Genomic DNA, 57,416 nt, shown 5'->3' with positions numbered 1-57,416 from the left:
AGAAGCCGAGGACGTCGAAGAGCAGCAGCGCCGCCCGCTGGTTGCCGGGCAGGTGCTGCAGCGCGGCGACGAAGGCCAGCTCGACCGCCTCGCGCTGCTCGTAGCGGACGTCCGGGGCGGCCGGACCGGCGGCGAGGTCGGCATCCGGATAAGGACCGAGCCAGGCGACGTGGTGGGCCGGGGGGTTGTCCGGCACGGCGCGTTCACTCGCCGGGCCCAGGTCGACGGGGAGGGCGCGGCGGCGGCGACCGGCGACGACGTCCAGGCAGGTACGGGTCGCCACCGTGTACAGCCACGAGCGCAGCGAGGCGCGACCCTCGAAGCCCGGCAGGCCCCGCCAGGCCCGCAGCAGGGCGTCCTGGAGGGCGTCGTCCGCGTCGTGGGCGGAGCCGAGCATCCGGTAGCAGTGGGCGTGCAGTTCCCGGCGCAGCGGTGCGACGAGCGCGGTGAAGGCGGCCTGGTCGACCCCGCCCGCCGCGACTTTCCGGGAAGTCACCCTCACGAGCGACGATTCTGCCGTACGACGGGAGTCTGCATGGTGAACCGTTCGCCACGACCCGGGAGGACCCGATGAGCAGCATCTCCGCCGAGCACGTCACCGCCGCGACCCTGGAGGTCCCGGACGGGCGGCTGTACTACGAGGTACGCGGGCAGGGACCGCTCGTGGCCCTGGTCGCCGCCCCGATGGACGCCGGAGCCTTCGCACCGCTGGCCGACCTGCTGGCCGCGGAGCACACCGTGCTGACCACCGACCCGCGCGGCATCAACCGCAGCCTCCTGCACGACCCCCACCAGGACTCGACGCCGCAGCTGCGCGCCGAGGACATGTCCCGGCTCCTCGCCCACCTCGACGCCGGCCCGGCCGCGGTGCTCGGGTCCAGCGGCGGCGCGGTGACCGTCCTCGCCCTCGCCCAGGCCCACCCCGATCAGGTGCACACGGTCATCGCGCACGAGCCGCCGCTGCTCGGGCTGCTGGACGACCGCGCGGAGCTCCGGGCCCGGGAGGAGGACATGATCGCCACCTACCGCTCCGGGGACCGGCTCGGCGCCGGGCGCAAGTTCCTCGCCAACGCCAACATCGAGCTGCCCGAGGAGATGATCCAGGGCATGTTCGGCGGCGAGCCCGATCCGCGGGCGGCCGCCGACGAGCACTTCCAGTACGTCCACATGATCCGGGGCACGACCCGGTTCCAGCCCGACGTCGCCGCCCTGCGCGACGGCGCCACCCGCGTCGTCGTCGGCCTCGGCGAGCAGTCGACCGGTCAGATCTGCGACCGCACCTCGCGGGCGCTGGCCGCGGCGCTGGGCGGCGCCCCCACGATGTTCCCCGGCGGGCACATCGGCTTCGTCGAGGACCCGCCGGCCTTCGCCGCCCGGCTGCGCGAGGTCCTCGCCGAGGGCTGAGCCGCAGCACCGGCGGCGGGCGCGGGACGCCGTCCGGCGTACCCGCGCCCGTGATCGGTGGCGCTGCCGTCCGGCGTCGGCGGTGGAGGAGGGCCGCCGACGCCGGGTCAGGCGGTCAGTTGACGCTCACGGCCGACCAGGCGGCGGCGACCGTGTTGTACTCGGCGCTGCCGGCGCCGTACAGGTCCGCGGCGGCCGACAGGGTCGCGGTGCGGGCACCGGCGTAGTTGGTCCGCGAGGTCATGTAGGTGGTCAGCGCGCGGTACCAGATCGCGCCGGCCTTGGTGTTGCCGATGCCGGCGACGGTGCTGCCGTTGCAGGTCGGGCTGTTGCCGAAGGACGACGAACCGCTGCCGACGGCGAGCAGGTAGAAGAAGTGGTTCGCCACCCCGGAGGAGTAGTGGACGTCCAGGCTCTTCACCATGGTGCTGTAGCAGTCGGCCGAGGCGCCGTCCTTGGACGGCTTGTCCATGTACCGCAGCGGCACGCCGCTGGAGCGGAGCTTCTCGCCGATCAGGTAGTCGCCCGCGTCCTTGCTGTTGCCCGCGTAGAACTCGACCAGGGTGCCGAAGATGTCGCTGGTGGCCTCGTTGAGGCCGCCCGACTCACCGCTGTAGCGCAGGCCCGCGGTGTTGCTGGTGACGCCGTGGGTCATCTCGTGCCCGGCGACGTCCAGCGAGGTCAGCGGGTACCAGCCGGAGCCGCCGTCGCCGTAGGTCATGCAGAAGCAGGAGTCGCTCCAGAACGCGTTGGCGTAGTTGGTGCTGTAGTGCACCCGGCTGTACGCGCCGACGCCGTCGTTGCGGATGCCGTTGCGGCCGAACGTGGACTTGTAGTAGTCCCAGGTCTCCTGCGCGCCGTACGCGGCGTCGGCGGCGGCGGTCTGCCGGTTGGCCAGGGTGCCGTCACCGAAGACGTTGCCGGCGTTGGTGACCAGGGTGCCGGTGCCGGAGGTGCCGCCGTTCAGGTCGTAGGTCTTGTGGCCGCCCCGGGTGGCGTCGGCGAGCTGGTACGTGCCGCCGGAGAGGGTGCTGCCCACCACCACGGAGCCGGAGTGGAAGGTGTTGCCGGTGCCGTCGCGCTGCACACCCTCCCACGAGTCGCGGACCTTGCCGGTGACGGCGTCGACCAGCACGTGCAGCTCGCTGGGGGTCCCGTCGGCGTACGCGCCGCCCACGACCACCTCGTACGCCAGGGCGGTGCCGGCGGCGTCGGCGTCGTGGACCAGCTGGCTGCCGTCGACCCGGCGGGTGGCGGCGGTCGAGGCGCCCAGCGCCGTCCGGCCCGCGGCCGCCGCGCTGATCTTCGCCTTCACGCCCCGGACGGGGGCCGCGGCGAGGCTCTGGCTGGCGCCGCGCCAGGCGTTGCCCTTGCCGAGGTGAACCACCAGGTCGCCGCCCAGCACGGGCAGGCCGTCGGCGTAGCGGTTGAGCCGGACGTGCTCGGTGCCGTCGGCGTCGGTGCTCGTGTTCTTCAGCGTGAAGCTCTGTCCGTCGGTGACGAACGCGCTGCCTGAGTGGGCCTTGAGCTGGGCCACCGCGCGGGTGAACGCGTCACCGGAGACGCCGGGCGCGGCGGCGGCCGCGGTCGGCACGGTGGCGGCGGTGGCCAGGAGAGCGGCCGTGGCCAGCCCGCCCAGGAGAGTGGTACGACGCATGAAGTTCCTACCTTCACTAGGACTGCCAGTCGGGGGGGTGCCGACTGACCGGCGACCCGCCGGTGGTGGACGACGGATCGGTCGCGACCCCGCGGGTGGCAGGGCGCGACGGCGCACAGGGATCGACGTTGGGAAGATCCTCAATGCGTTGTTGCATATTTTTGCGGCACGCCGCCCTTCTCTGTCACGACCTGCGGCCAAGATTTTTTCCACAACTTTTCGTGTTCCGTTCACCACTGTGGGCATCCGGCTGTTCGCCCCGGACCGGCCGCAGGTCCATTAATCTGGGACGATGGGATCCGCGGGGGTGGGCGACGCCGGGGCTACCGGGTCGGGCCGCCCGCTGCTCGCCGCCGGACTGCTGACCGGCGCCGGACTGGTGGACGTGCTCTCCGCCTGGGCACACACGGCGCGCGACGCGTTCGCCGTGGAAACCGCGCAGGGCGTGTACCTCGTCGACATCACCGGCTGGGCGTGGCTGCACGTCGCGATCGGGGCCGCGGTGACGCTCGCCGGGCTGCTGGTGCTCACCGGGCGACGCGGGACGGTTCCGCTCGCGATCTGCTGCGCCGTACCGGCGGTCGCCGTCGACCTGGCGCTCCTGCCGTACGCGCCGATCCGGGCCGTCCTGGTGGTCGCGCTCGACCTGGCGGCCGTCCGACTGCTCCTTCGCTACCGGCGCGCCGTCCGCGGCCGCACGCCGGCCCCGCCCGGGCCGGATCGGCTCAGCGCGCCTCGCAGACCCGGCCGGTCCTCGCCGGGTCCCCCTCCCGGCTCGCCGACCACACCGGGTTGAGCGACAGCGCCAACGGCGGCGCCTGCCAGGCGGCGCCCAGCCGCTGGAGCAGGCCGTACTCCCGGCGGGGCTGGTCGACCCGCTCGCCGGCCAGGAACGCGATCACCCGGTCCTCCACCATCCGCTGGCCGATCAGGCCGCCATGCAACGCGGGCTGCTGGTAGACCGGGATGCGGCTGTACTCGCCCGGCGGCGCCTCGGCGGCGCTGACCGTGGGCAGGAAGGCGATCATCCGGACGCCCGGCACCGGGCAGAGCGTGCGGTTGCGGTAGAACGGCGCGTCGCTCAGCACCGAGCGCACGAACGGCTCGTCGGGGTCGTCCTTCACCGGATTGGGCAGGTTCGCCAGCCAGAACAGGGCGCGCAGCTCCCAGCCCGCCGCGACCCCCCAGCCCTCGTGCCCCGGGGGCGGGTAGTAGGTCCGCCCGGCCTGGACCAGCGGGCTGAACATCACCGCCGCGGTCACCGGGCCAGGGGGCAACTTCTCCAGGTAGGTCCGGACCACCATCGAGCCCTCGCTCTGCCCGACCAGGGCCACCGGCCGGCCGGTACGCCGGTGCAGCGCCTCCACCTGGGCGGCGAGCAGGACGCTGCTGGAATCGAGCGACCGGTGGGTCGCCGCCGGCGGGTACGGCAGGGGCCGACCACCCGCGCCCAGCCCCTGGTAGGAGAACTGCTCGACCCGCGGGTCGGCGGGTGGTTCCCCGTCCCAGCTCGAGTCGTGCCCGTCGAGGACGATCACCGCGTGGTTGACCCGGCCGGGCAGCCGCTCGGTGAGGACCGGCGGCCGCCACATCCCCGGCCCGGGGGCGGCGATCCCGATCAGCGACGGGGCCCAGACCGCCCCCGCCATGGTGAGGGCGATGGCGATCGGGGCGACCGGCGCCCGTCGCCAGCGGAGCCGGGCCGGCAGCGCCGCGGCGGCCACGGTCCGTTGCCAGAGCAGCCCGTTCGCCACGCCGGCCAGGCCGGCCACCCCGACCGTCCACCAGCCGGGGGTGGTGGAGATCAGCGTGCCGGCCAGGGTCAGCAGCACGAAGTTCAGCGCCGACCAGCCGAACACCTCGATCGTCGGCAGCCCCCGCCACCAGTCGGCCACCGTCCCGGCCCGTACGAGGAAGGGGGCAATCACCAGCATCGGGCCCAGCGAGGCGAACAGGTACCAGGACAGCGCCACCGCGGAGAAGGCGACGGAGAGCGCGGCCCACGGCGAGATGATCAGCATGGCCAGTCCCGCGACCTCCAGGTTGCGCCGCACCAGCCAACCCCGGGAGGGGCGCGGTGTCCCGTCGGGCCAGGCCAGCGCGGTCAGCCCGGCGGAGAGCAGTCCCCGGGCCAGCGTGACGCCGAGCAGCCCGAGCACGAACGTGAGCCACGAGTCGTGGTAGACCAGCAGCCAGCGCAGGTCGTGGTACGAGTCGTACGGCCAGACGGCGGTGACCTGGGGAGCTAGGCCCTTGGCGGCGTGGAAACCGATCCCGACCAGCACCGCGGACTCCAGCACCGGTGGCAGCACGGCGAGGGCCAGCAACGCGGCCCATCGGCTACCTGACGAACTCACGGTCGCTCCTCGCGCCCGGGATCTGGGCTACCTGCATGCTCTCGCGGATGGCCGTGGCCGGCGCGGAAATGGGGGCGATCCGGTGACGGACAGCGCACGTACCCTTCCGCTGTGCCAGGGACCGGACGCAGTGGCGTGGCGTCCGCCGCGTCGCGTGGCAACCTGTCGCATCCCTCGGGCAGGATGCAGGGCGTGCGCCCTGCCCGAGACGACCAGCTGACCGGAGTCCGCCGATGACCGACGACCTGCTCGACGGCCCCGGCGAGGGGGTCGGCCGGGTGCTCGGCACCGCCGACGCCACCCCGCTGACGTTCTGGACGGCGGTCGCCCCCGGCAGCTACCTCCAGCTCGACGACGTGGTGGTCACCCGCCGCGAGCTGCCCGGCCGGGAGCCGGTGACCATCGCCGGCGTGGTCACCCAGGTCCGCGCCCGGCACGAGGGCGCGCAGTTCGACTCCGACGTCTTCGCCATCGCCGACGGGACGCTGCCGGCCCAGGTGCAGGAGGCCGCGGAGATCACCACCACCCGGGTCGACCCCGAGTTCTACGTGCCGCCCACCCCGGGCGCGGTGGTGCACCGGGCCGAGGGCGACGCCCGGGCCCGGGCGCTGCACTTCGACCGGATGGAACGGCGCATCCCGATGGGCATGGGCCGCGACGGCGTGCCGGTCTACCTCAACGCCGACTTCCTCGACGGCACCCGGGGCGCGCACGTCTCCATCTCCGGCATCTCCGGGGTGGCCACCAAGACCAGCTTCGCGACCTTCCTGCTCTACTCGGTCTTCCGCTCCGGGGTGCTCGGCGGCGACGCGGTCAACGCCAAGGCGCTGATCTTCAACGTCAAGGGCGAAGACCTGCTCTTCCTCGACCACCCCAACACCCGGCTCGACGACGCCACCCGGGCCGGGTACGCGAAGCTCGGGCTGGACGCGGGCGCCTTCCCCGACGTGCGGGTGTACGCCCCGCCCCGGGTCGGCGACTCCTCCGGCACGCCGGACGTGAGCAGCCGGCTCACCGGGGTGGACAGCTTCTACTGGACGCTCGCCGAGTTCTGCGCCGACCGGCTGCTGCCGTACGTCTTCGCCGACGCCGACGACGAGCGCCAGCAGTACACGATGGTGGTCCACTCGGTCGCCGCCCACCTGGCCCGGTACGCCCAGCCCGCCGACGGCGGGGTCAGCCTGGACGGGGTCCGGCTGGGCTCGTACGCGGACCTGGTCGACCACATCGTCGAGCAGCTCAACGACGACGAAACCCGGTCCGAGTGGGCGGGCAGCGCGGTCGGGCTCGGCACCGTCAACGCGTTCGCCCGTCGGCTGATCGGCAGCAAGAAGGATCTGGGCCGGCTGATCCGGGGCGACCTGGCCATGCGCCGCCCGCACTCGATCAACACCGCCGAGAGCGCCCAGGTCACCGTCGTCGACCTGCACAACCTGCCCGACCGGGCGCAGCGCTTCGTGGTCGGCGTGACGCTCAAGAGCGAGTTCGAGCGCAAGGAGAAGGCCGGCACCGCCAAGCCGCTGCTCTTCGTCGTCCTCGACGAGCTGAACAAGTACGCCCCCCGCGAGGGCTCCTCCCCGATCAAGGAGGTGCTGCTGGACATCGCCGAGCGGGGCCGCTCGCTCGGCGTGATCCTGGTCGGCGCGCAGCAGACGGCGAGCGAGGTGGAGCGGCGGATCGTCACCAACTCGGCGATCCGGGTGGTCGGCCGGCTCGACCCGGCCGAGGCCTCCCGCCCCGAGTACGGCTTCCTCCCGCCCGCCCAGCGGCAGCGGGCCCTGCTGGCCAAGCCGGGCACCATGTTCGTCAACCAGCCGGACATCCCGGTCCCGCTCTGCCTGGAGTTCCCCTTCCCGGCCTGGGCGACCCGGGTCTCGGAGGCCGGCCGGGCCCCGTCGGAGACGCTGCGCTCGATCACCCAGTCCGCCGACCCGTTCGCCGTGGTCGGCTCCGGCGCCACCACCGACGACGACATCCCGTTCTGAGGTGATCCAGCCATGAAGATCCTGCACACCTCCGACTGGCACGTCGGCAAGGTGCTCAAGGGGCAGTCCCGGGCCGAGGAGCACAAGCAGGTGCTGGCCCAGGTGATCGAGATCGCCCGGGCCGAGCGCCCCGACCTGGTCATCGTCGCCGGCGACCTGTACGACACCGCGGCGCCCACCCCGGAGGCGACCCGGCTGGTGACCCGGGCGCTGACCGCGCTGCGGCGCACCGGCGCGGACGTGGTGGCGATCGGCGGCAACCACGACAACGGGCAGGCCCTGGACGCGCTCCGCCCCTGGGCCGAGGCGGCCGGCATCACCCTGCGCGGCGGCGTCCGCGACAATCCGGCCGAGCACATCATCGACGGCGTCACCGCCGACGGCGAGCACTGGCAGCTCGCCGCGCTGCCCTTCCTGTCCCAGCGGTACGCGGTCCGCGCGGTGGAGATGTACGAGCTGACCGCCGCCGAGGCCAACCAGACGTACGCCGACCACCTCGGCCGGGTCCTCGCCCGGCTCACCGAGGGCTTCACCGAGCCGGACCGGGTGCACCTGGTCACCGCCCACCTGACCGTGGTCGGGGCGAGCACCGGCGGCGGCGAGCGGGACGCGCACACCGTCCTCGGGTACGCCGTGCCGGCCACCGTCTTCCCGGGCACCGCGCACTACGTGGCGCTGGGCCACCTGCACCGCTCCCAGCGGGTCATCGGCCCCTGCCCGGTGCGCTACAGCGGCAGCCCGCTGGCGGTCGACTTCGGCGAGCAGGAGAACGTCGGCTCGGTGACGATCGTCGAGGTGACCGCCCGGACCGCCGCCCAGATCCGGGAGGTGCCCGTCCCCGGGGCCGTCCCGCTGCGCACCGTCCGGGGCACCCTGGCCCAGCTCGCCGAGGTCGAGGCGCCGGAGGGCTGGCTGCGGGTCTACGTCCGCGAGCAGCCCCGCGCCGGGCTGCGCGAGGAGGTGCAGGAGCTGCTCCCCCGCGCGCTGGAGATCCGGATCGACCCGGAGCTGGTCCCGGCGCCCGGCAGCGGCACCCGCACCGCCCAGCGGGCCGGCCGGTCGCCGCGCGAGCTCTTCGCCGACTACCTGGGCAGCCGCGGGCACGCCGACGAGGGCGTCCAGGAGCTCTTCGACGAGCTCCTCGAGGAGGTCGACCGCTGATGCGCCCGATCCGGCTGGACATGGCGGGCTTCACGGTCTTTCGCGAGGAGACCACCGTCGACTTCACCGACGCCGACTTCTTCGTCCTGGTCGGGCCGACCGGCTCCGGCAAGTCCACGGTGCTCGACGCGATCTGCTTCGCCCTCTACGGCACCGTCCCCCGGTGGGGCGGCGCCCGGGGCCTGGCCAACGCGCTCGCCCCGTCGGCCACCGAGGCCCGGGTCCGGCTGGTCTTCGAATCCGCCGGCGACCGGTACGTCGCCACCCGGGTGGTCCGCCGGGACGGCCGGGGCGCGGTCAAGACCGCCAACGCCGGGTTGCAGCTCATGCCCGCCGGCTTCGACGTGACCAAGCTCGACACCGGGCTCAGCCCGGACGACCTCGGCGAGGTGGTCGCCGGCACCCCCGCCGAGATGGAGGAGGCGGTGCTGGAGGCGGTCGGGCTGCCGTACGAGCAGTTCACCTCCTGCGTGGTGCTGCCGCAGGGACAGTTCGCCGACTTCCTGCACGCCAAGCCCGCCACCCGGCAGCAGATCCTGGTCAACCTGCTCGGCCTCGGCGTCTACGAGGCGGTGCAGAAGCGGGCCACCGAACGTGCCGGGCAGGCCGAGGCGAAGCTGGAGGCGGTGGACCGGATGCTCGCCGGGCTCGCCGCCGTCGACGACGAGACGGTGGCCGGGGCGCAGGCGCAGGTCGACCGGGCGCGGGAGCTGGCCGGGGCGGTGGCGGTGGCCGTACCGGAGCTCGAGCGGGCCCGGGCCACGGCGCGGGAGGTGGCGGCGGCGCTGGCCGCGCGCGACGCGGAGCTGGCCGTGCTGGCCGGGGTGCGGGCGCCGGACGGGATCGCCGAGCTGGCGCGCGCGGTGACCACGGCGCGGGCCGCGGCCGACGAGGCGGGCGCCGCCGTGGCCCTCGCCGAGGAGCGGGAGGAGAAGCTCCGCGGCGAGCTGACCGCGGCCGGCGACGAGAGCGCGCTGCGCCTGCTACTGAAGGCGCACGGCGACCGGGACCGGCTGACCGCCGAGGCGGAGACGGTCCGGGCCGCGGTGACCGGGGCGCAGGCCGAACACGACGCGGCCGCGCGGGCCCTCGCGGAGGCGCGGGCCGCGGCCGAGCGGGCGGACACGGAGCTGGAGGCGGCGTTCCGGGCGCACGAGGAGGCGAAGGCCACCGACCAGGCCGTGGCGCTGCGGGCCCACCTGGTCGACGGCGCGCCCTGCCCGGTCTGCGAGCAGGTGGTGCCCCGGGTGCCGGCGGTGCCGGCCGGGTCGGCGGTGGCCCGGGCCACCGCCGCGGGGAAGGCGGCCCGGGCCGACAGCGAGGCCGCGAAGCGGGCGGTGCAGGATCGCGACGCCGCCGCCCGCGACCTGGACCGGGTGCTGCTGCGCGCCCGCGCCCAGCACGACCAGCTGCGGGCCCGGCTGGCCGAGCTGGACGACCAGCTCGCCGACGCCGCCGCGCCGGCCGCGCTGCGGGCTGCCCTGGACGAGCACGCCCGGCTGCGCCGGGCGCTGGAGGAGGCGGCGACCGCGGTCCGCGCCGGACGGGACGCCGCCCGGCGGGCCCGGGGCGCGGTGGACGGCGCCGAGGAGCGGCTGCGCCGGGCGTGGCGCGACTTCGACACGGCCCGGGACCGGCTCGCCCGGTTCGGCCCGCCGGCCGCCGACCGCGACGACGTGGCCGCCGCCTGGGCCACCCTGGCCGGGTGGGCCGGCGGGGAGGCCGATCGGCGGCGGGCCGACCGCACCGGGCTGGTCGACTCGGTCGCCGCGGCCCAGGCGGCGGCGACCGAGGTCGAGGAGCGGATCGCCGCCCTCTTCACCGCCGCCGGCCTGGCCGTCGCCGAAGACCCGGGCCGGGCCGCCGCGGTGGCGGTGGAGCGCGCCGAGGCCGAGCTGCGCCGGCTGGTCGAGCGGCGCGAGCAGGCCGCCGAGCTGCGCGAGCAGCGGGCCGGCCACGAGCGGGAGTCCCGGGTCGCCCGGGCCCTGGCCGGGCACCTGCGGGCCAACAACTTCGAGCGCTGGCTGCTGGCCGAGGCGTTGGACCTGCTGGTCGACGGCGCGTCGCGGATCCTGCGCGAGCTCTCCGGCGGCCAGTACGACCTGGTGCACGACAAGGGCGAGTTCTTCGTGGTCGACCACCACGACGCCGGGCTGCGCCGGGGCGTGCGCACCCTCTCCGGCGGGGAGACGTTCCAGGCCTCGCTGGCGCTGGCCCTGGCGCTCTCCGAGCAGCTGGCCGGGATGTCCACCACCGCGGCGAGCCTGGAGTCGATCGTCCTCGACGAGGGCTTCGGCACGCTCGACGCGGCCACCTTGGACACCGTCGCGGCGACCCTGGAGAGCCTGGCCGCCCGCGGCGACCGGATGGTCGGCGTGGTCACCCACGTGCCGGCCCTCGCGGAGCGGATCCCGGTCCGCTACGAGGTCCGCAAGGACGCCCGCACCGCCCGCGTCGAACGGACCGGCCTGTGAGCGCGAGGAGTGCAGCGCAGCGGAGCCCCGCAGTCGCGAACGAAAGGGCGGCCCGGTGAGCGCGAGGAGTGCAGCGCAGCGGAGCCCCGCAGTCGCGAACGAAAGGGCGGCCCGGTGAGCGCGAGGAGTGCAGCGCAGCGGAGCCCCGCAGTCGCGAACGAAAGGGCGGCCCGGTGAGTGAGGCCCGGTTCTTCGTCGACGCGTGGGACCCGGCGTACGGCGCCTCGTTCGAGGCCTCGGCCGGCGGCCCGGCGGCGCCGAGCAGCGCCCAGGTCGACCCGGACGTGGAGCTGCCGGCGACCGACTGGCGGGCGATCGGGGCCCGGCGGGACGTACCCGCCCCGGCGGTGGTGCTGCTCGTCGACGGGGTGCGCCGGATCGACGCCAGCGTCTGGACGGCCGAGGACGACGGCGGGTCGTTCCCCGGCATCGCCGCCTCGTACGCTGCCGGGGTGGTCCGCTGCGACCTGGAACGCGGCGCGGCGGAGCTGGCCGGCGCCCGGGTCGGCCGGGGTCTCTTCACCGCCAGCCCGTCCGCGCAGGACGTGGTGGCCGGCCGGATCCACTACCCGGTGCACCGGGTCGGCGGCACCGGTGAGCTGAGCAAGCTCCCGGCGGCGGTGCAGGGCCCGCTGACCGCGCTGGAGGTGGCGGTCTCCGACGCCGCCCGCGTGGACGGCGACCTGCTGGTGGTGGACGGTCCGCTGCGCAGCCGCCGGCAGCTGCCGCGCACCCTGGGGTACATCAAGACCCAGCACAGCCAGTACCTGGACGCCCGGCTGACCGCGGTGGTGACCGGGCTCGCCCCGGGCCAGCGCTCCCCGGTGTTCCGGCTCGGCACCGCCTGGGGCGGCTACTCGTGGTACCTGCGGCTGCCGGTGGCCGCCGGCGCACCGTGGGCCGGCATCGTGCGGGTGGAGTGCTCGGCGGAGCTGACCCCGGCCGAGGCGATCGGCCTGGCCGACCTCTCCCTGGTCACCCTCCCCCGGTTCGCCTCCACCCCCTACAAGGACCCGCGCGCCCCGCAGAACCTCGTCCCGATCGCCGGGCTGGAGCGTCGGCTGCGCGGGCTGCTCGGCGACGCCCGGCTGCTGCACCGGGTGCTGACCGCGGCGGCCCGCGGGATCCGGCGCTGATGGGCCGCCGACGCGACGCCGACCGGGTGGTCGAGCAGGTCGACACCGGGCAGGCCGAGCTGGTGCCGGACCCGGACCGGCCGGGCTCCTGGACGGTGCTCCTCGACGGCGCCCCGCAGTCCCACGTGGACCTCACCGACCCGACCCACCTGGAGTTCGAGTACGTCCGGCGGCTGGCCGCCGCGCTGGACCTGATCGCCCCGGCCGGCGCCCCGCTGCGGGTGCTGCACCTCGGCGGCGGCGCGCTGACCCTGCCCCGGTACGTCACCGCGACCCGGCCCGGCTCGACCCAGCGGGTGTCCGAGGTGGACGGCGCCCTGGTGGAGCTGGTCCGGCGGGCGCTGCCCTGGCCCACCGATTCCCGGCTGCGGGTCCGGGTGGCCGACGCCCGGGTCACCCTGACCGCCAGTCGGGACGCCAGCTACGACGTGGTGGTCGCGGACGTCTTCGCCGGCGCCCGCACCCCGGCCCACCTGACCTCGGTGGAGTACGCCGCCGAGGTGGCCCGGGTGCTCCGGCCGGACGGCTGGTACCTGGCCAACATCGCCGACGGCCCGCCGCTGCGGCACGCCCGCGCCCAGGTCGCCACGGTCCGCTCGGTGCTGCCCCGGGCCTGCCTGGTGGGCGACGCGGCGGTGCTGCGCGGGCGGCGCTACGGCAACCTGGTGCTGGTGGCCGGCCGGGTCGAGCCGCCGGTGCCGGAGCTGACCCGGCGGGCGGCCGGCGACTGGTTCCCCGGCCGGGTGCTGGCCGGCGAGGAGCTGGACCGGTTCGCCGGCGGCGCCGGCGTGGTGCGCGACGCGGACGCCACCGCCTCCACCCCACCCCCGCCCGGAATTTTTTCCGTGCGCCGTTGATCCGCTGGGCGGGTCACTCCGTATCCACGGGCGGCCATGCCCGTGGGGGCCGGCTGATGTCATTGGACACCGGAGGTCTGCATGCATGCGGTGGCGGCCGGCTGGCACGGCGAGGTGGCGAGGCCTGAGTGGATGTTCGCCCGGGCGCAGCCGCAGTCGCGTGCGTCGAAGGCGGGCCGCGGGGTCGACGCACGCCCCGCCGATCGCCAGAATGACCCGGTGACGCCGCGACCGGCGCCCGGGCGCCACCAGGCGGCGTCCCCTGAGGCCAGTCATTCCGACCAGTTGATCCGGCTGCTCTACGCGGAGCACGCCGGTCCGCTGCTGATGTTCGTGATGCGGCTGACCGGCGGTGACCGGCAGCGGGCCGAGGACATCGTCCAGGAGACGCTGCTGCGGGCCTGGCGCAACGCGCACCGGCTCGGCACCCACGGGCAGGGGTCGCTGCGCCCCTGGCTGGTCACCGTGGCCCGGCGGATCGCCATCGACGAGCATCGCAGCGAGCAGGCGCGCCCGGCGGAGACGTACGACCGGGACCTGACCGCGTTCGCCGAGGCGGACAGCACGGACCGGGTGCTGCGCACGATGACGGTCGCCGACGCGCTGCGTACCCTGAGCCAGTCGCACCGGGAGATCCTGGTGGCGACGTACTTCCGGGGCCGTACGGTGCCGGAGGCGGCCGAGGAGCTGGGCCTTCCGCTCGGCACCGCCAAGTCGCGCGTCTACTACGCGCTGCGCGCGCTGCGCACGGCTCTGCAGGAACGGGGGGTGACGGAATGAGCCGGGCAGACCACATGGACGTGGCCGCGTACGCGCTCGGCGTGCTCGACCAGCAGGACGCCGAACGGTTCGAGGAGCACCTCGCCACCTGCTGGGCGTGCGCCGCGGAGCTGGAGACGATGGTCCCCGTGGTGGGGATGCTCGCCGGCATCGACGGCGAGACGATGACCGCGCTGGAGCAGACCCGGACGGACCCGGCCCTGCTGGACCGGACGCTGGTGGCGGTGCGGCAGCACCGCCGGCGTACCCGGTTCCGGCAGCTCCTCGCCACGGCGGCGGCCGTGGTGGTCTTCGGCGGCCTGAGCGGCGTCGGCATCGCCGGCTTCGCGGGCAGCGGGGACGACGACCGGATCCCGCAGGCCGAGCCGACCCTGACCACCCCGGTCACCGGCCCACCGTCGCCGGAGCCGACGAACTCCGGTGACGGGTTCGGGGGCCCGGACCCGGTGGATGGTGAGCAGCACGACGCCACCGACCCGGGCACCGGCGTCAAGACGACGATGTTCCTCAACTCCAAGGAGTACGGCACGCAGGTGTTCGTCCGGCTGGCCAGGCTCCCCGGGCCGCGTACCTGCCGGCTGGTGATCATCCGGAAGAACGCCACCAGCGAGGTGGTCTCGACCTGGTCGGTGCCGGGCGGCGGGTACGGCACGAACACCAACCAGGTCCCGCTGGAGCTGACCGCGTCCACCTCGGCGGTGCGCGACGACATCGCGAAGATTCAGGTGCAGTCGATCGACGTCAACGGGATCGCCAGCCCGCTGGTGACGGTGGCCGACCTCTGATCCGCCACGTCAGCGGCGCCGGGCAGCGACATCGCCCGGCGCCGCTTCGGCGTGCCCGCGCGGCGGACCCGACGTGCTCCCCTACGCACCCGCGGGCGGAACGGTTCAATCGATCCACTGTGAAATGGAGCACCTTCTCCTCTTCAACCTTGACAGCGAACCACCCGTACTACCCGGTGAACTGCCAAGAATGAGGAGGGCACGTGGCACACCTGAAGCGGACGACCGTCATCGTCGCGAGCGCGATGGTCGCACTAACGGCCTGCGCTCCCGCGGGTTACGACGGGGCGAACTCGAGCGCGGCCGAGCCGGTCGCCGTCGCCGCGGCCGAACCCACCGCGGCGGCCGAACCGGAGGCCTCCGCGACCGCGGACGCCCCCGCCCCCGAGCAGGCGCCCCCGGCGGACGTCCGGCTCACCGACCAACTGGTCGGCAAGAAGGTGCCCCGGATGGGCAACGTCGTCATGGACCAGGACGGCTGGATCCTCTACCGGTTCGACAAGGACTCCGCCGACCCGCCGTCGTCGAACTGCGTGGACAAGTGCGCGCAGGTCTGGCCGCCGGCGCTGACCGACGGCAATCCGCAGCTCCAGGGCGTCTCCGACGACAAGGCCGGCACCGTCACCCGGCAGGACGGCACCCGGCAGATCACCATCGGCGGCTGGCCGGTCTACCGCTACATCGGCGACAAGAAGCCCGGCCAGTGGAAGGGCCAGGGTGTCGGCGGCACCTGGTTCGTGGTCGACCCGAACGGCAAGAAGAACCTGACCTGCCTGCCCACCGGCACGCCGAAGGCGGTCGCCCCGCCCGCGTCCGACGACTCGGGCAGCTCCGACGGCGGCAGCTCGGGGTACTCGTACTGATCCCGCACCGCACGGACACGGTGGCCGGTCGCAGCCGGGGAGGGCGCGGCCGGCCACCGTCGTGGACCTGGACGCCGGCGTACCGGCAGCGCCCCGCGTCCCGGCGCGGCGCCGGCCCGGTCAGGGCCGGCGCCGCTCTGCCGCGTACGTGTGGTCAGCCCTTCTCCCAGGGACTGGCCACCGGGAAGTAGGTGTCCAGGAAGGGCGTGAGGATCGACAGCTGGGCGGCCAGGTCCTCCTCGGTGGAAAAGGCGTCGTTGAGACAGAAGACGTGCCGGTCCCGTCGCGCGAGCAGGTGCGCGAGGCGCGCGGGCGTGTCGGGATGGGACAGTTCGGCGATGGCGTATTCCAGCTCTCCCGCCACCGCCCGGCCCGTGTGAAACGCGTAGTAGTGGTGCAGCGACGAGGCGATCGAGATGTCCGCCACGCTGCGGAAGCGGTTGCCGGCGGTGCCGTGGTGCTCGGTCGGGAACGTCTCCTCGATCTCGTACAGCACGCTGCGCCGTAGCGCGTGGGGCATGTGCTTCATCTTCTGCGTGAGGACCGTGCCGAACCGCTGGGCGATCAGCCGCCGGTTGTTCTTGCCGGCCGCCGACGCCGGGATGTCGTCGGCCGAGGGCGACCCCGGTGGCACCAGGGCCGGCGAGGGGAAGAACTTCGTGATGCCGTTCGCCAGGAAGAAGTCCTTGGGGGTGACCTCGCATCCGAGGAAGACGTCGTCGTTGAAGTAGAGAAAGTGCTCCGACAGGCCCTCGATGTGGTGCAACTGGCTCTCGATGGCGTGCGAGTTGAACGTCGGTAGCAGGGACGGATCGCGGAAGATTTCCCGATGGCTGACCACCCGCAGGCCCGGGGCGGAAGGATCCAGCCAGGCCGGGACCTGGTCGTCGGTGACCAGGTGGACGGTACGCACCCAGGGGGCGTACGTGTGCAGCGAGCGCAACGAGTAGCGCAGCTCGTCCCGGCTGAGGAACCGGGCCGCGCTCGCCGACTCGGCGTGGTATGGCGTACCGGCCACCTCCGCGCGTCGGCGCAGCCACTCCGGGTCGGTGCCGTCCACCCAGGTGTAGACGACGTCGACCGGGAACGTCACGTCGTCGGGGCGCCGGATCGCGAACTCCGGACGGGTCCGGACCGTCGTGTGTGCGGTGGGCGGCGCGAGAGCGGTGAAGCACGCTTCGGTGGCCTGGACGGTCGGTGCGCCCGCGGGAAGCCGCTCCGCCACGAGGTTACGGCGCGGCGCTACCAGGCTGTCCTCCTGCCGGGTCCAGAACTCCACGTCGCAGCCGAACGGCAGACCGAGCACCAGCCGTCGCCGAGGGTCGGTCCAGTACCAGGTCAACCGCAGCACCGGACCGTCCCGCAGCCGCCGCCACGCCTGGGGTTCGAAGCCGGGCGTGGACGTGCCGGGCGAATCGGCGCCGCTGCCGGTCGACTGCGACACGTAGCCCGGCAGGCGGGCGCATGCCGCAGCCAGCGCGGCGAGCACCTGTTCCCGGTCCTCGGCATCCACCGCGACGACCGAGGACCGGTTGGACACGCCGCGGACGCAGAAGTAGGGGATGGCGGCTTCCTCGAGCGCGGCCGTGACGGCCGACAGGTTTGCGGCGCGCGCCTGCAACGGAGAGACGTCCGCACGGACCAGGGCGATACGGGCGCGCCGGTCGACCGTCACCACCGTCCGGTCCGCCACGGCGAGAAGTTCCGGAAAGCGACGTGCCAGCCGATCCCCTCGGACAGCCACCGGCTGGTTGTCTCCGGCGGCCCGGGCCACCCACTGTTTCAACTGGTGACGGGTCTTCGGGCTCACCCTCATCGCAATCGCCCGGCGGGCCTGCGGACTGAACACCCGCCGGTAGGTGTCGACGAACCTCGACGGCTCGGCGACGGCCCGGGGAATGTCCGACGACGCTGACCTCGACTCGCTCACCGCTGCCTTTCTCTCCTCTGCGATCGCCGCTACGGCCGGTCGACGACCACGACCGACAGCTCGCTGTCGATCGTGTAGTAGGGGCGCACCCGCAACGTCGGAGCCGGGTCCTCCTCGACCAGGTCCAGCCCGACCTCCTGGATCAGGTGGATCTCCGGGTAGTTGTACGTGCGCTTCTTGTCGACGACGTCATCGACGAACCGCCCCAGCCGGACCTCGTCGACGCCGCCTGGCTGCCGGAGGAAGACGTCCCAGTCCTCGTAGCGGCGCAGCCGGAGGTCGGTAAGCGGCTCAAGGGGCACGACGATCGTCAGCGTCCCGTCGGGCGCCGGTGTGGCCGGCACGGTGAGCGACTCCGGTCGGGCGCCCCGGCGACGGAGCACGGCGCCGTCCGGGGTCCCCGGCCCGTACCAGCTGAACGCGATCGTGACGGCGTCGCCGTCGAGGGTGATCCGGCGCACCTCCGCGTGCGCGGCGCGCACCCAGCTGCGCACCGCCAGGAAGCCGTCCGTGGTGCGGTAGGGCACGTGCGCCCGCACCCCGGACCCGGCGAGGCCGTCGTCCGGGCAGTCGGCGAGGACCCGGCTGTCGAGCCGCTGCGGCCGCACCCGGCGCCGGGCCCCCTTCCCGTCCGCCAGATAGACGTTCCACCGGCCCTCCGAAAGCGCGTCGGCGTCGAGCGTGCCGACGTGCCGGAGGCCGTCGTTCGACGGGGCGAGGGCCACCTGAACGACCTCGCGGGTGTCGCGGTTGTGCAGCACGACCGACGCGCCGGGAGAGCAGGCCGCCGCGTCGACCGACCAGCGCAGTCCGAGATCGGGCAGCACCCGGCAGTCCGCGACCGGTACGTCGGCCGGGCCTGAGACCCGCCGCCGGATCGCCTGCTGCAGCCGGGTGCTGGGTGCCCGAGCCCGCCGGATCCGGGCCAGCCGCACGAGCGCGCCCACACTCGCCCGCCGGGCGAGGTCGTTGCCCGCGATCCCGCGCAGCAGCGGATCGGCCAGCGTCCGGACCAGATCCGGCTCCCGGAACAGCTCGCCGCCCCGGGCCAGCATCGACCGGGTCAGCCCCCTCCTCGGCGTCGGGCGTCGTCCCGTCCGGCGGGGCCGGGGCGTCTCACCGCGCCGGACGGCCAGCACCTCCGCACAGCCGTCGGCGAACTGGGCAGCCAGGTGGGCTGGATCGAAGCGGGCGGAGTTGGCCAGCGCCATCTTGGCCATTCGGGCGCGCAGGTCGTCGTTCCGCATCAGCGTCCGCAGCGCGGCGGCGTACGCGTCGAGGTCGTCGCTCGGAACGAGCAGGCCGTCCTCGCCGTCGTCGATGATCTCGCGCGGACCCACGGGACAGTCGGTGCTGACGACCGGCAGGCCGAGCCGCATCGCCTCGACGATCGTCATGCCGAACGATTCGCGCTCGGAGGAAATGGCGACGATGGCGGCCTTCACCCACTCCGTCGACATGTCGTCCCGGCGGCCCATCAGCTGTACCTGGTCGTAGACGCCCAGCTCCCGGATCAGCGCGGCGAGCGCCTGCCGCTGCTCGCCGTCTCCGTAGATCCGCAGCGTCCATCCGGGGCAGTCCGCCGCCGCGCTGGCGAAGGCGATGATCAGCCGGTCGTACCGCTTGATCGGGTCGAGTCGGCCGGCCGCCACCACGATCCGGCTCCGCCCGTCCGCGGGCGGGACCCCGGGCGGTGGCGAGCTGTTGGGCAGCACCTCGATCCGGGTGCCCGGCACCGGGTTGCCGGAGCGGAACGCCGCCGCGTCCGCGCTCGTCACCGTGTACGCCAGGTCGATCCGGCGGTAGTGCCGGCTGATCTCGGCCTTCAACGCGTCGTCGATCAGGTCCTGCGTCATGTGCTCCTGGGCGACCCGCACGGCGTGCTCCGGAGCGTGCTGGGCCACCGCGAGGTTGAGGCCCGGTCGGGTGCCGACGACGACGTCCGCGTCGGTGGCGCGCAGGTAGCTGACGATCCGCTCGTCGGTCAGCCGGCTGTAGGTGAGGTGGAACTCCTCGGTCGCCGGGATCAGCGTCGAAGGTTCCCGGTGCCGCGGGTCGGTCCGGTCCGGCCGGCGCGGTCGGGTGTCGACCAGCGGCACGACGGTGATCCGCTCGTCGACGGTGAACATGGTCCGATCGAGCCGGCGGAACACGGACGCGACCTCGACCTCGTGGCCGGCCTCCACCAGCGCGGTGGCCAGGTTCAGCACGGCCCGGTTGGTGCCACCCACCCCGTAGAAGTTGTGGATGAGGAAGGAGAACTTCACCGCTGGTCCGCCGACTCGTACGGGCTGGGCACCGGGAAGTACGCCTCCAGGAACGGCTCCAGGATGGCCATCTGCTGCTGGAGCTGTGCGTACGTCGAGAAGGCGTCGTTGATGCAGAAGGTGTCCCAGTCCCGCCGGGCCTCGGCGCGCTTGAGCCGGGCGACGAGGTCCGGCACCGCGAGCTGCACGTAGCCGTAGTTGACGTGGCCGGGTAGTGCCCGCCCGGTCAGGAAGGCGTAGTAGTGGTGCAGGGAGTAGGTGATGGTGAGATCGGTGGCGCTGCGGAACCGGCTGTGCACCGTCGTGGCGTGCTCCGCGGGGAACTCGCGCTCGATCTCGGCCAGGATGCTGCGCCGCAGCGGGTAGGGCACGTGCTGGCTGCCCTGGGTCAGGGTGCGGCCGAACCTCTGCTCGATCAGCCGCCGGTTGTTCTTGATCATCGCGTCGACCGGGGTGTCCGCGCCGGTGATCGGGCCGAGCGGGATCCGGTTCTGGGACAGGAAGAACTTCGTGTTGCCGTTGGCCAGGAAGAAGGTCTGGGGCGCCAGCGGTCGGCCGAAGAACATGTCGTCGTTGAGATAGAGGAAGTGCTCGGCGAGGCCGTCGATGTTGTGCAGCTGGCTCTCGATCGCGCACGAGTTGAACGTGGGCAGCGCGCTGCGGTCGGCGAAGATGTCCTCGTGGTTGACCAGGAAGATGTTCCCCGCGCTCAGATCGAGCCAGGCCGGACGCTGCCGGTCGGTCACGATGTAGATGTTGCGGACCCAGGGCGCGTTGAGGTGCAGGGACCGCAGCGAGTACTTCAGCTCGTCCCGGTTGATGTACCGCGACTCGCTGGCGGCCTCGGCGTGGAACGCCTCGCCCTTGACGTCGGCCCGGCGACGCTGCCACTCCGCGTCCGCGCCGTCCACCCAGGTGTATACGACGTCGATCGGGAAGTCGATGTCGTCCGGGAGCAGGTGGTCGAACTCCGGCCGGGTGCGGAAGCGCGGGCCCGGCTTCGCCGCCGCGGCCAGTCGGGTGAACCGGTGATCACCGGCCTCCACCGGCACGCCGGCCATCGAGACGGCCGGCATCATCCGGTTGCGCCGGGGCGCGCGCAGCACGTCGGCCTTCCGGTCCGGCCGCCAGAATTCCACCTCGCACCCGTACGCGGCGCCGAGGACCAGCTTCACCGTCGGATCGACCCGGAACCAGGTCATCTTGAGCGCTCGGACCCGGTGCAGCTCCGCCCAGACGGCCGGGTCGGCGGCGTCCCGCAGCGCGCTCAGGATGGGCGGCTTGGGCAGCACCTGGCTGACGTAGCAGGTGCGGGCCGCACCGAGCTTCTCCAAGGCGCCGAGGGCGGCGACCCGGTCCTCTTCGCTGACGCCGACCACCGGCGTCCGGTCGTCCATGCCCCGGATGAGGAAGTAGTCGACGCCGTGCGCGTCGAGCGCCCCCGTCACCGCGGCAACGTTGAGCTGACGGCCCCGCAGCGGGGTGAGGTCGGCGTGCACGTGGGCGCGGCGGCGTCCCCCGTCCACCAGCACCTCGCGGACGTCGTGCGGCTCACCAGCCGGAGTGGACGGCGCTGGCCAGGCGGCCGGTACGGGAACCGACGGGGCCGCGAGCGTCGCCGGGCCGAGGGATGTGTCGTTCACGGTACTTCCTTCATCGACGTGAGCGACGACGTCGAGCGCGCCACCGGCATGGCGAGCAGCCCGCCGCCGGCGGAGACCGCCAGCACGACCGGTCGCTCGGTGGAATCCATCGACACGGCGTGGCTGCCGGCGACCGGCGTGGCCTCCCGCAGCCACGCGCCGCGAGCCCGGCCGTCGGGCCCCACCCAGATCACGCTCGTCGCCGAGGCGTCGTCCCTGACGGCCACCAGGACCGCGCCCGCGTCCGGGACGAACCGGGCGGCGATCGGTCCCGGCCCGCCGTGACCGCCGAGGTCGACGAGGCTGGACGGGTCCCAGACGTGGCCGTCGCCGCGGGTGCGGAGCGACACGACCGACGCCGAGTCCCGGCACCGGCAGAACAGCATCCGACCGCCGTCGGGGAGCCGCACCACGGCGGGCGGCCCCGCGGGCGCCTCGGTGGGCACCACCGAGAACTCGGCGGTGAGCTCCGCCGTGGAGACCAGCCAGCGGGCAATGCCGTTGCGTCCTGCGGAGAGCACCTCGACCGACCCGTCGTCCAGTGCCACCGCGGTCAGACCGTCCTGGGTGTCCCTGCCGCCGAGGTCCCGCCAGGGCGTCCAGGTCGAGCCGTCGTGCAGCCGCCCGCTGAGCCCCTTGCCGGCGTTCCTGACCAGCACCAGGACCCGGCCCCCGGGAAGCGGGACGGCCTGCGGCATCCCGATGTTGCGCCGCTTCGCCGGCGCACTCTGCGCGTTGGGGTTGCCAAGCGACTCCCACCGCACATCCCGGTAGTCGCCTGAGGCCGGCAGCAGGATCGTCCACAGGTCGCGGACATGCCGGTCCGGGTCGGCGGTCAGCCCCTGCCGCACGGCCAGAAGGCGCCAGCCCCCGTCCGCGTTCGGCACGGCGTCGACGTGGGGCAGCAGCTTGCGCCCCGGCACCCGCCGACTCCCGGCGAGCTCGCCGGGGCGGTCTTCCCGCCAGTGCACGACCTGTCCACCCCGCACCGCAAAGGCCGAGAGCCGGCCGTCGGCCCCGGGACCGGCCCAGGACCGCGAGCCGGGATAGCGCAGCGTGGTGCCGGATGCGTTGCCGCCGGCGATCAGATCGCCGCTGACCTTCCAGTCGCCCAGGCCGGCAGGATCTTCGCTCGGGCGGCGGTCGGCCCAGCCGTACACGTCCTTGTAACGCTGCTTGCGGGCGCGCGCCTCGGGGCTGAGGTTGGACGGCCAGCGCCGGACGTAGTAGCCACGGAACGCCTCGACCGACGTCCGGCGGCCGCCGCCGGCCGCGAACCAGCGGGTGACCGCCTCGTGGGCGAAGAGGCCGGTGGCGGTGTGGAAGCTGTGGTCGGAGTAGCCGTCGGCGTCCGCGTGCCGCGGATTCGCGCGGTTGTGGACCTGCGGGTCCGGATCCGGGTCCATCGTCCAGAGCAGCGTCGGGGCGAAGCGCTCCAGCAGCAGCACAAGCGATTCGATCAGGCTCTCCCGGGTGTAGCTGTGCTGGCCTGAGACCGGCGAGCCGAGCGGGATCATCGTCGGGTTCGACTCCGCCCGCCCGGTCCAGAGTTCGGGCAGCGACCCGGCGCCCGGGGCGGCGCCCGCCGGGGGCGAGCACCAGAGGTTGAGCGCGACCAGCCGGATGTGCGGCGCGTCGACCAGGACCGACACGTCGGCCTCCGTGCCGCCGGCCAGCGTGGTCACCTCCCGGCGCCACTTGGCGTCCGGATCACCCAGCACCATGTCGGCGTACGCGCAGCGCAGCCCGTTGTAGCGGGCGGCCGCGAAGGCCTCGAAGTCCACCAGCGCGGCGGCGTGTTCCGGGGTGCCGCCCGGCGCGTTGCGGCCGTCGGCCTCACCCGCGGTCAGGCAGACCGTGAGGTGTTCCTCGCTGCCGCGCAACTGGCTCACCAGCAGCGGATTGAGGAAGTAGAGGTCGTCGTCCTGATGTGCCATGACGGCCATCGACCGCGGTCGGCCGACGGGCATGGCGCGCTTCCGCGCACCGCGCGGCAGACGGGCGGCCCGGCGGCCGAGCGCGACCAGCGGCCCGACCCACTCGAGGCGATCAGGCATCTCGTCGCTCTCCCAGTCTGACGGAGGGTTCCGCGCCGGGCGGCGCAGAGGTTCCGCGGTCGGCGGCCCGTGGCGTGCCGATGCGGAGCGAGGGCGTGGTGGGCCCGTCCACCGCAGGGCGGACCCGGAGCGCGGGCATCGTCTGCGCGTCCACCTGCGGTCCCTGCCGGCCGACGCCGCAGGCCTGCCGCCACAACGCGGTGGCGCCGACCTTCCGTCGCTCGGCCACCAACTCCTCTGGCAGCTCGAACGGCGCGGGGAAAGGCAGGTAGCGCGGGAGGAAGTCGGCCAGCATCTTTTCCTGCTCCGCGATCGCCTGGGAATCCGAGTCGGTGTCGTTGAGGCAGAACACGTCCCGGTGCCGCCGGGCCAGGAGCTCGGCGAGGCGGGCCGGGGTCGAGGGGTGGCCGAGGTCCGCGTACTCGTAGTCGATGTCGGCGGGAACCGCCTGCGCGGTCAGGTACGCCCAGTACTGGTGCAGCGAGGACGGGATGGAGAGGTCGCCGTGGTGGCGGAACCGGTGTCGCGCCGTCGCCTCCACGTCCCCCGGCAACATGGCCTCGATCTGCTGCATGATGCTGCGCCGCAGGGCGAACGGGGTGTGCTTCATCTTCTGCGTGATGGTGACCCCGAACTGCCGCTGGATGTGCCTGCGGTTGTTCTTCCCCGCGGCCTTCACCGGCGGGTCGCTGGGCTTGGCCGCCCCCAGGCCGAACTGGGCCGGGGAGGGAAAGAACTTCGCGATTCCGTTGGCATGGAAGAAGTGGGTCGGCAGCACCGGCCGGCCCAGGAAGACATCGTCGTTGAAGTAGAGGAAGTGCTCGGCGAGGCCCTCGATGCGGTGCAACCGGGACTCGATGGCGTGCGAGTTGAACGACGACCGCCCGCCGAGGTCCGCGAAGAGCTCGGCGTGCGTGACGACGGTGACCATCGGGTGGTTCGGGTCGAGCCAGCTGGGCAGCTGGCTGTCGGTCACCAGGAAGATCCGGCGGAGCCAGGGCGCGAAGCTGTGCAGCGACCGCATCGCGTACCGCAGCTCGTCCCGGTTGTGGTAGCGGGAGGTGTTCGCCGCCACGGCGTGCAGCGTGTCGTCGGGTGAGCCGAGCGCGGCCACCTTCCGGCGCACCCACTCGGGATCCGAGCCGTCGACCCAGGTGAAGACGGCGTCGATCGGGAAGCCGACCCGGTCGGGGGCCCGCACGGTGAGGTCCCGGCGGGTGCGGTACGTGTGGTCGTCCGCCTCGGGGACGAAGTGGCTGATCAGCGCGGCCGCCACCTGGACCGGTTCGGCCCGGGCCGGCGCCTCGTCGACCACCGCGTTGTGCCGGGGCGCGCGGACGACGTCGCCCACCCGGGTCCAGAACTCGATCTCGCAGGCGAACTGGGCCCCCAGCACCACGCCCGCCCGGGCGTCCGTCACCGGGAACCACACCTGGATCACCTCGGTGGACGCCAGGTCGGGCTCGTTGCGCGCGGGCCGCACCTCGACGATGTGGACGTGCGCGCCCGACAGCGCCGGGGCGCTGCGGACCAGCCGGCGCACCTCGGCCCGCCGGTCGTCGAGCACCGCCACCGAGCTGCGCAGGTAGTCGTCGTTCCGCAGGCAGTGGTGGTCGATCCCGGCCGACTCCAGGGCGGTGGTCACCGCGGTGAGGTTGCGGTGCCACATCTCCAGCGGCGTCGCCGCGGCGACCACCTCGGCCTCCGTCCGCACGCCACCGTCGGTGACGGTGACCCGCGAGCCCAGCGGGTGCACGGTGTCGCCGCCGCTCGGCCGGGTGAGGGTCCGCACGAGGGTGAGCCGGCGGTGCCGGGGCAGCAGCTCCAGCAGCCGGTGCCGCACTCCCGGCGGCAGGCTTCGGTAGACCTTGAGCGCGATCATGAGAGCGGTCCGTCGGACGTGACGACCGCTGCTCTCCCCGCCATGTCAGGGCCCGAAGGGCGAGGCCGGCAAGGCCGGATCCGGCACGTGGACACACTCGGAGCCAGCACGCATCGCAGATCGCCCTTCTCATTACATCCCCGTTGGTCGCTTCCGGGATTCCTCTCAGCACACCGGCACAAAGGGTGTGGGAATGCTGAGGAGAACTCATCCCGGGCAACGACAGACCGAAAGGTTAGCAACGGATTCATCTCGGGGACAGGAGCTGTTCAGCTCCTTAACAGCAGCACACCGCCGGTTACGTCGCATTTGACCACCGGACCGATACTTCACCTTCGACAAGTAGGACCTTCCGGATGAGGGGCCGGTACCGGTTCGGCCGATCTCATTCGCCGTGAATCGACGAGCCGCAGGCAGCGCACCTCGGTCGACCTGGCAGAGTGTCCGGGTGACTCCTTCCGGACCCGCCGCCCGCCGGACGCTGCGCCCACCGGCCGGCTACCGACTGGCCGCCTCGGTCCGGTCGCTCACCTTCAGCCCGTACGACCCGTGCGCCCGGATCGCCGCCGGCACCTTCTGGTGGGCCACCCGCACCGCGGACGGGCCGGCCACCCTGATGCTGCGGCAGACGGCCGACGAACTGGTCGCCGAGGGGTACGGACCGGGCGCCGGCTGGGTGGTCGACCGGGCGGACGCGGTGGCCGGGCTCCGTGACGACCTCACCGGCTTCGCCGACCTCGCCGCCGCGCACCCGGTGGTCGCCCGGCTGGCCGCCCAGCACGGCGGCCTGCGGATGCCGGCCACCGGCCAGGTCTTCCCCCGGCTGCTGCGGGCCGTCTTCGAGCAGAAGGTCACCGGCAAGGAGGCCTACCGGGCGTACGCGGCCACCGTGCGGCACTTCCGCGAGCCCGCGCCGGGGCCCCTGCAGCCGCTGCTGCTGCCCCCGGAGCCGGCCGCGGTGGCCGCCAGCCCGTACTGGGTCTTCCACCCGTTCGGGGTGGAGCAGCGGCGGGCCGAGACGCTGCGCCGGGCGGCGGCCGCCGCCGACCGCCTGGAGCGCTGCGCGGACGCCGAGGAGGCCACCCGCCGGCTGACCGCGATCCCCGGCATCGGCCCGTGGACCGCCGCCGAGGTGGTGCGGATCGCGTACGGCGACCCGGACGCGGTCAGCGTCGGCGACTACCACATCCCGAACACCGTCGCCTGGGCCCTCGCGGGCGAGCCGCGCGGGGACGACGCCCGGATGCTGGCGCTGCTGGAGCCGTTCCGCGGCCACCGCGGACGGGTCTGCCTGCTGCTGGAGGCAAGCGGCGTGCACGCCCCGCGGTACGGCCCGCGCGCCCCGATCCGCTCCTTCGCCCGCTTCTGACCCCCACCGCGTCCCCGGCGGGCGGATCGGTCAGGGACGGGTGCAGAGCCGGCGGAGGGTACAGCCGAGCCACCAGGCGTACCCACGCTGGAAGGCCCGGCCGAACGGGCCGGCGGCGCGCATGAACCAGCGGTCCGGGCGGCTGAACGCGCATACCTCGAACCAGACCGCGCCGGAGTCGTCCCGGGTGACCACGAAGGCCTCCTCGCCGCGCGCCGGGTGGCCGGGCAGCGTGCCGTACCCGAAGCCGGCCCGCCGGTCGTCGTCGACGGCCCAGACCACCGCGCAGGGCGCGGCGAGCCGCAGCGGCCCGACGCCCAGGCGGGAGACGACCCGGACCCCGGGGGCGGCCCGCGGCGCGTCGGCCTCGATCCGGATGCCGGCCGCGCGGTGCAGCCGCCAGCCGAGGACCGCCGCGCCGGCGGTGGCGAACGACCCCGCGGGCAGCGCGACCCGGTGCCGGACGTGCCGCCAGCCGGACGGCAGCGGCCCCTCGCGGGTGGCACCCACGTCCGGGTAGGTCAGCTCCGGCACGGTACGCACCCCCACGGTCGAGTCGGACCCCGCCAGCGTACGGCCGGCGCGGATGGGCCGCCCGGCGCGGTCGCGGGCGGCTGTGGTGGGCTGGCGGGGCGTCGGCGGGCGGCTGCTCGCCGCGATCGAGGCGTGTTGGAGAAGTCGCTGGTCAGCACCGCGGGCAGCGGCGCCTGAGTCGGTCGGCTCGGCGGCCAGCGGCGGCGGCAGCGCCGCGGACGCCGGCGCTCAGGCGGCTTCGCGCAGGTCGGCCAGGCCGACCGGGGCGTGCCGGCGCAGCAGCTCCTCCAGCTCGGCCACCGAGGAGACCTCGCCGACGACGTTCGCGCCGCCGCCGAACTCGGGCCGGTAGCGGTGCGCCAGCCGGTAGCGGTACCGCCCCCGGATCAGCTCCACACTGACCCGCCAGCGCCCGCAGCAGCCGCACACCCACTCCCGCACCCGGCGAAGGTAGCTCTGACCTGCGGTTTCATCATCCTCCCGCGGGTGACGAACGGGCCCGGGCGGGGACACGCCGCCCCGCACCGGCGGTGATCTGCCTCACGGCTGTCGGTCCCGTCTGATTGACTGGTCGCCGTGGACCTGCCGATCAATCCGCCGGTCGAGCCGATGCTGGCCAAGAGCGTGCCCCAGCTCCCCTCCGCCCCCGGCATGACGTACGAGCCGAAGTGGGACGGTTTCCGCTGCATCATCTTCCGCGACGGTGACGAGGTCGAGCTGGCCAGCCGCGGCGGCAAGACGATGACCCGCTACTTCCCGGAGGTGGTCGAGCAGGCGCGCGCCCAGCTGCCGGACCGGTGCGCGGTCGACGGCGAGCTGATCGTGATCCGCCGCGACGGGCCGGGCGGCCAGCCCCGGCTCGACTTCGAGCTGCTCGCCCAGCGCATCCACCCGGCGGCCTCCCGGGTCAAGCTGCTCGCCGAGACCACCCCGGCCGACTTCGTCGCCTTCGACCTGCTGGCCATCGACGACGAGGCGCTGCTCGACCAGCCCTATCCGCAGCGCCGGGCCCGGCTGGAGAAGGCGCTGGCCAAGGTGCGTCCGCCGGTGCACGTCACCCAGGTGACCACCGAGCCGGAGACGGCCCGGCGCTGGTTCGAGGTCTTCGAGGGCGCCGGGCTGGACGGCCTGATCGTCAAGCCGGCCGACCTGCCGTACGAGTCGGGCAAGCGGCTGATGTTCAAGGTGAAGCACGCGCGCACCGCGGACGCGGTGGTGGCCGGCTTCCGCTGGCACAAGTCCGGCCCGGTGGTCGGCTCGCTGCTGCTCGGCCTCTACGACGACGCGGGGGTCCTGCACCACATCGGGGTGAGCTCGTCGTTCAGCGCGGCCCGCCGCAAGGAGCTGCTGGAGGAGCTGGAGCCGTACCGGGACGTGGCCGGCGACCACCCGTGGGTGCACGGCGACCACGAGCGGGGCCAGCGCATCCCCGGCGGGGTGAGCCGGTGGACCGGCACGAAGAACCTCGAGTGGGAGCCGCTGCGCCCGGAGCTGGTGGTCGAGGTCGGCTACGACGCGATGGAGGGCGACCGGCTGCGGCACACCGCCCAGTTCGTCCGCTGGCGGCCCGACCGCGATCCCCGCTCCTGCCGCTACGACCAGCTGGAGCGCCCGGTCCGCTACGACGTGGACCAGGTGCTGCGCGGGGATCCGGCGGCGACCGTCGGCAGCGCACCGGGCCCGGCGTAGCCTGGCCGTCGACACGATCACGGAAGGCTCCCACGTGACCCGCTTCTCCGACCGGATCCGACGGGTCCGCCTGACCCTGGCCGGGTTCGCCGCGGCGGTGGTGGTCACCGCCGGCTGCACGCTGCCGGCGTTCGCGCCGCGGACCGAGAGCCAGGGCGAGGCGGCCGCCCCCGGCAGCGCGCCGACCTGGCGGGCCTGCCCGGAGGTGGCCGACGAGCTGGTCGGCCGGGGCGCCGCGGGGATGCGCTACGAGTGCGCCCGGATCGCCGTGCCGCGCAACTGGGGCAGCGGCGCCACGACCGGCTCGACCGCCGGGCCCGGCGCCGGGGAGACCTTCGAGATCGCGCTGCTGCGGATCCGGTCGAACAGGCAGCACGACCGGATCGGCTCGCTGGTGGTCAACCCGGGCGGCCCCGGCGCGTCCGGTGTGGACACCGCCGTCTACCTCTCCTTCGGCTCCGCGTTCGGCGGGCTGCCGGCCGCGGTGACCGACCGCTTCGACATCGTCGGCTTCGACCCGCGCGGGGTGGCCCGGTCCAGCCCGGTCAAGTGCATCTCCGACGCCGACCTGGACGCCAGCTTCGGCTACGACCCCGACCCGGAGAGCCAGGCCGCGTTCGACGGCTTCGTCAACCTCAACCAGCGGATCGGGCAGCGCTGCGGCGACCGGTACGGCGACCAGCTCCCGCTCTACGGCACCGAGCAGGCGGCCCGGGACATGGACGCGGTCCGGGCCGCGGTCGGCGACGACAAGCTCACCTACCTCGGCTACTCGTACGGCACCCTGCTCGGCGCGACCTACGCGCAGCTCTACCCGGACCGGGTCCGGGCCCTGGTGCTCGACGGCGCGGTGGACCCGCAGCAGCAGCTGATCGCCGGGTCGGAGAGCCAGGCGAAGGGCTTCGAGCGGGCGTTCGGCAACTTCGCCCGGTGGTGCGCCGCGAACGCCGGCCGCTGCCCGATCGCCCCGGACGCCCGGGGCGCGGTCACCGCCGCCATCGACAAGGCGAAGGTCTCCCCGGTCCGGGGCGGCGACGGTCGGGAGGCCACCTCGGGCTGGGTCTTCTACGCGGTGATCTCCTCGCTGTACACCGAGTCGGGGTGGCAGGAGCTGGCCCGGTCGATCGACCGGCTCCAGGGCGGCGATCCGGCCGGGGTGTTCAAGCTCGCCGACGCGTACGCGGGCCGCGAGGACGACGGGCACTATTCCAACCTCTTCGACGCCAACCTCACGGTGAACTGCGCCGACGAGACCGAGAAGCCGACCCGGGAGCAGATCCGTCAGCTCCAGTCGCAGTGGCGGGACAAGTACCCGCTCTTCGGTCCGGCCCTGGCGGTGGGCATGCTGGGCTGCGTGGAGTGGCCCGGCGGGCGGGACCCGTACCCGACCGGCAAGGCGGTGGGCGCGCCGCCGATCGTGGTGGTCGGCACCACCGGGGACCCGGCCACGCCGTACGAGCAGACCGCCGCGCTGGCGTCGATGCTGGGCGTCGGGCGGGTGCTGACCTGGGAGGGCGAGGGGCACACCGCGTACCCGCAGACCGCCTGCGTCACCTCCGCCGTCGACGCCTACCTGATCTCGCTGACCGTTCCGAGAGAGGGGCTGCGCTGCCCGGCGCGTTGAGCGGCGCCCGGCGCTCCGGCTCGGGCAGCTCGATGCCCTGCCGTGCGGCCAGCTCCTCCAGCAGCGCCCGCATCCGCCGGACGTCGGCCTTGAGCTCCTCCTGCTCGTCGTGCTCGAACGCGTCGTCGTCGACGATCAGCCGGCTGGCGAAGTGCGCGGTGATCAGCGGGATGACCAGCAGCACCATGGTGGAGATGAGCAGCGCGGCGAGGAACCTGCCCTCGATGGTGGCGGGCGAGATGTCGCCGTACCCGACGGTGGAGGCGGTCACCACCGCCCACCAGACGGAGTCGGCGGCGCTCTTGCGCTCGGCCTGGCTGTAGAGGATGCCCGCCACCACGATCATCAGCAGATACGACGTGATCAGCGTCCGGGGTGAGTTGGCGAACCAGACCAGGCCTCGGTAGATCCACCGGAACGGCAGCAGCAGGAGGTCCATGGCGCACATGCTGCCGGGTGCCGGCAACCGACGCCCGTACATCGCCCGGTGTCGCTGTGTGAGGCTGCCGGTATGACCGACGTGATCTTCCGGGACGCCGTCCGGGCCGACCTGCCCGCCATCATCGCCCTGCTCGCCGACGACGTGCTGGGCAAGGCCCGCGACTTCACGGAGGTCGACGACGCGTACGAGAAGGCGTTCGCCGACATCGACGCCGACCCGCGCAACCACCTGGTCGTGGCGGACGCCGGCGGCGAGTTGGTCGGCTGCATGCAGATCACGTACATCCCGGGGCTGGGCCGGCACGGCGCGGAGCGGTCGCTGATCGAGTCGGTGCGGGTCCGGTCGGACCTGCGGGGCCGGGGGGTCGGCCGGGAGATGATGGTCTGGGCCATCGACCAGGCCCGGCTGCGGGGCTGCGCGCTGGTGCAGCTGACCACGGACAAGACCCGGGCCGACGCGCACCGCTTCTACCGCAACCTGGGCTTCGTGGCCAGCCACGAGGGGATGAAGCTGGCGCTCTGACCTCGCGGGCTGCCCTCCCCCATTCCGGGGAGCTGACTCCCCACCGCTCGGGATGGTCGCCGGTCCGCCCGCGGCCAGGCTGGGGAGGCAGCCGAGGGATCGGGGAACCGCCATGCGTACCGCCACGCCGACCAGCTCCGTCCGCCGCCCCCTGGACGGGCGGCCCGCGCCCGCCTGGGCGGTCCGGCTCGCCCACCTGGTCCCGCTGGTCACCCTGCCGTCCGGGCTGTGGCGGATCGCCCTGGTCGCCGGCGTGCCGCTCGGCGCGTCCGAGCACGGCGCGCCGGTCCGCCCGCACGGGTGGGAGAGCGTCTACATCGTCTCGCTGAGCCTGGTCTCCGAAGCGCTCGCCCTGCTGGCGCTCGGCCTGGTCCGGCCGTGGGGCGAGGTCCTCCCCCGCTGGCTGCCCGTGGTCGGCGGCCGGCGGGTGCCGCCGCCGCTCGCGGTGGCGGCGGCCACCGTCGGCGCCGTCGCGGTCACCCTGATCTGGGGGTACGCGGCCTGGGGCGTTCTCGTCCACGGCAACGACCTGAGCCTCACCCCGGCCGGCTTCGCGCTGCTGGTGGCCTGCTACGCCCCGCTGCTGCTCTGGGGACCGCTGCTGCTCGCGGTGACCGTCGCCTACCACCGCCGCCGCTGCCGCGCCTGATCCCGGCACACGCACCGACGCCGCCGCCACCTGGCCGCCCCTTCGCGGAACTCGCCAACGGCGGTCGGAGGGCGACCACGGCGACCTGCGCGGAGACGCTACGAAGCTTATGTCGCAGCCGACTCAGCCGAGGCCGGGCGGGCCCGCCGCGACAGCGCCGCCGATCCATCCACGACATCAGCTTCGTAGGCAGCGCCGAGGGGACCGGCCGCCCGGCGTGCCCGCACCGGGGCAGCGGCACAGCACCGCCCCGGTGGCGGCCGTCAGTCGTCGACCAGGCGGCCGTCGCGCAGGGTCAGGGTCCGGTCGGCCAGTTCGATCAGCGCCGGGTCGTGAGTGGCCACCAGCGCGGTCATGCCGCGAGCGTGCACCACCGCCCGCAGCAGGTCCATGATGGACCGCCCGGTCTCCGAGTCGAGCTGGCCGGTCGGCTCGTCGGCGATCAACAGGTCCGGCTCGTTCGCCAGGGCCCGGGCCACCGCCACCCGCTGCTGCTGCCCGCCCGACAGCTCGTACGGGCGCTGCGCGGCGTGCCCGCCGAGACCGACCAGCTCCAGCAGCACCGCGACCCGCTGCTCCCGCTCGGCCGCCGGTACCCGGGCCAGCCGCAGCGGCACCCCGACGTTCTCCGCCGCGGACAGGATCGGCACCAGCCCGAAGGTCTGGAACACGAAGCCGACCGTCCCCCGGCGCAGTCGCAGCAGCTCCCGCTCACCGGCCGCCGTCACGTCGTGCCCGGCCACCCGCACCCGGCCCGAGTCCGGCCGGTCCAGCCCGCCGACCAGGTTGAGCAGCGTGGTCTTGCCGGCGCCGGAGCGGCCCCGCACGGCGACCAGCTCGCCCCGCCCGGCGGAGAACGAGACGTCCCGGACGGCGTGCACCGCGTGCTCGCCCCGGCCGAAGGTGCGGCTCACCCGGTCGACCCGGACCACCGCGGTGGTGGTCGCGCCCGCCGACGTCGCGGACAGCTGCTCGGTCATGCCTCACTCCGTTCGGCGTGCGCCCGGTCGCCGGGCCGCACCTCGACGTGGTCGGGTTCCAGGTTGAGCCGGACCCGGTCGCGCAGGGACAGCGCGTCGACGAAGGACGCCGGCAGCTGCATCCGACCGGTCCGGTCGAGCACGGCGTACTCCTCGCTGACCAGCTCGGTGCTGCCGTCCGCGCCGATCCGGGCGGTGCGGCGTACCTCGGAGGCGGTCCGGCCGTCGCGGATCGCGACGGTCCGGCGGACCTGGCCGGCCACCGCGTGGTCGTGGGTGACCACCACGATGGTCACGCCCAGCTCGGCGTTGATGGTCCGCAGCGCGGCGAAGACCTCCGCGCCGGTCGCCTCGTCCAGCTCGCCGGTCGGCTCGTCGGCGAAGAGCACCTCCGGGTCGTTGGCCACCGCCACCGCGACCGCGCAGCGCTGCTGCTCGCCGCCGCTCATCTGGCCCGGCCGCCGGTCCGCGCAGTAGCCGACCCCGACCAGGTCGAGCAGCTCCCGGGCCCGCTCGCGCCGGGCCCGCCGGGCCCGCCCACCGGCCAGCTTCATCGGCAGCTCCACGTTCTCCACCGCGGTCAGGTACGGCAGCAGGTTGCGGCCGGTCTGCTGCCAGACGAAGCCGACCATCTTCCTCCGGTAGCTGAGCCGACGCCCGTGGGACAGGGCGAGCAGGTCGTACTCGGCGACCCGGGCGATGCCGGCGGTGGGGGTGTCCAGCCCCGAGAGGATGTTCAGCAGGGTGGACTTGCCCGAGCCGGAGGCGCCGACGATCGCGACCAGCTCGCCCCGGTCGATGACCAGGTCGAGCCCCTGCAGGGCGACCACCTCCACCCCCTCGGTCTTGAAGATCCGGACCAGGCCGTCACAGACGATGTGCCCGCGCAGCCGGTCCTGGCCGCCGGCCCGCTCGGCCGCGCGCTGCGCGGCCCGCAGTTGCAGGGCGGCCAGGTCCGGCACCGCGGACGCCTCGGCGGTGGCTGTCATCTCAGCTCTCCTCTCCGAGCCGGAGCACCTCACCGAGGCGCATCCGACGGTTGTTCAGGGCCTCGACGGCGACCGCGAAGCCGAGGGCCAGCACGGCCAGCCCGAGCACCCCGGCGACCAGACCGGGTTCGAAACGCACCCGCACCGCCGCGCCCCCGGTGAACGCGGGCAGGCCGAGGACGGGGGTCAACAGCAGCGGCAGCAGCGCGCCGACCAGCGCGCCGGTGAGCACCGACACCAGCACCAGCGGAGTCAGCTCGACCAGCAGCAGCCCCCGCCACTGCCGGCGGGACAACCCCATGGTGCGCAGCCGGGAAAGCACCTGGCCACGCCCGCGCGCCCCGGCCAGCACCGCGAACGCCAGCGCGAGCAGGCCCAGCGCCGTGCCGCCGGCAGCACCGATGGTGAAACCGAAGACGAGCAGCCCGTTCACCCCGCTGCCGCCGAGTTCCGCCCGCACGGCCGACCAGGTACGCACCTCCGGCTGGCGGGGCCGCTCCCCACCGGTGACCGACCCGCTGCGCTGGTAGCGGCGCTGCCCCTCGTCGACCACCCGGCTCACCGCCGCCGCGTCGATGCCGTCGCCGGCCAGCACGAAAGCGGTGGGGATCAGCGGGTGCGGGGCGTCCGCCGGCAGCGTCGGCCAGGGCAGCACCGCGAAACGCTCGATGTTCCGGTCGACCAGCGGGAACTCCTCGACGGTCCGGGCCATCCGGACCGGCAGCCGGTTGCCCTGCACGTCGAGCCAGGCCGGCCGCCGGCCCGCGGCGTCGGCGAGCCCCGCGTCGGCGAGGTCCGCGGCCAGTGCCGGGGAGACCAGCGCCGGCAGCGGCGTCGAGCCGTCACCGGTGGTACGGAGGACGTCGGGCACCGCGACGCCGGCGCGGCGGCTCACCTCCGCGAAGGTGGCCCCGTCGACCAGCAGCACCTGGGTCTCCCCGACCCCGCCGAACCGGCCGGCGGCGTCGGCGTAGGGGCGCTGGGCCGACTCGACCAGCAGCGGGGCGACCGCCCGCACCCCGGGCAGCCCGGCCAGCGCCGCCGTGGTGTCCGGGGCGAACCGTTCCCCGTCGACCAGCACGTCACCGGGGACCGCGCGGGAGGCGGCCCGGTCCCGGCCGGCCTCGATGCCGGCGGCCACCACCCCGCAGAACGCGGCCGTCGCGACCGCCAGCACGACCACCACCAGCGGCGCCGTCGCGGCGGCCCGGCCGGCCCGCGCCGTACCGAGGAAGGCGACGCTGCCCCGGGCCCGGGCGGCGGCCCGGCTGAGCAGCCGCAACGGCCACGGGTAGGCGCGCAGCGCGAGCAGCGCCGCGGCGATCGCCACCAGCACCGGCACGGACACCAGCAGCGGGTCCACCGACCCGCCGAGGGTCAGCCCCCGGCGGCGCAGCAGGAACGCCCCGAGCACGGCCACGCCGAGCAGGCACACCTCGACGGTGAGCCGGACCGCGGTGGACCGGGCGCCGACCAGATCGGCCCGGCCGGACGTCCGCTGCCCGGTCAACGCGGCGACCGGCAGCGCCAGCGTCGCCAGCGCGGCGGCGAGCAGCACCCAGCGCAGTTGCGAGCCGCCGCCGGGCAGCAGACCGCCGAGCAGCCAGCCGGCGCCGGCCGCGACCGGCAGCACCAGCAGCGACTCGGCCAGTCCGCGGCGCAGCACCACGCCGGCCGAGCCGCCCCGGGCGCGCAGCAGCACGTACTCGGTCCGGCGGCGGCGGGCCGCCAGCCCGGCGGCGAGCACGGTCAGGCCGACCAGGGTGGCGAGCAGCCCGGCGGCGATGACGGCGAGCAGCGTACGGGCCGCGGTGAGCGACCTGGCGAACTGCCGCAGCGGGATGTCCACGCCCTGGGTGAGGGTGAGCCCGGCCGGGCGGGCTCGCTCCAGGCCGGCCAGCCCGGCGATCAACGCGCCAAGCTGGCCGGGGGACAGCCGGTCCGGCGCGATCCGGTAACGCCAGGCGAAACTGACCGGCCAACCCGCCGCGACCAGCGCGTCGAGGCCGGCGTCGCCGGTCACCCCGACGGCCAGGAACGGCTTGCCGTCCCCCACGGGCGCGGCGAGCCGCAGCAGCGACGGGAGGGTGTCCCAGACCCCGTCGTTGCGGTCGGTCGGCCGGAACACGCCCACCAGCGTGATCTTCTTCGCCTTCAGCGGTTTGCCGTCGGCGTCCAGGACGGAGAGCCGGAGCCGGCTGCCGGCGCGCAGCCCGAGCGGGCCGGCGACCGTGTCGGCGAGGGCCAGCTCGACGGAGCCGTCCGCGGTCACGCCCGCCTCCGGCCACCGGCCCTCGACCAGGGTGGCCGCCTCCCGGACCCCGCCGAGGGTACGCACGGTGAGGTCGATCAGTCCCTTGTCGGCGGTCAGGTCCGGCCCGGTGAGCCGGCTGAACATGGTCCGCGCGAAATACCAGCGCTCGCCGACGGACTGCCGCACGGCCGGGGGCATCCGTCCCTGGAGGGCGTCCAGCTCGGCGGCGCGGGAGGCGGCCACCGCCCGGCTCATCCCCAGGATCGGCTCCTCCGCCGTCGTGTAGAGCAGGTCCCGGCGGGCCACCGGCTGCCCGGCGACGTGCTCCCGCAGCCCCTGCCCGGTCAGCCGGTCGGCGACCCGGGGCACCGCCGTGATCAACAGCGCGGTGACCAGGGTCAGCACCGCAAGCAGCAGGAAGTGGCCGCCGTAGGCCCGCACCCGCCTCAGCACCCCGAGGACACTCATCCTTCTCCCCCGATCCGCAGTTGCTGGGCGGCCACCCGCCGCCGGATGCCGGTCGTGATGGCGGCACTGAAGGCGAGGGCCGCCAGCAGCAGCCCGAGCGCGGTCAGCCCGATCGGTGTCCAGGGCAGCAGGAAGGCGGCGTCGGGCACCGGCCGGCCGGCGGCCGGGGTGAGGATCACCAGGGGCACCATCGTCGCCGCGACACCGGCGCCCACCAGCAGCCCGACGCCGACCCCGATGCCGGCCAGGAAGGCCTGCTCGGCCAGGAGCGCCCGGGCCAGCAACCGGGGCGCGGCGCCCAACGTGTGCAGCACGGCGAACTCCCCCAGCCGGTGCCGGGCGGTGGCCCAGACGTCGACCGCCAGGCCGACCAGGGCCAGCAGCACCGAACCGAGCGCGGCCGCGAGCAGCCCGGTCCGCGCCCCCAGCCAGTACGGATCCCGGGCCGCCTCGGCGACGACGGCGCGCCGGTCGAGCAGGGTCACCCCGGGCAGCCCCGCGAGCGCGGTCGCCGCTTCGGCGTGCCCGGCCGCGTCGGTGCCCAGCCAGCACTCGGGCACCGGCCGGACCGTGCCCTGCCGCCGGAGCAGCCAGTCGGTCGCCGCGGGCAGGTCGACCAGCACGCCACCGCCGCTGTCGGCCGTCGCAGGAACGGCCTCGACCTCGCCGACCACCTTGACCGGCAGGGTCACGCCGGCCAGCGAGAGGCTGACCGTGTCGCCGGTACGGACGTTCAGCGCGGCCCGGGTCCGGGGGGTCAGCAGCGCCGGCGCCGGCGCGTTGTCGCCGCCCGGCACCACGACGAACCGGGACGGCGGCGGATCGGCGAACCGGCCGCCCTCGGGGATCACCACCCGGTACGTGGCGTCGACGGTCCCGCCCTCGACCAGGGCCGGCCCGATCGGTCCCTGGCCGGTGTCGGCGAGGTTCCACCCGCCGGTCAGCGCCAGCGGTAGTCGGGCGCCCGCGGCGTCGACCAGCCCGAGCCCGTCGACGCGCAGCCGGTAGCTGCCGCCCGTCGCCTCGCCCGCATCGGCCTCGAACCCGGCGAGGCGCAGCGGGGCGCCACCGGTGTCGGGCAGCCGCACGGCGAAGGGCACCCGGCGGCCGTCACCCGTCCCGGTCGCCAGCGGCAGCCGCCACGCCGTACCGCCGTCGGTGGTGACCAGCGCCGTCACCTCCACCCGCGGATTCCCGTCCGACTCGACGGGGGTACGGACGGTGCCGGTGAGCTGCCGCGCGGTGGCCGGCAGGACGGTCCCGGCCGGCGCGCCGCGGCCCCGGACCAGCCGGTCGAGCAGCTCGGTGGCGGACGCCCCGCCGGCGGCGTCGTCCAGCCGGAGCGCGCCGGCGGCGTCCGCCGCGTCCAGGCTCACCACGGTCGCCGGCAGGTCGTCCCGGCCGACCCGGACGTCGTCCCGCCAGGCCGGCAGCACCCGGTCCACCCCCGGCACCGCGGTCAGCCCGGCGACCCGGTCGGCCGGGGCGACGCCGTTGCGTTCGACCAGCCGCAGGTCGGCGCCGACGCGGTGCTGGGCCTGGTCGCGCTGCGACCCCTCCCACGAGGCCACCAGCGACCAGGCGAGGGTGCTGCCGCCGACGGCCAGGGCGAGCAGGAGCACCGGACCGGCGTGCGGGCGCCGGCCCGCCTGCCACATCCCGAACATCGTCGCCGTCCAGGGCCGCCGGTCGACGAACCGCTCGGCGAACCGGGTCGCCGGGGGCAGCAGCCGCAGCGCGACGACCGCCCCGGCCAGCACGCCGAGGGTCGGCGCGGCGGCCAGCAGCGGGTCGATGCCGAGGCCCCCGCCGGCCCCCGCTAGGGGCGACGCGTACTGCCGCAGCTGGGTCCAGGCGAGCACGGCGAGCGCCACCAGGGCGAGGTCGACGCCGGCCCGCTGCACGGCAGCGCCCCGGGTGGGGCGGGAGCGGGCCGCCATGTCGGCGACGTAGGTGCCGGCCCGGCGCAGCGCCGGCAGCACCATGGCGAGCAGGCAGCCGACCGCGGTGGCGACCGCCACCGCCCAGACCGGGCCGCCGCCGCCGTCGGTCAGCCGGAGATCCGCCGTGCCGGCGCCGAGCCGGCGCAGCGCCTCGCCGGCCAGCGCCGGCGCGAGCAGCACGGCCGGCGCCACCACCAGCGTCGCCTCGCGTACGGCGAGGCCGGCGAGCTGGCCGCGGGCCGCGCCCCGGGCGCGCAGCAGCGCGGTCTGCGCCCGCCGGTCCTCGTTGAGCAGCGCGGCGACCAACACCAGCGCGTACCCGCCGAGGACCACGATCAGCAGCAGCGGGGTGAGCAGGGCGGAGCGGCCGACCAGGTCGGCCCGGCCGAGCCGGTCGATCAGCCGGTCCATGGTGGTGACGCTCTGCGCGGACGAGCCGAGACCGGTGGCCTCCGGGAGCTGCGCCGAGATCGCGGCGACGGCCTGCTTGACCGTGGTCAACCGGCTCGGCTCGACCACGGCGAGATCCGGCGCGACCAGCCAGGACGCCGAGCTGGTGCCGGGGAAGGTGCGGGCGAAGTCGGCCGGGTCGAGGGCGAACGGCCCGTACGAGGTGACCGCGCCGGTCCCGCCGTCGCCGACGCCGGGGGCCAGCCGCCAGTACACCTCGGCCGGGTCGCGGGGTCGCCAGGTGCCGGCGAGCACCACCTCGCCGGCCCGCTCGGCGCTGCGGTCGAAGAGCGGCACCCGGTCGCCGGTGCGCAGCCCGAGCTGGCCGGCGACCTTCTCCGGCAGGGTCACCTGCAGCGGGGTGGCGCCCGGGGTGGGCCACGCGCCGGCGGTCAGCTCGGCGTGCCCGGCCAGGTCGCCGAGGGTGGCGAGGTTGGCGAAGAGCGGATCGTCGCCGACCCGGGCCGCGCCGAGGTCGCCGGTCAGCTCCCGCCCGGTGCCGTAGCGGGCCGCGGCGATGGTGACGGGCACCCCGCCCAGGCCGTCGGTGAACTGGGCGCGTACCGCCCGGTCCCGGTCGACGTACGCGGCGGTGTCCGCACCGCCCGACCCGCTCACCAGCAGGCTGCGCTCCTCGGCGGGCGCCGCCTGGAGGAGCGCCCGCTGCCCGGCGGCGACCGCCCGGCGGTTGTAGTCGGAGAGACCGGTGACCAGCGCGACCGCGACCAGGGCCGCGACCGCGGCGGCGAGCAGCAGCCCGCGCGCCTCGACGGCCCGCCTCCACACCAGTTTCATCCGACGCCTCCCCGGGCCCCCGACGGGCCGACGACCAGGAAGACCAGTCGGGGCGCGGGAAAGGTTCGCGCCCGTTACATGATCGTTACCGGGACGGCGGCAGGGGTCAGTCCCGGGGTCGGTCGCGGTCCTTGGAGGGCTGCACCCGCTTGGGCTCGCCGGGCATCTTCGGGTGGTCCGGCGGGTACGGCAGGTCGCCCTGGCCGGCGGCGGCGTCCCGCTCGGCCCACTCCAGCAGCGGCGTGATGTCCCACGGGGCGTCGTCGATGCCGGCGTGCGGGTCGCCCCGCTCGGCGAGCCGGGCCGGCACGCTGCCCAGGTGGAAGTCGTCCGGATCGACCTGGGGCAGCTCGTCCCAGTCGACCGGGGTGGAGACGGTGGCCCGGGCGTTGGCCCGCAGCGAGTACGCGCAGGCGATCGTCCGGTCCCGGGCCATCTGGTTGTAGTCCACGAAGACCCGGCTGCCCCGCTGCTCCTTCCACCAGGCGGTGGTGATCAGCTCCGGGCGCCGGCGTTCCAGCTCGCGGCCCAGAGCGATGGTGGCCCGGCGCACCTCGGTGAACGTCCACCGCGGGTGGATCCGCAGGTAGACGTGGACGCCCCGGCCGCCGGAGGTCTTCGGCCAGCCGGTCGCGCCCAGCTCGTCCAGCAGCGCGCGCAGCTCACCGGCGGCCGTCACCGCGTCGGCGAAGTCGGTGCCGGGCTGCGGGTCGAGGTCGATCCGCAACTCGTCGGGGCGGTCCACGTCGGCGGCGCGCACCGGCCACGGGTGGAACACCACGGTGCCCATCTGCGCGGCCCACGCGACGTGCGCGAGGTCCGCCGGGCACAGCTCCGCGGCCGTCCGGCCGCTGGGAAAGCTGATCTCCGCGGTCCGCACCCACGGCGGTACGCCCCGGGCCGGCACCCGCTTCTGGAAGAACATCTCCCCCTCGATGCCCTCCGGGAAGCGCTGGAGCGTCGTCGGGCGATCCCGCAGAGCCCGCATGATCCCGTCGCCGACCGAGAGGTAGTAGCCGAAGACGTCCGCCTTGGTGAACCCGCGCTGCGGGAAGATCACCCGGTCCGGGCTGCTTAGCCGTACGGTGTGCCCGGCCACCTCGATCTCCGCGGCCGCTGCCTTGGTGCCACCCATTGCGCGACCATATGCGATGGCACCGACGCCCGGCGTACCGTTGAACGGTGAGTCTTGATAAGAGCGAACTGCCCCGTACCGAGGAAGAGTGGCGGGTCCGGCTGAGCCCCGAGGAGTTCCACGTGCTCCGCGAGGCCGGCACCGAGCGGCCGTGGACCGGCGAGTACGTCGACACCAAGACCCCCGGCGTCTACCACTGCCGGGCCTGCGGCCTGGAGCTGTTCCGCAGCGACGCCAAGTTCGACTCGCACTGCGGCTGGCCGAGCTTCGACGACGCCATCCCGGGCGCGGTGAAGGAGATCCCGGACCGCACCCTCGGCATGCTCCGTACGGAGATCCGCTGCGCCCGGTGCGACAGCCACCTGGGGCACGTCTTCGAGGGCGAGGGTTTCACCCCGAAGGACACCCGGCACTGCGTGAACTCGCTCTCCATCCAGCTCGAGCCGGGCCAGGGCTGACCGGCGTCGTCCCGGCGCCGGCCGGTCAGAGCAGCAGCCGGCTGCCCTGGTCGTCCACCTGGTCGGCGGACTCGTCGTCGAGCCAGACGCCCCCGGTGGCGAGGTAGCGGAAGCGGTACTCCCCCGGGGCGAGCCGGACGGTCACCGTCCGGGTGCCGTCGCGGCGGGTCACCAGCTCGTGCCGGCCGGGCTGCCAGTCGTTGAAGCAGCCGACGACGCTCACCGTGCCGGGTGGGGTGTCCCGCGGCAGGCAGAAGGTGACCCGGGTCTGGTTGCCGAAGAGCTTGTTGCGCTTGATCACGTGGTCCTCCGGGGTTCGAGGCTGTCACCGGGCCTAACGCGCGACACGCCGGGAGCGACTCGCCGTCGAGCGGGATCAGGTTCGCCGGTTTCGGTTGCCCGGATGTGTCCGGTGCTCGACGCTGGTGTGACATGTCCGTATCGGGGGGTTTTGGAATGGCTACCTGCGAGGTCTGCGGTAACGACTACTGGATGGCGTTCGAGGTGCGCACGGTCAGCGGGGACGTGCACACCTTCGACTGCTTCGAGTGCGCGATCCACAAGATGGCGCCGATCTGCGAGCACTGCCAGATCAAGATCGTCGGTCACGGCGTCGAGGTCTCCGGCCGCTTCTTCTGCTGCGCGCACTGCGCCCGCGCCGTGGAGGCCACGGAGGGCGCCGAGATCCGCGACGCGGTGGGCGCCCGCCCCGCCTGAGCGGCGGCCCGGCCACCCCACCGCCGAGCCCGGCCGCGGTACAGGAGCCGCCTCCGCGGGAGGCGTCCCCGAGGGGGCCTACCATCGCGGGATGCCGTCGCCGCCTGTCGAGGTCCGGGTCGCCGCCTTCGCCGACCTGGACGCCCGCACCTTCCACGACCTGCTTCGGCTGCGCATCGACGTGTTCGTGGTGGAGCAGGCGTGCCCGTACCCGGAGCTGGACGGCCGGGACGTCGAGCCGGGCACCCGGCACCTCTGGCTGACCCGGGACGGCGACGTTCTGGCGTACCTGCGGATCCTGGCCGACCCGGGCGGCGTGACGCGGATCGGCCGGGTCGTGGTGGCGCCGGCGGCCCGGGGCGGCGGCCTGGCCGGCCGGCTGATGACCGAGGCGCTCGCCCAGGTGGGCGACCGGCCGTGCGTGCTGGAGGCGCAGACGCACCTGGTCCGCTTCTACGCCGGACACGGCTTCACCGTCAGCGGCGCCGACTACGTCGAGGACGGCATCCCGCACACCCCGATGCGCCGCGACGCGTGACCCGCCAGGGACGGGACGGGAGACCGCGGAGTCAGTAAGCGGGCTCGACGACGACCGCACCGCCGACCAGGACGACCCGACCGGAGACCTCGACCGTCGACACTCCAGGGCCCGGATCCGGATCCGGTGGTCCCGTGCTGGTGGCAGCCGTCCCGGGCAGGGCGGACGAGCCCGTCGGCGACGAGCCGCCGACCGGTCGGGGTAACGCCCACGGCATTGATTACGCTGAGCCCTCCAGTGAGATCATTCGGAGGGACTCAACTGTGAGATTTACGGGGATCCGCTGGAACCGCCGGACGGCCGGCATCGGGGCCGCGATAGTCGCCACCGCCGTGGCCGGCACGGCGAGCCTGGCCGCCGCCGGCTTCGGCGAGGACAGCGCCGTGTGGGGCGAGGGGGCGGGACCGGTCAGCACGGCCCTGCACACCGTGGCCTTCCCGGCCGCGAACGGCCGCGAGGTGACGATCCCGAGGCGGGACACCGAACGGTTCGCCATGGTCGGCGTGACCTGGGCGAACCCCAACGTCGACTTCAAGGGCACGATCGCCGTCCGCACCCACGCAGTGGACGGCAAGTGGTCCGGTTGGCGGCCGCTGGAGCTCGACAACCACTTCGGTCCGGAGCCGGGCGCCGAGGCGACCGCCGGCAAGGCACGCGGCGGCACGGACCCGCTCTGGGTCGGCCAGTCCGACGGGGTCGAGGTGCGGGCCACGGCGGCCGCCGGCGGCACCAGCGACCAGCTTCCCGCCGGGCTGCGCCTGGAACTGGTCGACCCGGGCCTGACGAAGCGCCGCAAGGCCGGTGCGGCCGGCGTCGGACAGATCCGGCCGGAGCGCCTCCAGCCGGTCGCCGAGGTGCAGGCGCTCGAGCCCACCCCGACCGACCCGGCCCCCACCGACACCGCGCCGGCCGAGACCACCGCCCCGGCGCCGACCGAAACCACCGCGCCGGCCGAGACCACCGCCCCGGCCGAGACCACCGCCCCGCCGGCGACGACCACCGCGCCCACGCCGACCACCACCTCGGCCCCGGCGCCCACCACGACCGCGCCCACCGTGGCGCCCACCGCCCCGGCGAACCCGATCCCGACGCCGAAGGTGGTCACCCGCGCGGAGTGGAAGGCGGACGAGTCGATCGTCACCGACCCGCCGACGTACGGGACCACGGTCAAGGCGTTCTTCGTGCACCACACCGCCGGCACCAACGACTACAGCTGCGCCGACTCGGCGGCCCTCGTGCGGGGCATCGAGATCTACCACGTCAAGAGCAACGGGTGGAACGACATCGGCTACAACTTCCTCGCCGACAAGTGCGGGGTCGTCTTCGAGGGCCGCAAGGGCGGCATCGACAAGCCGGTGACCGGGGCGCACACCTACGGCTTCAACACCGACAACGCCGCGATCGCCGTGCTCGGCACCTACATCAGCACCGGCATCCCCACCGTGGTGCAGGACGCCGTCGCGCACGTCGCCGCGTACAAGCTCGGCCAGTACGGCAACGACCCGTCCAGCAAGGTCACCCTGACCTCCGGCGTGGAGGGCAAGTACCACCTCGGCGAACAGGTGGTCTTCAACCGGATCTCCGGGCACCGCGACGCGGTGGCCACCGAGTGCCCCGGCGACGCGCTCTACGGCCAGCTCGGCGTCATCCGCAGCAAGGCGGCCAGCATCTACGGCTTGGGCATCACTGCCACCACGGGTAACAGGAACGGCACCACCTACTACGTCAGGACCACGCTGAACGTGTCCTGGACGGTTAGCACGCCGAGCGCGCTGATCTCCCGCTTCGAGGTTTTGGTGGACGGAGTGGTGGCTGCGACGGCGGCGAGCACGGCCCGCTCGGCGGCCCTCACCAGCATCAAGCCGGGCGCGCACACCATCCAGATCCGGGGCGTGCACCGGCTGGGGCGTACCGCGACGAGCGCCGGGCAGGCCATCGTCTCCGACGTCACCCTGCCGACCTTCCCGCAGGTGCCCACGCTCTCCCTGCGCACCGGCACGGTGAGCAGCACGGCGGTGCCGGTGAGCCTGGGCTGGCGTGCGGCGGACAACGTGACCGTCCGGCAGGTCGCGCTGACCGCCCCGACAACCGGCACCTTCGGCGCGAGTGGCGCGTACAGCACCACGACGAAGCCGGGCGTCACCACCGCCTGGTCAATGCGGGCGCAGGACTGGTCGGGCAACAACTCCACCTCCTCGGCGAGCTGGACCCCGGTCCTGCTCGCCGAGACCAGTGCCACCCGCTCGGGCACCTGGTCGACCTACTCGAGCAGCAGCTACCTGGGCGGCTCGGCGCTGACCGCCACCGCGGCCAAGGCCTCGCTGTCCTGGACCTTCACCGGTCGCTCGGTCTCCTTCGTCGCAGCGCGAACGTCGACCTCCGGCCAGGCGGAGGTCTGGGTCGACGGGGTGAAGGTGAGCACGGTGGACCTCAGGTCCAGCACCACGCTGTACCGCCAGGCGGTCTGGTCGAAGAGCTGGACCGCCAGCGCAAAGCACACCGTGAAGATCGTGGTGGTGGGCACGTCAGGGCGCCCCCGCGTCACCACCGACGGTCTGGCCTACGTGCGCTGACCCCGACAGGACGACGGGCCCCGGAGAGCATTCTCCGGGGCCCGTTCCGTGTCGACGGTCAGACCAGGCAGGTGACGATGTCAGCGATCGAGCGTCGTCGGCCGGTGTAGAAGGGGATCTCCTCCCGGACGTGCCGGCGGGCGCCGGAGGCCCGCAGGTCGCGCATCAGGTCGACCATCCGGTGCAGCTCGTCGGCCTCGAAGGCGAGCATCCACTCGTAGTCGCCCAGGGCGAACGAGGCGACCGTGTTGGCCCGCACGTCCGGGTAGCCGCGGGCCAGCCGGCCGTGCTCCGCGAGCATCTCCCGCCGCTCGGCGTCCGGCAGCAGGTACCACTCGTAGGAGCGGACGAACGGGTAGACGCAGAGGTAGGCCCGGGCCTCCTCGCCGGCCAGGAACGCCGGGATGTGGCTCTTGTTGAACTCCGCCGGCCGGTGCAGCGCCATCTGCGACCAGACCGGGGTGAGCGCCCGGCCCAGCGTGGTACGCCGGAACCGCAGGTAGGCGTCCTGCAGCGCGTCGCTGGACGAGGAGTGCCACCAGATCAGCAGGTCGGCGTCGGCGCGCAGGCCGGCGACGTCGTACGTGCCGCGGATCGTCACGTCCTTGCCGGCCAGCTCCTCGAAGAGGGCCTCGACCTCGTCGACGACGTTCTCGCGCAGCGACGGGAGCGGGCTGGTGGCCCGGTACACCGACCACATGGTGTAACGGACGGTGGCGTTCAGCTCCTTGAGCCGGGCCGCGTTGGTCTGCTCGGTCATGAACCCGATCCTCCCAGGGCAGTGATGATCTCCTCGGCCGCGGTCTCGCCGGAGCGGACGCAGACCGGGATGCCGACGCCGTCGTAACCGGCGCCGGCCAGGACCAGCGTGGGGTGGGCGGCGCGCAGCGCCGTCCGGGCCGCGGCCACCCGGTCGAGGTGGCCGGGGGCGTACTGCGGCAGGGCCCCGCCCCACCGCTGCACGTGGCTGGCGACCGGGGTGGGCAGCGGGGTGCCCAGCACCTTGGACAGCTCCCGGTGCACGGTGGCAACCAGGTCGCCGTCGGTCAGCTGCAGCGACGTCTCGTCGCCGTACCGGCCGACCGAGGCGCGGACCAGGGCGAGCCCGTCGGCCTGGCGCAGGTGCCCCCACTTGGTGGTGAAGAAGGTCGCGGCCTTGATCAGCAGCCCCTCGGTGGCCGGCACCAGGAACCCGGAGAGCTCGGGCAGCTCCGGCTCGGGCAGGCCCATGGTGACCAGTGCGACGCTGGCGTAGTCGAGCCCGCCGACGGCCGTGGCCACCTCGGGCGCCGGGCCGGCGAGCAGCCGGGCGGCCGGCCGGGCCGGCACCGCGAGCACCACCGCGTCGACCTCGACCAGCTCCGGGTCCCTGGTGGGGCCGATCACCAGCCGCCAGCCGGTCGCCGTCGGGTGCAGCTCGCGCACCGCCGCGTCCCGCCGGACGGTCGCGCCGCTGGCGGTCGCCGCCGCCTCGACCAGGGTGCTCAGCCCGCCGGCCAGGGTGCCGAAGACCGGCGCGCCGGGGGCGCGCGGCGCGGCGGCCTGGGCCGCCCGGACCGCGCCGACCAGGGTGTGCTCGACCCGGGCCGCCCGGGCCAGCGCCGGCATGGTGGTGACCAGGGAGAGGTCGTCGGCCCGGCCGGCGTACACGCCGCCGAGCATCGGGTCGACCAGCCGGTCCACCACCTGGTCGCCGAGGCGGTCGCGGACCAGCGCGCCGACCGCCACGTCCTCGTCCGGCCCGAGCAGCGGCCGGCCGCCGTCGCGGTCGGCGTCCGCGGCGGGCGTCGCCACCGCCGCCACCTTCGCCAGGTCCCCCGGTACGCCGACCAGCGTGCCGCCCGGGACCGGGCGCAGCCCGCCGTCGACGGCGAGCGCGGCCTGCCCGACAGTGGGGTGGACGATCGCGTCGGCCAGCCCGAGCCGGCGGACCAGGCTGACGGCGGCGGACTCCGCGCCGGCCGGGTCGCGCATCAGGAACGACTCCGCGCCGAACTCGACGGCCTGCCCGGCCAGCTCGCCGGTGCGCAGCTTGCCACCGAGGGCGCCGGACTGCTCGTACACGGTGATCTCGGTGCCGGCGGGGGCGCGGTCGCGCAACCGGACGGCGGCGGCCAGCCCGGTGATCCCGCCACCGACGATCGCCACCCGCCACGGTTGCCGCACGGTCATCTCCCCTGCTCGACCGGCCGCGCGGAGAGATCGTGCACCAGCGCGACCACCCGGGTCAGCACGTCGGGGTCGGTCTCCGGCAGCACGCCGTGGCCGAGGTTGAAGACGTGACCGGGGGCGGCCCGCCCCTGGTCGAGGATCCGCCGCACCTCGGCCTCCACCACCGGCCAGGGGGCGAGCAGCAGGCACGGGTCGAGGTTGCCCTGGACGGCCTTGTCCGGGCCGATCCGGCGGGTCGCGGCGTCGAGCGGGGTACGCCAGTCCACGCCGACCACGTCCGCGCCGGCCTCACCCATCGCGCCGAGCAGCTCGCCGGTGCCCACCCCGAAGTGGATCCGCGGCACGCCCGCGTCGGCCAGCCCGGAGAGCACGGCCGCCGAGTGCGGCAGCACGTAGCGGCGGTAGTCGGCCTCGGAGAGCGCGCCGGCCCACGAGTCGAAGAGCTGCACCGCGGAGACCCCGGCGTCGACCTGCACCCGGAGGAAGGCGAGGGTCACCTCGGCCAGCCGGCCGCAGAGGGCGTGCCAGAGCTCCGGCTCGCCGTACATCAGGGCCTTGGTCTTGGCGTGGGTCCGCGACGGGCCGCCCTCGACCAGGTAGCTGGCCAGGGTGAACGGGGCGCCGGCGAACCCGATCAGCGGGGTGTCGCCCAGCTCCGTGACGAGCAGCCGGACCGCCTCGTCCACGTAGGACACGTCGTCGCGGGTGATCGGGCGGATCCGTTCGACGTCCTCGGCGGTGCGCACCGGCTGGGCCACCACGGGCCCGGTGCCGGCCACGATGTCCAGGTCGACCCCGGCGGCGGCCACCGGGACCACGATGTCGCTGAACAGGATCGCCGCGTCCACCCCGTGCCGGCGGACCGGCTGGAGGGTGATCTCGGCGACCAGCTCGGGGCGGCGGCAGGACTCCAGCATCGCCACGTTGGCCCGGATCTCGCGGTACTCCGGCAGCGACCGGCCGGCCTGGCGCATGAACCAGACCGGGGTGTGCGGGACGGGCTCACGGCGGCAGGCCCGGACGAAGGGCGAGTCGGCCGGCCCGCCGCGGCGGGGATCTCCGTCTCGGGCGGCAGTGCCCGTGGTGTCGGTGGTCATCGCGGCAATCGTGCCACGCCCCCGGGGGCGGCCAGCGGGCACCGCCGCCTTTTGTGACGGGGCCCGCGACGCCGGTACGGACGCACGGACGGTCACCGCTCCCGCGCTCCGATGATCGTGATCGCGCCCCTCGGCGCGCCGTCCGGACGACCGGGCGGGCGGCGGAATAGGCTGCCGGCATGGCCCCCCCGATCGCGCTCCCGGAAACCTTCGCCCGCGCGGTCGCCGGACTGCGGTCGGTCACCCCCCGGCCGGAGATCGTGCTGGAGGAGGTCGGGGCGCCCCAGCGGCTGGCGCCGTACGCGTTCGCGCTCTCCGCCGGGGTGCTGCGCGACGGCGACGAGGTGGCCACCGGGCGGTTGATCCTGCTGCACGACCCGGCCGGGCACGAGGCGTGGCAGGGCACCCTGCGGCTGGTCACCTACGTGACCGCCGAGCTGGAGGTGGATCTCGCCGCCGACCCGCTGCTGCCCGGGGTGGGCTGGACGTGGCTGACCGATGCGCTGGACGCGCAGCACGCCCGGCACCGGGCGATCGGCGGCACTGTCACCCAGACCCTGTCGACCCGGTTCGGGGAGCTGGCCGGGCCGCCCGCGGCCGGCGACATCGAGATCCGCGCGTCCTGGACGCCGCTCGGCGTCGACCTGGCCGCGCACCTGCTCGGCTGGTGCGCCCTGCTGGCCTCGACCGCCGGCCTGCCCCCACCCGGCGTGACGGCCCTCCCGTCCCACCGCCCCGCCACCACCACCTGACCCCGCTCGTCCCCTTCCCGGGGACGATCATGGAGGTGTGGCGCCTCGTTCGTGGCGATCCGCCCCTTTCGGCGGGTGCCACAACTCCATGATCGACGCCCGGGTCGCGGCTCAGAGGTAGTTCTCGGCCTCGTCGCAGACCTTTTCCAGGCCCTTGCTGGCCTTGTCGAAGGCGGCCCGGTTGCCGGCCGACGCCGCCGCCATCGCCTGGGTCAGCTTGTCCAGGCAGGTGGCGATGACCTTCTTCTGCCGGGCCTGCTCGTCCCGGTCGTTCTTGGTGCCGGTCAGGTCCTGCTCCGTGTCGGCCAGCTTGTCCCGCACGGACTGCAGGTCGGTCTTGAGCTTCTCCATCTCCTGCTTGTTCGCCGCGATGGTGCCGTCCCGCTCGCTGACCTGGGCGGAGAGCTTCTTCTCGGTACGGTTCAGCTCGTTGTTCTTGGTGACGAACAGGCCGGTCATCACGCCGCCGAGGACGAAGAGCAGCCCCGCGACGAGGGCGAGGATCAGCGTCGTGCGGCCCTTGCCGGCGCCCGCGGCGGGGGCGCCGTAGGGCGGGACCGAACCGGGCGGGGCGGACATCGGCTGGCCGAAGTCCGGACCGGAGACCGGCGGGGCGGACATCGGCGGCGCCGAGAACGGCTGCGGGTACGTCGGGCCCGACACCGGGGCGGAGCCCGGCGCGTACTGGCCGGGCACCGGCGGGGTGGACGCGGGCTGGACGGGCTGGGGCACGGTCGGGTCCGGCTGGGGCGGGCCGTACCGCTGGGGTTCGGGCTGGCGGGCGCCGTACGGGGTGCCGTAGACGCCACCGGCCGGCGGCTGCGGCGGGTAGGCCGGCCGGTGGCCCTCTGGCCCGTTGGGTGGCTGGGACATCTCTTCTTCCTCCGGATTGCTGTTCCCCCGTGGGGTGGCCCCGAAGGGCCGGGGTCTGCGGGTCGAGGGCCGACGGCGTCGGCCGCCACAGGTTCGACGGTGCGGGGTGGAGTCAAGGCCAGCCGGGCGGCGGGCCGATTCGTTCGGTCGGTCGTTCGGTCAGCAGAGCTTGAAGGTGTCGCAGGCGGTCCTGATCGGCACCGCGAGGCCGATTCCCTCGGCGTCCCTGGCCTTGGCGGTGGCGATGCCGACGACCTCCTTCGAGCCGTTGATCACCGGGCCGCCCGAGTTGCCGGGGTTGATCGGCGCGTCGAACTGGATGACCGGACCGGAACCGTCCTCATCCTTACGAAACGCGCTCACCACGCCGGTGGTCACGCTGTCCTGCAGGCCCAGCGGGGCGCCGACCACGACGATCTGCTGCCCGGACTTGACCGGCGTGCCGGCGGCGACCAGGCCGGTGAACTTGGCGGTGGTCCGCAGCTGGGCGATGTCCTTGGCCTTGTCGACCTTGACGATGGTGGCCTCGAAGCGCTGGTCGGTCCGCTCCAGGAAGACCTTCCGGCCGCCGCCGTCGAAGACCGACTCCACCACGTGGAAGTTGGTGAGCAGGGTGGTGCCGCCGCCCGCGGGCGGCTTGCCGATCGCGAACGCCGTACCGGTGAACTGGCCGGCCCGGACCCGGAACACGCTGGGCAGCACGGCGCTCGCCACGGCCTCCGGGTTGAACGCCGCGCCGACCTGCTTCTCCAGCCCCTCCGTGCGCTTGTCGAGGCTGTCCAGTCGGGTGCCGTCGGCGCGCTGCGCCTCGGCCAGCCGGCGGTCGCTGGCGGCGAGCCGGTCGTCCAGCCGGTGCAGCTGGTACGCCTGCACCCCGGCGACGACGGCCAGCACCACGGCGAGCGCGAGCGCCACCACGGGCAGCCGACGCCGCCGGTCGGGCCCGGCCGCGGGGACCGGCCAACCGCCCGGCCCGCCCGGGTACGCGGGCGCGGAGGCCGGCTGGCCACCCGGGTACGCCGGTCCGGAGGCCGGCTGGCCACCCGGGTACGCCGGTCCGGAGATCGGCTGGCCCACGGGATGGCCCGGTCCGGCGCTCGGCTGCCCGGGGGACGCGCCCGGCCACGGTGCGCGGGACGGCTGCTCCGGCGCCGGCTCGGTCGGCGACCATCCGCCCGACCCGCCCGGCACCCCGGCCGCGGCGGACCCGGGACCGGTCGGAGCGCCCCACTGGCCGCTGTTCGGCGGCGGCGCGGACCAGCCGGCCCGGGGGCCGGGAACGCTCGACTGCCCCGGCCCCGTCAGTCCGGTCTCCGAGGCGGGCGCGGCCGCCCCGAACCCGGCGGGCGAAGACAGGCCGTGCTGGCCACCCATCATCGACTGACCAGGGGCGGAGGCGCCGGGCGGCGAGCCGGGGGCGGCGGAGTAGCCGGCGACCGGCCGGTTGGCGGACGCCGGCGGGAAGGCGGTCGGTGCGCCGGCGGGCGCGGGAGGGAAGCCGGTGGCCGGCTCGCCCGATGGGCCGGCAGGCGCGGGAGGAAAGGCGGCAGCCGGGGTCGGCGGGCCGGGGACGGCCGCCGGGTAGCCGGGAACGACCGGTCGGTGCGGCTCGAAGCGCGGCGGCAGCGGACCCGGCCGGCCCGTCTCGGGACGTTCCGCGCGGCCACCCTCGGTGGCCTCGTCGGCGCCGTGTCCCGGCGTCCCGTCGCCCGACCCGTACCCAGCCGTCATGATCGCCACGTCCTCCCCGTAGACGCCGTGCCGCGATGCCACCCAGGCCCCCCGGTCGCTCGGCGGCTCGATGGACCGTACCTGCGTGAACGGGGTTTGTCTCCCCCGATGTCCGACCCTGCCACGTCGGCGCCACCCGACGCCGTCACGACACCCGGCGGCCAGCTGGTCGACACGCACCCGACCGGCTGCGCACACCGGATCCGGTCGCGCACTAGGGTTGTCAGGTGACCGACGAACCACCCCTGCGCCGTCGGCCCGCCGAAAGCCGTACGGGAGAGGTATCTCAGCACCCGTCACCGGCCGCGCCGGCGCCGGCTGACGCGGGGACCGAACCCAGCACCGGCGGGCCCGTACCGCTCACCGCGCCACGCGAGGGCACGCCCGCGCCGGTGGCCACCCCGAGCGAGCTCGACGAGGTCGTGGCCCGCTTCGCCGCGGGCACCGGGCCGGTGGCCCTGGACGCCGAGCGCGCCTCGGGGTACCGCTACAGCCAGCGGGCCTACCTGGTGCAGCTGCGCCGGGCCGGCTCCGGCACGGCGCTGATCGATCCGCTGCCGCTGCCCGATCTGGCCGCCCTGGACGCGGCGATCGGCGGGGCCGAGTGGGTGCTGCACGCCGCCAGCCAGGACCTGGCCTGCCTGGCCGAGGTGGGGTTGCGACCCCGGCGGCTCTTCGACACCGAGCTGGCCGCCCGGCTGGCCGGTTTCGATCGGGTCGGCCTGGCCGCGCTGACCGAGCAGCTGCTCGGCTACACCCTGGAGAAGCACCACTCGGCGGCGGACTGGTCCAGCCGGCCGTTGCCGGAGTCCTGGCTGACGTACGCGGCGCTGGACGTGGAGATGCTGGTCGACCTGCGGGACGCCCTCGACGAGGAGCTGCGCCGGCAGGGCAAGTCGGCGTGGGCGGCGGAGGAGTTCGCCGCGCTGGTCCGCTCCGGCGCCCGTCCGCCGCGGGTCCGCGCGGAGCCCTGGCGGCGGACCTCCGGCATCCACCGGGTCCGGGGCGCGCGGGCGCAGGCCCGGGTCCGTTCCCTCTGGTACGCCCGGGACCAGATCGCCGTCCGGCGGGACGCCGCCCCGGGCCGGGTGCTGCCCGACTCGGCCATCGTGGCCGCCGCCGAGCTGGACCCGAAGGACGAGAAGACCCTGCTCACCCTCCCCGGCTTCGGCGGCCGGTCGGTGCGCCGGCTCGCCCGCACCTGGCTGGCGGCCCTGGACGACGCCCGCCAGCTGCCGGAGGACGCCCTGCCGGTGGCCCCCACGGTGGAGGGTCCGCCGCCGCCGCACCGCTGGGCCGAGCGCGACCCGGTGGCCGCCGGCCGGCTGGCCCGCTGCCGGGAGGTGGTGATCCGGATCGCCGGCGAGCACAACCTCCCGCCGGAGAACCTGATCGCCCCCGACTCGATCCGCCGGCTGGCCTGGCAGCCCCCGGAGGAGATCACCGACGACACGGTGGCGGAGACGCTCCGCGGCTTCAACGCCCGCGAATGGCAGATCGCCCTCCTCCTCCCCGCCCTCACCGAGGCCCTCACCATCCCCACCCCCTGACCCCCACCGCCTTGCGCGTTGATCATGAAGTTGTTGTCACGACCCGCCGTGTGGACCGACGACAACTTCATGATCACCGCGAGCCGGTGGTCGGGCAGCGGGTGTGGGGTGGGCCACACGGGGGGTGGTGTCGGCGTTGGTTACTGGCGAGTAGCATCCGAGGGAAATGCCAGTGCCGGCTAGGAGGCTCAAGTGCCCCGTGAAGTTCGAGATGTCGTCTTCGTCGACGGCGTCCGTACCCCGTTCGGCAAGGCGGGTGGCATGTACGCCAACACCCGCGCCGACGACCTGGTCATCCGCTGCATCCGCGAGCTGCTGCGCCGTAACCCGCAGCTGCCGCCGGAGCGGGTCGAGGAGGTCGCCATCGCCGCCACCACCCAGATCGGCGACCAGGGCCTGACCATCGGCCGCACCGCCGCCCTGCTGGCCGGCCTGCCCAAGACGGTCCCCGGCTTCGCGATCGACCGGATGTGCGCCGGCGCGATGACCGCCGTCACCACCGTCGCCAGCGGCATCGCCATGGGCGCGTACGACATCGCCATCGCCGGCGGCGTCGAGCACATGGGCCGCCACCCGATGGGTGAGGGCGTCGACCCCAACCCGCGGATCATCGCGGAGAAGCTGGTCGACCCGTCCGCCCTGGTCATGGGTGCCACCGCGGAGAACCTGCACGACCTGGTCCCGCACATCACCAAGGAGCGCACCGACGCGTTCGCGCTCGCCTCGCAGCAGAAGACCGCGAAGGCGTACGCCAACGGCAAGCTCCAGGACGACCTGGTGCCGGTCGCCATCCGCGACGAGGAGAACGGCTGGGGTCTGGCCACCGTGGACGAGGCTCCCCGGGACACCTCCCTGGAGAAGCTGGCCACCCTGAAGACCCCGTTCCGCCCGCACGGCAAGGTCACCGCGGGCAACGCGGCCGGCCTGAACGACGGCGCCACCGCGAGCCTGCTCGCCTCCGAGGACGTCGCTCGCGAGCTGGGCCTCCCGGTCGCCATGCGGCTGGTGTCGTTCGGCTTCGTCGGCGTCGAGCCCGAGGTGATGGGCGTCGGCCCGATCCCGTCGACCGAGAAGGCGCTGCGCATCGCCGGCCTCACCATCGACGACATCGGCCTGTTCGAGCTGAACGAGGCGTTCGCCGTGCAGGTGCTCGCCTTCCTCGACCACTTCGGCATCGCCGACGACGACCCGCGGGTCAACCCGTGGGGCGGTGCGATCGCCATCGGTCACCCGCTCGCGTCCTCGGGTGTGCGGCTGATGACCCAGCTCGCCCGGCAGTTCGCCGAGCACCCCGAGGTCCGCTACGGCCTCACCGCCATGTGCATCGGCATCGGCATGGGCGGCACCGTGATCTGGGAGAACCCACACTGGACGGAGTCCGGCAAGCCGGCTCAGGGGGAGGGCAACAAGTGAGCGCGCTCGCCGCACCGAACGAGGTCGTCACCAAGGCGCTGCTGCGCCAGGTGAACGTGCCGGGGCTGGACCGTCCCGCCGCCCTGATCACCCTGGACAACGGCTTCGACCACACCAAGCCGAACACCTTCGGCCCGGCCGGGCTCACCAGCCTGGACGAGGCGATCACCGTCGCCCTGGCGGCGAACCCGGCGTTCATCGCGGTCACCGGCAAGCCGTACATCTTCTGCGTGGGCGCGGACATCGTCGGCCTGCCGGCGCTCGCCGACCGCGCGCAGGCGCTGGAGATCGGCCGGCTCGGCCACCGGGTCTTCGCCCGCCTGAAGGACAGCGAGATCCCGACCTTCGCCTTCGTCAACGGCGCGGCGATGGGCGGCGGCCTGGAGCTGGCCCTGCACTGCCACTACCGGACGCTCTCCGGTGGCGCGGCTGCCCTGGCGCTGCCCGAGGTCTCGCTCGGCCTGGTCCCCGGCTGGGGCGGCACCCAACTGCTGCCGAACCTGATCGGCATCCCGGCCGCCACCCAGGTGATCATCCAGAACCCGCTGATGCAGAACAAGATGCTCAAGCCGAAGCAGGCCGCCGAGATGGGCATCGCGGACGTGCTGCTGGAGCCGGCGGACTTCCTGGAGCGGTCCCTGGAGTGGGCCGCCGGCGTGGTCCGGGGCGACGTCACGGTGACCCGGCCCGAGGTCGACAAGGACATGTGGGCGGGCGTGCTCTACTTCGCCCGGCAGACCCTCGACCAGCGGCTGCACGGCGCGGTCCCGGCCGCGTACAAGGCACTGGACCTGCTGGAGACGGCGAAGGACGCCGACTTCGCCACCGGCACGGCCGCCGAGGACGAGGCCCTGGCGGACCTGGTCTTCTCCGAGGAGCTGCGCAGCGGCCTGTACGCGTTCGACCTGGTGCAGCGGCGGGCCAAGCGGCCGGCCGGCGCGCCGGACAAGGGGCTGGCACGCTCGGTCACCAAGGTGGGCATCGTCGGCGCCGGCCTGATGGCCAGCCAGCTCGCGCTGCTCTTCGCCCGCCGCCTCCAGGTGCCGGTCGTGATGACCGACCTGGACCAGGCCCGGGTGGACAAGGGCGTCGGCTACGTGCACACCCAGATCGAGAAGGCCGTCAGCAAGGGCCGGATGGACAAGGGCACCGCCGCCAAGCTGTACGGCCTGGTCAGCGGCTCGGTCGACAAGTCCGTCTTCGCCGACGCCGACTTCGTCATCGAGGCCGTCTTCGAGGACCTCGACGTCAAGAAGCAGGTCTGGGCCGAGCTGGAGAAGATCGTCAAGCCGGAGGCGGTCCTGGCGACGAACACCTCGTCGCTGTCGGTCACCGCGATGGCGGCCGAGCTGGAGCACCCGGAGCGGGTGGTCGGCTTCCACTTCTTCAACCCGGTCGCGATGATGCCGCTGCTGGAGATCGTCCGGGCCGAGCGGACCGACGACGCCACGCTGGCCACCGCGTTCGCGGTCGGCAAGCAGCTGAGGAAGTCCTCGGTGCTGGTGAAGGACGCCCCGGCGTTCGTGGTCAACCGGCTGCTCACCCGCTTCCTCGGCACGGTCTTCGCCGCCGTGGACCAGGGCACCCCGCTCGACGTGGCGAACAGCGCGCTGGACCCGCTCGGCCTGCCGATGCGCCCGCTCGCCCTGCTCCAGCTGGTCGGCCCGGCCGTGGCGTACCACGTGGGCGGCACCCTGCACGCCGCGTTCCCGGACCGGTTCGCGGTTAGCGAGAACCTGAAGCGGATCGCCGACTCCGGGCAGCCGATCGTGGTCGAGGACCAGGTCAACGAGGAGGTCGCCAAGCTGCTCGTGGTCGGCGACCAGCCGCTCACCGCCGAGCAGGTGCGCCAGAACGCGCTCGACGCGCTGGCGCAGGAGATCCGGCTGATGCTCGACGAGGGCGTCGTCGCCGAGGCGCAGGACATCGACCTGTGCATGATCCTCGGCGCCGGCTGGCCGTTCCACCTGGGCGGCGTCACGCCGTACCTGGACCGGACCGGCACCTCCGAGCGGGTCACCGGCCAGCGGTTCCTGCCGCGCGGGGTCGCCAGCCTGCTGTGACAACTCCAGCTCGGCGCGTCTGACGCCGCGCCGCGACCTGGAGCCGTCAGCCTGACCCACCCCCGCTCCCCCGCGATCGCGGTGGCCGACCGCCCCTCCGGACGGACCGGCCACCGCGATCGTCATTTCCGGGGGCGGACCTCCCGGCCCGGCGGCGCACCGAGCCGGGCTTCCCGGCCGCGGTGCGGGGGCCGGTCCCTCCGGGGTGGCGGCCGTCGCTCCGGGCCCGGTACGCCGTGCCTGGTCACGACCCGGCGGCGGTTTCGTCACGTCGACGTGGGGCGGACAGCGGCAGGTCGGCCGGCCTGACTAGGATCATCCGTCCCGGATCTTTACCTGGAGCTGACCCATGTCCCAGCCCCCGTCCAACCCCTATCCCGGTTCCTACCCGCCGCCGC

General features: G+C 74.4%; 46 protein-coding genes (2 of these 46 only partly in view). 24 read left to right on the top strand and 22 right to left on the bottom strand.

Going from position 1 to position 57,416, the window contains the following annotated elements:
- Positions 1–496 carry the 5' portion of a sigma-70 family RNA polymerase sigma factor gene (locus ACTWO6_RS09345; RefSeq protein ID WP_446219250.1) on the bottom strand. It extends 545 nt beyond the left edge of the window, so 496 of the gene's 1,041 nt are visible here — the first part of the coding sequence; it begins with the start codon at positions 494–496; its stop codon lies beyond the left edge, outside the window.
- Between the two features lie 74 nt (positions 497–570).
- Here ACTWO6_RS09345 and ACTWO6_RS09340 point away from each other — a divergent pair, with 74 nt between their 5' ends.
- On the top strand, positions 571–1,404 hold the full coding sequence (locus ACTWO6_RS09340; protein WP_446219249.1) for an alpha/beta fold hydrolase: 834 nt from the start codon (positions 571–573) through the stop codon (positions 1,402–1,404).
- 115 nt (positions 1,405–1,519) lie between these two features.
- Here ACTWO6_RS09340 and ACTWO6_RS09335 read toward each other — a convergent pair whose 3' ends face one another.
- Positions 1,520–3,061: a M4 family metallopeptidase gene (locus tag ACTWO6_RS09335; protein WP_446219248.1), complete on the bottom strand. Its 1,542-nt coding sequence runs from the start codon at positions 3,059–3,061 to the stop codon at positions 1,520–1,522.
- Positions 3,062–3,353: 292 nt separating this feature from the next.
- On the opposite strand from ACTWO6_RS09335, the gene ACTWO6_RS09330 reads away from it, so the two are divergent.
- Positions 3,354–3,857 (top strand): DUF7144 family membrane protein, encoded by a 504-nt coding sequence (locus ACTWO6_RS09330; RefSeq protein ID WP_446219247.1) that lies wholly within the window; start codon positions 3,354–3,356, stop codon positions 3,855–3,857.
- Here ACTWO6_RS09330 and ACTWO6_RS09325 read toward each other — a convergent pair.
- Positions 3,787–5,418, bottom strand: coding sequence for a hypothetical protein (locus tag ACTWO6_RS09325; protein ID WP_446219246.1), 1,632 nt, complete (start codon positions 5,416–5,418; stop codon positions 3,787–3,789). The genes ACTWO6_RS09330 and ACTWO6_RS09325 overlap by 71 nt on opposite strands.
- A 233-nt stretch (positions 5,419–5,651) precedes the next feature.
- On the opposite strand from ACTWO6_RS09325, the gene ACTWO6_RS09320 reads away from it, so the two are divergent.
- From ACTWO6_RS09320 to ACTWO6_RS09285, 8 genes are all read left to right on the top strand, one after another.
- Complete coding sequence (locus ACTWO6_RS09320; RefSeq protein ID WP_446219245.1) at positions 5,652–7,403, top strand: ATP-binding protein; 1,752 nt, start codon at positions 5,652–5,654, stop codon at positions 7,401–7,403.
- Positions 7,404–7,415: 12 nt separating this feature from the next.
- The gene (locus ACTWO6_RS09315; RefSeq protein ID WP_446219244.1) at positions 7,416–8,564 is read left to right on the top strand and encodes an exonuclease SbcCD subunit D; all 1,149 of its coding nucleotides are present in this window, start codon (positions 7,416–7,418) and stop codon (positions 8,562–8,564) included.
- Entirely contained in the window at positions 8,564–11,038 is a 2,475-nt protein-coding gene (locus tag ACTWO6_RS09310) for an AAA family ATPase (RefSeq protein WP_446219243.1), read from the top strand. Before ACTWO6_RS09315 ends, ACTWO6_RS09310 begins: the two co-directional genes overlap by 1 nt.
- Before the next feature lie 173 nt (positions 11,039–11,211).
- Positions 11,212–12,174, top strand: coding sequence for a hypothetical protein (locus tag ACTWO6_RS09305; RefSeq protein WP_446219242.1), 963 nt, complete (start codon positions 11,212–11,214; stop codon positions 12,172–12,174).
- Positions 12,174–13,031 (top strand): spermidine synthase, encoded by an 858-nt coding sequence (locus tag ACTWO6_RS09300; RefSeq protein WP_446219241.1) that lies wholly within the window; start codon positions 12,174–12,176, stop codon positions 13,029–13,031. Before ACTWO6_RS09305 ends, ACTWO6_RS09300 begins: the two co-directional genes overlap by 1 nt.
- Before the next feature lie 81 nt (positions 13,032–13,112).
- Positions 13,113–13,811 (top strand): sigma-70 family RNA polymerase sigma factor, encoded by a 699-nt coding sequence (locus ACTWO6_RS09295; RefSeq protein ID WP_446219240.1) that lies wholly within the window; start codon positions 13,113–13,115, stop codon positions 13,809–13,811.
- On the top strand, positions 13,808–14,596 hold the full coding sequence (locus tag ACTWO6_RS09290) for an anti-sigma factor family protein (protein WP_446219239.1): 789 nt from the start codon (positions 13,808–13,810) through the stop codon (positions 14,594–14,596). The genes ACTWO6_RS09295 and ACTWO6_RS09290 overlap by 4 nt, the downstream gene beginning before the upstream one ends.
- 203 nt (positions 14,597–14,799) lie before the next feature.
- On the top strand, positions 14,800–15,459 hold the full coding sequence (locus ACTWO6_RS09285) for a COG4315 family predicted lipoprotein (RefSeq protein ID WP_446219238.1): 660 nt from the start codon (positions 14,800–14,802) through the stop codon (positions 15,457–15,459).
- Positions 15,460–15,613: 154 nt separating this feature from the next.
- Here ACTWO6_RS09285 and ACTWO6_RS09280 read toward each other — a convergent pair whose 3' ends face one another.
- The 5 genes from ACTWO6_RS09280 to ACTWO6_RS09260 form a co-directional block, all read right to left on the bottom strand.
- A complete protein-coding gene (locus tag ACTWO6_RS09280; protein WP_446219237.1) occupies positions 15,614–17,152 on the bottom strand; it encodes a stealth family protein in 1,539 nt (512 codons plus the stop codon).
- Positions 17,153–17,418: 266 nt separating this feature from the next.
- Positions 17,419–19,656 carry a glycosyltransferase family 4 protein gene (locus ACTWO6_RS09275; protein ID WP_446219236.1) on the bottom strand — a complete coding sequence of 746 codons (2,238 nt, stop codon included), beginning with the start codon at positions 19,654–19,656 and terminating at the stop codon, positions 17,419–17,421.
- Positions 19,653–21,299, bottom strand: a complete 1,647-nt coding sequence (locus ACTWO6_RS09270) for a stealth family protein (protein WP_446219235.1) — start codon at positions 21,297–21,299, stop codon at positions 19,653–19,655. The genes ACTWO6_RS09275 and ACTWO6_RS09270 overlap by 4 nt, the downstream gene beginning before the upstream one ends.
- Positions 21,296–23,236: a PIG-L family deacetylase gene (locus tag ACTWO6_RS09265; protein WP_446219234.1), complete on the bottom strand. Its 1,941-nt coding sequence runs from the start codon at positions 23,234–23,236 to the stop codon at positions 21,296–21,298. Before ACTWO6_RS09265 ends, ACTWO6_RS09270 begins: the two co-directional genes overlap by 4 nt.
- A gap of 112 nt (positions 23,237–23,348) precedes the next feature.
- The gene (locus ACTWO6_RS09260; protein ID WP_446219233.1) at positions 23,349–25,238 is read right to left on the bottom strand and encodes a stealth family protein; all 1,890 of its coding nucleotides are present in this window, start codon (positions 25,236–25,238) and stop codon (positions 23,349–23,351) included.
- A gap of 448 nt (positions 25,239–25,686) precedes the next feature.
- On the opposite strand from ACTWO6_RS09260, the gene ACTWO6_RS09255 reads away from it, so the two are divergent.
- Positions 25,687–26,607, top strand: a complete 921-nt coding sequence (locus ACTWO6_RS09255) for a DNA-3-methyladenine glycosylase family protein (protein ID WP_446219232.1) — start codon at positions 25,687–25,689, stop codon at positions 26,605–26,607.
- 30 nt (positions 26,608–26,637) lie between these two features.
- Here ACTWO6_RS09255 and ACTWO6_RS09250 read toward each other — a convergent pair whose 3' ends face one another.
- Together ACTWO6_RS09250 and ACTWO6_RS09245 are read right to left on the bottom strand one after the other, a co-directional pair.
- Positions 26,638–27,141, bottom strand: coding sequence for a DUF1990 family protein (locus ACTWO6_RS09250; RefSeq protein ID WP_446219231.1), 504 nt, complete (start codon positions 27,139–27,141; stop codon positions 26,638–26,640).
- A 228-nt stretch (positions 27,142–27,369) separates the two neighbouring features.
- Positions 27,370–27,582 (bottom strand): hypothetical protein, encoded by a 213-nt coding sequence (locus ACTWO6_RS09245; RefSeq protein ID WP_319460992.1) that lies wholly within the window; start codon positions 27,580–27,582, stop codon positions 27,370–27,372.
- A 135-nt stretch (positions 27,583–27,717) separates the two neighbouring features.
- On the opposite strand from ACTWO6_RS09245, the gene ACTWO6_RS09240 reads away from it, so the two are divergent.
- Both ACTWO6_RS09240 and ACTWO6_RS09235 read left to right on the top strand, forming a co-directional pair.
- Positions 27,718–28,830, top strand: coding sequence for an ATP-dependent DNA ligase (locus tag ACTWO6_RS09240; RefSeq protein ID WP_446219230.1), 1,113 nt, complete (start codon positions 27,718–27,720; stop codon positions 28,828–28,830).
- A 55-nt stretch (positions 28,831–28,885) separates the two neighbouring features.
- A complete protein-coding gene (locus ACTWO6_RS09235; protein ID WP_446220606.1) occupies positions 28,886–30,454 on the top strand; it encodes an alpha/beta hydrolase in 1,569 nt (522 codons plus the stop codon).
- On the opposite strand, the gene ACTWO6_RS09230 is transcribed toward ACTWO6_RS09235, so the two are convergent.
- Positions 30,381–30,893, bottom strand: a complete 513-nt coding sequence (locus ACTWO6_RS09230; RefSeq protein WP_446219229.1) for a potassium channel family protein — start codon at positions 30,891–30,893, stop codon at positions 30,381–30,383. The genes ACTWO6_RS09235 and ACTWO6_RS09230 overlap by 74 nt on opposite strands.
- 72 nt (positions 30,894–30,965) lie before the next feature.
- On the opposite strand from ACTWO6_RS09230, the gene ACTWO6_RS09225 reads away from it, so the two are divergent.
- Both ACTWO6_RS09225 and ACTWO6_RS09220 read left to right on the top strand, forming a co-directional pair.
- On the top strand, positions 30,966–31,418 hold the full coding sequence (locus ACTWO6_RS09225; RefSeq protein ID WP_446219228.1) for an N-acetyltransferase family protein: 453 nt from the start codon (positions 30,966–30,968) through the stop codon (positions 31,416–31,418).
- A 112-nt stretch (positions 31,419–31,530) separates the two neighbouring features.
- Positions 31,531–32,067, top strand: a complete 537-nt coding sequence (locus tag ACTWO6_RS09220) for a hypothetical protein (RefSeq protein ID WP_446219227.1) — start codon at positions 31,531–31,533, stop codon at positions 32,065–32,067.
- Between the two features lie 263 nt (positions 32,068–32,330).
- Here ACTWO6_RS09220 and ACTWO6_RS09215 read toward each other — a convergent pair whose 3' ends face one another.
- The 5 genes from ACTWO6_RS09215 to ligD form a co-directional block, all read right to left on the bottom strand.
- Entirely contained in the window at positions 32,331–33,047 is a 717-nt protein-coding gene (locus ACTWO6_RS09215) for an ABC transporter ATP-binding protein (protein WP_446219226.1), read from the bottom strand.
- Positions 33,044–34,036 (bottom strand): ABC transporter ATP-binding protein, encoded by a 993-nt coding sequence (locus ACTWO6_RS09210; RefSeq protein WP_446219225.1) that lies wholly within the window; start codon positions 34,034–34,036, stop codon positions 33,044–33,046. The genes ACTWO6_RS09215 and ACTWO6_RS09210 overlap by 4 nt, the downstream gene beginning before the upstream one ends.
- Position 34,037: 1 nt before the next feature.
- Positions 34,038–36,758: an FtsX-like permease family protein gene (locus ACTWO6_RS09205; protein WP_446219224.1), complete on the bottom strand. Its 2,721-nt coding sequence runs from the start codon at positions 36,756–36,758 to the stop codon at positions 34,038–34,040.
- On the bottom strand, positions 36,755–39,946 hold the full coding sequence (locus ACTWO6_RS09200; protein ID WP_446219223.1) for an FtsX-like permease family protein: 3,192 nt from the start codon (positions 39,944–39,946) through the stop codon (positions 36,755–36,757). Before ACTWO6_RS09200 ends, ACTWO6_RS09205 begins: the two co-directional genes overlap by 4 nt.
- 106 nt (positions 39,947–40,052) lie before the next feature.
- Positions 40,053–41,081, bottom strand: a complete 1,029-nt coding sequence (gene ligD / locus ACTWO6_RS09195; protein WP_446219222.1) for a non-homologous end-joining DNA ligase — start codon at positions 41,079–41,081, stop codon at positions 40,053–40,055.
- 47 nt (positions 41,082–41,128) lie between these two features.
- On the opposite strand from ligD, the gene msrB reads away from it, so the two are divergent.
- A complete protein-coding gene (gene msrB / locus ACTWO6_RS09190) occupies positions 41,129–41,539 on the top strand; it encodes a peptide-methionine (R)-S-oxide reductase MsrB (protein ID WP_446219221.1) in 411 nt (136 codons plus the stop codon).
- A 25-nt stretch (positions 41,540–41,564) separates the two neighbouring features.
- Here msrB and ACTWO6_RS09185 read toward each other — a convergent pair whose 3' ends face one another.
- A complete protein-coding gene (locus ACTWO6_RS09185; protein ID WP_446219220.1) occupies positions 41,565–41,840 on the bottom strand; it encodes an isoamylase early set domain-containing protein in 276 nt (91 codons plus the stop codon).
- 155 nt (positions 41,841–41,995) lie between these two features.
- Between ACTWO6_RS09185 and ACTWO6_RS09180 the strand changes: the two genes are divergently transcribed.
- From ACTWO6_RS09180 to ACTWO6_RS09170, 3 genes are all read left to right on the top strand, one after another.
- Positions 41,996–42,256 (top strand): Prokaryotic metallothionein, encoded by a 261-nt coding sequence (locus ACTWO6_RS09180; protein WP_446219219.1) that lies wholly within the window; start codon positions 41,996–41,998, stop codon positions 42,254–42,256.
- Positions 42,257–42,347: 91 nt separating this feature from the next.
- Positions 42,348–42,794: a GNAT family N-acetyltransferase gene (locus ACTWO6_RS09175; RefSeq protein ID WP_446219218.1), complete on the top strand. Its 447-nt coding sequence runs from the start codon at positions 42,348–42,350 to the stop codon at positions 42,792–42,794.
- A 263-nt stretch (positions 42,795–43,057) separates the two neighbouring features.
- Positions 43,058–45,367 carry an N-acetylmuramoyl-L-alanine amidase gene (locus ACTWO6_RS09170; RefSeq protein WP_446219217.1) on the top strand — a complete coding sequence of 770 codons (2,310 nt, stop codon included), beginning with the start codon at positions 43,058–43,060 and terminating at the stop codon, positions 45,365–45,367.
- Between the two features lie 58 nt (positions 45,368–45,425).
- Here ACTWO6_RS09170 and hemQ read toward each other — a convergent pair whose 3' ends face one another.
- The 3 genes from hemQ to hemE are packed head-to-tail and all read right to left on the bottom strand — an operon-like array spanning position 45,426 to position 48,636.
- Positions 45,426–46,127 carry a hydrogen peroxide-dependent heme synthase gene (gene hemQ / locus ACTWO6_RS09165; RefSeq protein WP_446219216.1) on the bottom strand — a complete coding sequence of 234 codons (702 nt, stop codon included), beginning with the start codon at positions 46,125–46,127 and terminating at the stop codon, positions 45,426–45,428.
- A complete protein-coding gene (gene hemG / locus ACTWO6_RS09160) occupies positions 46,124–47,533 on the bottom strand; it encodes a protoporphyrinogen oxidase (protein WP_446220605.1) in 1,410 nt (469 codons plus the stop codon). Before hemG ends, hemQ begins: the two co-directional genes overlap by 4 nt.
- 2 nt (positions 47,534–47,535) lie before the next feature.
- The gene (gene hemE / locus ACTWO6_RS09155) at positions 47,536–48,636 is read right to left on the bottom strand and encodes a uroporphyrinogen decarboxylase (RefSeq protein ID WP_446219215.1); all 1,101 of its coding nucleotides are present in this window, start codon (positions 48,634–48,636) and stop codon (positions 47,536–47,538) included.
- A gap of 179 nt (positions 48,637–48,815) precedes the next feature.
- On the opposite strand from hemE, the gene ACTWO6_RS09150 reads away from it, so the two are divergent.
- Positions 48,816–49,388 carry a DUF3000 domain-containing protein gene (locus ACTWO6_RS09150; RefSeq protein WP_446219214.1) on the top strand — a complete coding sequence of 191 codons (573 nt, stop codon included), beginning with the start codon at positions 48,816–48,818 and terminating at the stop codon, positions 49,386–49,388.
- A 111-nt stretch (positions 49,389–49,499) separates the two neighbouring features.
- Here ACTWO6_RS09150 and ACTWO6_RS09145 read toward each other — a convergent pair whose 3' ends face one another.
- Together ACTWO6_RS09145 and ACTWO6_RS09140 are read right to left on the bottom strand one after the other, a co-directional pair.
- Entirely contained in the window at positions 49,500–50,261 is a 762-nt protein-coding gene (locus tag ACTWO6_RS09145; protein ID WP_446219213.1) for a hypothetical protein, read from the bottom strand.
- 159 nt (positions 50,262–50,420) lie between these two features.
- The gene (locus tag ACTWO6_RS09140; RefSeq protein ID WP_446220604.1) at positions 50,421–51,635 is read right to left on the bottom strand and encodes a trypsin-like peptidase domain-containing protein; all 1,215 of its coding nucleotides are present in this window, start codon (positions 51,633–51,635) and stop codon (positions 50,421–50,423) included.
- A 584-nt stretch (positions 51,636–52,219) separates the two neighbouring features.
- Here ACTWO6_RS09140 and ACTWO6_RS09135 point away from each other — a divergent pair.
- The 4 genes from ACTWO6_RS09135 to ACTWO6_RS09120 form a co-directional block, all read left to right on the top strand.
- Complete coding sequence (locus ACTWO6_RS09135; protein ID WP_446219212.1) at positions 52,220–53,542, top strand: ribonuclease D; 1,323 nt, start codon at positions 52,220–52,222, stop codon at positions 53,540–53,542.
- 192 nt (positions 53,543–53,734) lie between these two features.
- Positions 53,735–54,955, top strand: coding sequence for a thiolase family protein (locus tag ACTWO6_RS09130; protein WP_446219211.1), 1,221 nt, complete (start codon positions 53,735–53,737; stop codon positions 54,953–54,955).
- Positions 54,952–57,018, top strand: coding sequence for a 3-hydroxyacyl-CoA dehydrogenase NAD-binding domain-containing protein (locus ACTWO6_RS09125; protein WP_446219210.1), 2,067 nt, complete (start codon positions 54,952–54,954; stop codon positions 57,016–57,018). Before ACTWO6_RS09130 ends, ACTWO6_RS09125 begins: the two co-directional genes overlap by 4 nt.
- Positions 57,019–57,367: 349 nt before the next feature.
- Positions 57,368–57,416: the 5' end (the start) of a hypothetical protein gene (locus tag ACTWO6_RS09120; protein WP_446219209.1), read on the top strand. It continues 917 nt past the right edge of the window; only the first 49 of its 966 coding nucleotides appear in the window; it begins with the start codon at positions 57,368–57,370; the stop codon falls past the right edge of the window.

It is taken from the genome of Micromonospora sp. IBHARD004 (assembly GCF_052814115.1).
This window is presented reverse-complemented; position numbering and strand designations above follow the sequence as displayed.

Excerpts from the sequence above, each read along its gene's own strand:
- ACTWO6_RS09265 (WP_446219234.1), bottom strand. The coding sequence starts at position 23,236 with ATGGCACATCAGGACGACGACCTCTACTTCCTCAATCCGCTGCTGGTG.
- ACTWO6_RS09205 (WP_446219224.1), bottom strand. The coding sequence starts at position 36,758 with ATGAGTGTCCTCGGGGTGCTGAGGCGGGTGCGGGCCTACGGCGGCCAC.
- ACTWO6_RS09340 (WP_446219249.1), top strand. The coding sequence starts at position 571 with ATGAGCAGCATCTCCGCCGAGCACGTCACCGCCGCGACCCTGGAGGTC.
- ACTWO6_RS09225 (WP_446219228.1), top strand. The coding sequence starts at position 30,966 with ATGACCGACGTGATCTTCCGGGACGCCGTCCGGGCCGACCTGCCCGCC.
- ACTWO6_RS09200 (WP_446219223.1), bottom strand. The coding sequence starts at position 39,946 with ATGAAACTGGTGTGGAGGCGGGCCGTCGAGGCGCGCGGGCTGCTGCTC.
- ACTWO6_RS09300 (WP_446219241.1), top strand. The coding sequence starts at position 12,174 with ATGGGCCGCCGACGCGACGCCGACCGGGTGGTCGAGCAGGTCGACACC.
- ACTWO6_RS09295 (WP_446219240.1), top strand. The coding sequence starts at position 13,113 with ATGCATGCGGTGGCGGCCGGCTGGCACGGCGAGGTGGCGAGGCCTGAG.
- hemE (WP_446219215.1), bottom strand. The coding sequence starts at position 48,636 with ATGACCACCGACACCACGGGCACTGCCGCCCGAGACGGAGATCCCCGC.
- ACTWO6_RS09230 (WP_446219229.1), bottom strand. The coding sequence starts at position 30,893 with ATGGACCTCCTGCTGCTGCCGTTCCGGTGGATCTACCGAGGCCTGGTC.
- ACTWO6_RS09320 (WP_446219245.1), top strand. The coding sequence starts at position 5,652 with ATGACCGACGACCTGCTCGACGGCCCCGGCGAGGGGGTCGGCCGGGTG.
- ligD (WP_446219222.1), bottom strand. The coding sequence starts at position 41,081 with ATGGGTGGCACCAAGGCAGCGGCCGCGGAGATCGAGGTGGCCGGGCAC.
- ACTWO6_RS09315 (WP_446219244.1), top strand. The coding sequence starts at position 7,416 with ATGAAGATCCTGCACACCTCCGACTGGCACGTCGGCAAGGTGCTCAAG.
- ACTWO6_RS09215 (WP_446219226.1), bottom strand. The coding sequence starts at position 33,047 with ATGACCGAGCAGCTGTCCGCGACGTCGGCGGGCGCGACCACCACCGCG.
- ACTWO6_RS09210 (WP_446219225.1), bottom strand. The coding sequence starts at position 34,036 with ATGACAGCCACCGCCGAGGCGTCCGCGGTGCCGGACCTGGCCGCCCTG.
- ACTWO6_RS09140 (WP_446220604.1), bottom strand. The coding sequence starts at position 51,635 with ATGGGTGGCCAGCACGGCCTGTCTTCGCCCGCCGGGTTCGGGGCGGCC.
- ACTWO6_RS09335 (WP_446219248.1), bottom strand. The coding sequence starts at position 3,061 with ATGCGTCGTACCACTCTCCTGGGCGGGCTGGCCACGGCCGCTCTCCTG.
- ACTWO6_RS09175 (WP_446219218.1), top strand. The coding sequence starts at position 42,348 with ATGCCGTCGCCGCCTGTCGAGGTCCGGGTCGCCGCCTTCGCCGACCTG.
- hemQ (WP_446219216.1), bottom strand. The coding sequence starts at position 46,127 with ATGACCGAGCAGACCAACGCGGCCCGGCTCAAGGAGCTGAACGCCACC.
- ACTWO6_RS09150 (WP_446219214.1), top strand. The coding sequence starts at position 48,816 with ATGGCCCCCCCGATCGCGCTCCCGGAAACCTTCGCCCGCGCGGTCGCC.
- ACTWO6_RS09290 (WP_446219239.1), top strand. The coding sequence starts at position 13,808 with ATGAGCCGGGCAGACCACATGGACGTGGCCGCGTACGCGCTCGGCGTG.
- ACTWO6_RS09310 (WP_446219243.1), top strand. The coding sequence starts at position 8,564 with ATGCGCCCGATCCGGCTGGACATGGCGGGCTTCACGGTCTTTCGCGAG.
- ACTWO6_RS09180 (WP_446219219.1), top strand. The coding sequence starts at position 41,996 with ATGGCTACCTGCGAGGTCTGCGGTAACGACTACTGGATGGCGTTCGAG.
- ACTWO6_RS09220 (WP_446219227.1), top strand. The coding sequence starts at position 31,531 with ATGCGTACCGCCACGCCGACCAGCTCCGTCCGCCGCCCCCTGGACGGG.
- ACTWO6_RS09330 (WP_446219247.1), top strand. The coding sequence starts at position 3,354 with ATGGGATCCGCGGGGGTGGGCGACGCCGGGGCTACCGGGTCGGGCCGC.
- ACTWO6_RS09145 (WP_446219213.1), bottom strand. The coding sequence starts at position 50,261 with ATGTCCCAGCCACCCAACGGGCCAGAGGGCCACCGGCCGGCCTACCCG.
- ACTWO6_RS09260 (WP_446219233.1), bottom strand. The coding sequence starts at position 25,238 with ATGATCGCGCTCAAGGTCTACCGAAGCCTGCCGCCGGGAGTGCGGCAC.